This window comes from Citrobacter sp. CK189, assembly GCF_030333505.1.
Classification (GTDB): domain Bacteria; phylum Pseudomonadota; class Gammaproteobacteria; order Enterobacterales; family Enterobacteriaceae; genus Citrobacter_B; species Citrobacter_B koseri.
In genome coordinates this window covers 1-56,759 of the sequence record NZ_JAOWFV010000037.1, presented here as the reverse complement: position 1 = coordinate 56,759, position 56,759 = coordinate 1, and the positions used below count along the sequence as shown (strand labels likewise).

The following is a 56,759-nucleotide window of genomic DNA, read 5'->3' as shown; positions in this document are numbered from 1 at the left end:
TACGCTGCTCCAGCGCGCAGGTCTGCCTGTACACGGGCCGCGTGAGATGTCTGCTCAGGCGTATTTGCCACACATGCTGCGCGATAAGAAAGTCCTGGCGGGCGAAATGCGCTTAGTGCTCCCGCTGGCGATAGGGAAAAGTGAAGTACGCGGCGGAGTGCCGCACGAAATCGTTCTCAGCGCTATTGCTGACTGTCAGCAGGCGTAACAACAAGAAAGGTCGGACTGATACTGCACGGTATTGGTCATTTAAATTCAGGTTAACTGCAACGTCGTAAGCATTAACCTTTGAGTGGGGTGTTAAATGGATGAATTCAAACCAGAAGACGAGCTGAAACCCGATCCCAGCGATCGTCGTACTGGTCGTACTCGTCAATCTTCTGAACGCGATAATGATCCACAGATCAATTTCGATGACGTCGACCTGGATACGGACGATCGTCGTCCAGGGCGTGCGCGAAAGGCGCGTGAGGAAGAGCAGTACAGCGAAGACGATTATGAATCCGATGATGCAGTGGATGAAGAGCGCGTAGAACGTCGTCCCCGCAAACGTAAGAAAGCCGCCAGCAAACCCGCTTCCCGTCAATACATCATGATGGGTGTCGGCGTTCTGGTGTTGCTGCTGCTGATCATCGGTATTGGTTCCGCGCTGAAAGCCCCTTCACCCTCCTCTTCCAGCGATCAAACGGCGTCTGCCGAGAAGAACATCGATCTTTCCGGCAATAACGCGACCGATCAGGCGAGCGCCACGCAGCCTGCGCCAGACGCTGAACAGACCGCCGGAAACACGCAGCAGGATGTTTCTCTGCCGCCGATCGCCTCAACGCCAACGCAGGGTCAGGCGCCTGCCGCGACCGAAGGCCAGCAGCGTGTGGAAGTTCAGGGCGATCTGAACAATGCGCTGACCCAGCCGCAGGGCCAGGAACAGGTTAACAATGTGGTGGCGAACTCCACGCTGCCGACGGAACCTGCCACCGTTGCGCCAATCCGCAACGGCAATGCGCCGCGTCAGACGGCGACGACGCAATCGGGCGAGCGTCAGGCCACTACGCGCCCGGAACGTAAGCAGGTTGTGATTGAGCCGAAGAAACCGCAGACCACCGCGAAAGCGACGCCAGCGGAACCGAAGCCGACCACGCAGACGAAACGTAGCGAACCTGCCGCGCCGGTCGCGACGACGAAAGCGCCAGCAACTTCCGCGCCAGCGGCAACGACCGCGCCGAAAGCCACCGCCAGCACTGCGCCTGCACAAACCGCAGCGCCAGCGCAAACCACAGCGGCAGCCGGCAGTGCGGCTGGTACGAAAAGCACAGGTAACGTGGGTTCGCTGAAGTCTGCGCCTTCCAGCCATTACACCCTGCAACTCAGCAGTTCTTCTAACTACGACAACCTGAACGGTTGGGCGAAGAAAGAAAACCTGAAAAACTATGTGGTGTATCAGACGACGCGTAACGGTCAGCCGTGGTATGTTCTGGTAACGGGTGTGTATGCGTCTAAAGATGATGCCAAACGTGCGGTGTCTACGTTGCCAGCCGATGTGCAGGCGAAAAACCCGTGGGCAAAACCGTTGCATCAGGTGCAGGCCGATCTGAAGTAATAGTCATGTTAAAGCGCAGGATGCTGTCGGAGCTTTCTCCACAGCCGGAGAAGGTGTAATTAGTTAGTCAGCATGAAAAAGAATCGCGCTTTTCTGAAGTGGGCAGGGGGGAAATACCCCCTGCTTGATGACATCAAACGGCATTTACCGAAAGGTGAATGTCTGGTTGAGCCCTTTGTGGGTGCCGGGTCGGTGTTTCTTAACACCGACTTTTCTCGTTATATTCTTGCCGATATTAATAGTGACCTTATCAGCCTCTATAACATCGTGAAGTCGCGTACTGAAGAGTATGTGCGGGCTTCCCGCGAGCTGTTTACGCCTGAGACGAATCAGGCCGAGGTTTACTATCAACTCCGTGAAGAGTTCAATACGAGCCGGGAGCCGTTCCGTCGCGCGGTCCTGTTCTTATACCTGAACCGCTATGGTTACAATGGCCTGTGCCGCTATAACTTGCGTGGGGAGTTTAACGTGCCGTTTGGCCGTTACAAAAAGCCCTACTTCCCGGAGACGGAGTTGTACCATTTTGCCAAAAAAGCGCAGAATGCAGAGTTTCATTGCCTTTCGTATGAAGAGTGTATGGATCGTGCTGATAGCAATTCTGTGGTCTATTGCGATCCGCCTTACGCACCGCTTTCTGCGACGGCGAATTTCACCGCTTATCATACCAATAGCTTCAGCCCAAAAGAGCAGGCGCGCCTGGCGGAGATGGCAGAAAAGCTGGTCAGCAAGCGGATCCCGGTGTTAATTTCGAACCATGACACGCCCGATACCCGCGAGTGGTACAAAGCGGCGAAACATTTTCAGGTCAAAGTGCGTCGCAGTATAAGCAGCAATGGCGGCACACGTAAAAAGGTGGACGAACTGCTGGCTCTGTACCAACCAGGAGTCGTAACGCCTGCGAAAAAATAATTCTCAAGGAGAAGCGGATGAAACAGTATTTGATTGCCCCCTCAATTCTGTCGGCTGATTTTGCCCGCCTGGGTGAGGACACCGCGAAAGTGCTGGCTGCTGGTGCGGATGTCGTGCATTTTGACGTCATGGACAACCACTATGTGCCGAACCTGACCATCGGCCCGATGGTGCTGAAATCCCTGCGCAAATACGGTATTACCGCCCCCATCGACGTGCATTTGATGGTGAAGCCGGTTGACCGCATCGTGCCGGATTTCGCCGCAGCGGGCGCCAGCATCATTACGTTTCATCCCGAAGCCTCCGAGCATGTCGATCGTACCTTGCAGCTGATTAAAGAAAACGGCTGTAAAGCGGGGCTGGTGTTTAACCCGGCCACGCCGCTGAGTTATCTGGATTACGTGATGGATAAGCTGGATGTGATCCTGCTGATGTCCGTTAACCCGGGTTTTGGCGGCCAGTCTTTTATTCCGCACACGCTGGAGAAGCTGCGTGAAGTGCGCCGTCGTATTGATGAGTCAGGTTATGACATTCGCCTGGAAGTGGACGGCGGCGTCAAGGTGAACAACATCGGCGAAATCGCCGCGGCGGGCGCAGACATGTTTGTGGCAGGCTCCGCGATTTTCGACCAACCAGACTACAAAAAAGTCATTGATGAAATGCGCAGTGAACTGGCAAAGGTAAGTCATGGATAAATTGCAGGATATTCGGGGTGTCGCCTTTGACCTCGACGGCACGCTGGTTGACAGCGCGCCGGGATTAGCCGCTGCGGTAGATATGGCGTTATACGCGCTGGAACTGCCTACCGCTGGCGAAGATCGCGTAATTACCTGGATTGGTAACGGCGCGGATGTATTGATGGAGCGTGCGCTCGCCTGGGCTCGACAGGAACGCGCTACGTTACGTAAAACAATGGGCAAACCGCCTGTTGATGATGAGATCCCCGCCGAGGAGCAGGTGCGTATTTTGCGTAAGCTGTTCGACCGCTACTATGGCGATGTGGCGGAAGAAGGGACGTTCCTGTTCCCGCACGTAGCCGATACGCTGGGCGCGCTGCATGCCAAAGGGCTGCCGCTTGGACTGGTGACCAATAAGCCGACGCCGTTTGTGGCGCCGCTGCTTGAAGCGCTGGATATCGCCAAATACTTTAGCGTGGTTATTGGCGGCGACGATGTGCAGAACAAAAAGCCGCATCCCGATCCGCTGCTGCTGGTGGCAAAGCGGATGGGCGTCGCGCCTGAACAGATGCTCTTTGTGGGCGATTCGCGTAACGACATTCAGGCTGCAAAAGCGGCTGGCTGCCCGTCGGTCGGCCTCACGTACGGCTACAACTATGGCGAATCAATCGCTCTTAGCCAGCCGGATGTGATTTACGACACTATTAATGACCTTCTGCCCGCTCTCGGGCTTCCGCATAGCGAAAATCAGGAATCGAAAAATGACTAAGCCCATCGTTTTTAGTGGCGCACAGCCCTCAGGTGAATTGACCATTGGCAACTATATGGGTGCGCTGCGTCAGTGGGTGAACATGCAGGATGACTATCATTGCATTTACTGCATCGTTGACCAGCATGCGATCACCGTGCGTCAGGATGCACAGCAGTTGCGTAAAGCGACGCTGGATACGCTGGCGCTCTACCTGGCGTGTGGTATCGATCCTGAGAAAAGTACCATCTTTGTTCAGTCCCATGTGCCGGAGCACGCGCAGCTGGGCTGGGCGCTGAACTGCTACACCTATTTCGGCGAACTGAGCCGGATGACCCAGTTCAAAGACAAATCCGCGCGCTATGCCGAGAACATCAACGCCGGTCTGTTTGATTACCCGGTTCTGATGGCGGCAGACATTTTGCTGTATCAAACGAATCAGGTGCCGGTGGGTGAAGATCAGAAACAGCATCTGGAATTGAGCCGCGACATCGCGCAGCGTTTTAACGCGCTGTATGGCGATATCTTTAACGTTCCTGAGCCGTTTATTCCAAAATCCGGCGCGCGCGTGATGTCACTGCTGGAACCGACCAAAAAGATGTCCAAGTCGGACGATAACCGTAACAACGTCATCGGCCTGCTGGAAGACCCGAAATCGGTGGTGAAAAAAATCAAACGTGCGGTGACGGATTCCGACGAGCCGCCGGTAGTGCGCTACGACATCCAGAATAAAGCGGGGGTGTCTAACCTGCTGGATATCCTCTCCGCCGTAACCGGCCAGAGCATCCCTGAGCTGGAGCAGCATTTCGAAGGCAAGATGTATGGTCATCTGAAAGGTGAAGTGGCTGAAGCCGTTTCCGGTATGCTGACCGAGTTGCAGGAGCGTTATCATCGCTTCCGCAGTGACGAAGCCTTCTTGCAGAAAGTGATGAAAGAAGGGGCGGAAAAAGCCAGCGCCCGTGCTTCCGAAACGCTGAAAGCGGTCTACGAAGCGATTGGCTTTGTTGCCAAGCCGTAATGCGCACCGCGCCGTAGGCCAGATAAGGCGTTTACGCCGCCACCCGGCGTAAACACGGATGCGACACCACACATTAAAAAACCGGGGATTTCCCGGTTTTTTTGTCTCTCTGCGTACCCGTGACGAAAAACTGTGAGGCGTCTCGCCGTTTACGCACATCGTCATTGCGCGATATCTTCATTTTAATGAATATATAAATATTCACTTTACTGAAAATTTATGATGCGTCGAACATTTATCAAAAAAGAGGGGGTCGTGCTGACGACCCTGGCCCGCTACCTGCTTGGTGAAAAATGCGGTAATCGTTTGAAAACGATAGATGAACTGGCTAACGAATGCCACTCATCGGTGGGGTTAACGCAGGCCGCATTAAAAACGCTGGAGTCTTCCGGGGCGATCCGTATTGAGCGTCGTGGGCGCAACGGCAGCTTCCTGGTGGAGATGGATAACAAAACGTTGCTGTCGCATGTGGACATCAGCAACGTTGTTTGCGCGATGCCGCTGCCGTACACCCGTCTGTATGAAGGGCTGGCGAGCGGGCTGAAAGCGCAGTTTGAAGGGATTCCATTTTATTACGCGCACATGCGTGGGGCGGACATCCGGGTTGAATGCCTGCTGAATGGCGTCTACGACATGGCCGTGGTGTCGCGTCTGGCCGCAGAGAGCTACCTGGCGCAAAACGGGTTGCGCATCGCGCTGGAACTGGGGCCCCACACCTATGTCGGCGAGCACCAGTTGATCTGCCGTAAAGGCGAATCCGACCGGGTGAAGCGAGTGGGGCTGGATAACCGTTCGGCAGATCAGAAAATCATGACTGAAGCCTGTTTCGGCAAAAGTGATGTGGAGCTGATAGACCTCTCTTATCACGAAAGTCTTCAGCGCATTGTGAAAGGCGATGTGGATGCGGTGATCTGGAATGTGGTGGCGGAAGCGGAGCTGGCATTGCTGGGGTTAGAAGCGACGCCGCTCACCCGCGATCCTCGATTCTTGCAGGCCACCGAAGCCGTGGTGCTGACCCGGTCGGACGATTACCCGATGCAGCAACTGCTGCGCGCCGTGGTGGACAAACAGGCGCTGCTCGCCCATCAGCAACGTGTGGTCAGCGGTGAACAGGAACCCAGTTACTAAGTTAATCAAAGGCATTGTAAATGGAAAACAGACTCAGCCTGCTGTGTGACGCAGGGGTTATCGACGAAGATATTTGCCGTGGCATGTTGCAGGTCGTCAGACGACTGGACGAGGAGTGGAAGCTGCCGGTGCATACCGAGCAGGGAACGATGGCGATAACCCACATGGCCAGCGCGTTAATGCGCAGTCGCCGGGGAGAGGTGATTGACGCGCTGGATCACGAGCTGTTGGCGGAACTGACGCAATCTCCCCACTGGCCCGCGATTTTGTTGGCGCACCAGGCGCTGCTGGCGGAGTTTACGGTTTCGCTTCATGCCAATGAGGAAGGTTATTTGTTGGCAAATCTATATGGGCTGTGGATGGCGGCGCACGAAGCGTCGTGAGGAACACCGTACATCAACGTACCACACCTTAAATATTCAAAAAAATGAATATTTAATTCAGGGATTAGAAACCGAGGCACAAAGATGTTTATACACGCATTGAAACGCCAGAATCCGGCGCTGATTACCGCCGCGATCCGACTCTGGCAGCAGGGAAGGATCGTCCCGGACAGCTGGGTGATTGATGTTGATCAGGTGCTGGAAAACGGGAAGCGCCTGGTTGATACGGCTCATCAATACGGCATCACGCTGTATCTGATGACAAAACAGCTTGGGCGCAATCCCTGGCTGGCGGAAAAGCTGCTGGCGCTGGGATATGCCGGAATTGTCACGGTGGATTACAAAGAGGCCAGGGTCATGCGCCGCGCCGGATTGCCGGTGGCGCATCAGGGGCATTTAGTGCAGATCCCCTCCCGGCAGATTGGCGAAGCGGTGGAGCAAGGGACGGACGTGATTACGCTCTTTTCGCTGGAGAAGGCGCGTGAAGTGTCGGCGGCGGCGGTGAAGGCCGGGCGCGTGCAGGCGGTAATGCTGAAGATTTACGGCGAGCAGGATTTTCTTTATCCGGGGCAGGAGAGCGGCTTCCCGCTGGCGCGCCTTGATGACGCTGTGAATGACATTCGCCGTCTGCCGGGGCTCCATGTCACGGGGTTAACGCATTTCCCCTGCCTGCTGTGGGATGACGCATCAGGCGAGACCAGGCCGACGCCCAATCTGCATTCCCTGGTCAAGGCGAGGCAGCAACTGGAAGAACAGGAGATTGCCATTGAGCAGCTTAATGCGCCCTCTGCAACCAGCTGTGCGTCTTTGCCGCTGTTGGCGCGGTATGGCGTCACCCATGCCGAACCGGGCCATGCGCTGACCGGCACCATTCCGTCGAATCAGCAAGGCGATCAGCCTGAACGCATTGCGATGCTCTGGCTGAGTGAAATTTCGCACCATTTTCGTGGCAACAGCTACTGCTATGGCGGCGGCTATTACCGCCGGGGACATGCGCGCAACGCGCTCGTTTTTACGCCGGAAAACGACGTTCCCGCGAAGACGACGCTGGAACCCGTCGATGACAGCAGTATCGACTACTACCTGCCGCTTGCAGGGACGTTTCCGGTGAGCAGCGCCGTGGTGCTTTGTTTTCGTACCCAAATCTTTGTGACGCGCAGTGATGTGGTGCTGGTGTCTGGCATTCAGCGCGGCGCGGCGGAAATCGTCGCCCGTTATGACAGTCTCGGAAACGTACTGGAGGCGTAATGGCTCGTTTTGTGGTGCTGGTGATTGATAGCTTCGGCGTTGGCGCAATGAAGGATGTGGCGGAGGTTCGCCCGCAGGATGTCGGGGCGAATACCTGCGGACATATTCTGCGTCAGCTCCCGCAGCTACATCTGCCGACGCTGGAGAAGCTGGGGTTGATTAACGCGCTGGGCTATGCGCCAGGCGTTATGGCTCCCTCGGCGTCGGCAGTGTGGGGGATCGCGGAATTGCAGCATGAAGGAGGGGATACCTTCATGGGGCATCAGGAGATTTTAGGCACGCGTCCGCAGGCGCCGCTGCGTATGCCGTTTAGCGAGGTGATTGATCGCGTTGAGCTGGCGCTGAAGGCGGCGGGCTGGCAGGTAGAGCGACGTGGCGGCGAACTGGCGTTCCTGTGGGTCAATGAGTCGGTGGCGATAGGCGATAACCTCGAAGCGGATTTAGGGCAGGTTTACAACATTACCGCCAACCTTTCCGCCATCGCCTTTGACGAGGTGCTGAAGATTGGCCGCATTGTGCGTGAACACGCGCAGGTGGGGCGCGTCATTGCATTCGGCGGCACGCTTCACGACAGCCAGCGGATTCTGGACGCCGCAGAAACGAAAGAGGGGCGTTTTATTGGCATCAATGCGCCGCGATCCGGCGCATATGAGAGCGGTTTTCAGGTTGTTCATATGGGCTATGGCGTGGATGAGCGGGTTCAGGTGCCGCAAAAACTGCATGAGGTTGGCGTGCCGACCGTGCTGATCGGCAAAGTGGCGGATATCGTGGCGAACCCTCACGGACGTAGCTGGCAAAACCTGGTGGACAGCCAGCGCATTATGGATATCACGCGCGATGAATTCAGTGCCGCCCGGCACGCGTTTATCTGCACCAACATCCAGGAAACCGATCTGGCGGGGCACGCCCAGGATGTCGCACGTTATGCGGAACGTTTGCAGGTGGTTGACCGTAATCTTGCGCGGCTGACAAGCGAGATGACACCCGATGATTGTCTGCTGGTGATGGCCGACCACGGCAACGATCCGACGATAGGTCACAGTCACCATACCCGTGAAAGAGTGCCGATTCTGGTCTACCGGCAGGGGCTGAAGCCTGTTCAGTTAGGCCTTCGCGCCACGCTGTCGGATGTGGGCGCGACGGTCTGTGAGTTCTTTGGCGCGCCCGCGCCACAAAACGGCACCTCTTTCTTTTCGTCATTACAGCTCACAGGAGACGCCTTATGAATTTTGATACGTCAGGCTACACCTGGGCCCATGAGCATCTGCACATCGATCTCTCCGGGTTCAAAAATAACCTCGACTGCCGGTTAGATCAGTACGATCTCATTTGTCAGGAGATGAAAGATCTGCGGGCGTTGGGCGTGCGCAACATCATTGAAATGACTAACCGCTATATGGGGCGCAACCCGCAATTCATGCTCGATTTGATGCGGGATAGCGGGATAAACGTGGTGGCCTGCACGGGTTACTACCAGGACGCATTTTTCCCTGAGCATGTCGCGACCCGCAGCGTGGAGCAGCTTGCGCAGGAGATGATCGATGAGATCGTCATCGGTATTGATAACACGACGCTGAAAGCCGGAATTATTGCGGAAATCGGCTCCAGTGAAGGGGTGATTACGCCGCTGGAAGAGAAGGTGTTTATCGCCGCCGCGTGCGCCCACAATGAAACCGGACGCCCCATTTCCACCCATACCTCGTTCAGTACGATGGGGCTGGAGCAACTGGCCTTGTTGCAGGCGCAGGGCGTCGATCTCTCCCGCGTGGTGATTGGTCATTGCGATCTGAAAGATAACCTCGACGGCATTTTGCAGATGATCGATCTCGGCGCGTACGTGCAGTTCGACACCATCGGCAAAAACAACTACTACCCGGATGAAAAGCGCATCGACATGCTGAATGCGCTGCGCCAGCGCGGTTTGCTCAACCGCGTGATGCTTTCGATGGATATTACCCGCCGCTCCCATCTAAAAGCCAATGGCGGCAATGGCTACGACTACCTGTTAACCACCTTTATCCCACAGCTGCGCCAGTCAGGATTCAGTCAGGCCGATGTGGACACGATGTTGCGTGATAACCCCTCACAATTTTTCCAATAAGGACAGAAAGATGAAAAAGATTGGTGTTGCTGGCTTACAGCGTGAGCAGATTAAAAAAACCATCGAGACCGTGGCGCCCGGCTGCTTTGACGTGTCCATTCACAACGATATGGACGCGGCGATGAAAGTGAAGTCCGGGCAACTGGATTATTACATCGGCGCGTGTAATACCGGCGCTGGCGCGGCGTTGTCGATAGCGATTGCGGTGATTGGCTACAACAAAAGCTGCACCATCGCTAAGCCGGGTATTAAAGCGAAAGACGAGCATATCGCAAAGATGGTCGCGGAAGGGAAAGTGGCGTTTGGCCTCTCCGTCGAACATGTTGAGCATGCGATTCCCATGCTGGTTAACCACTTGAAATAAAAGGCATGCTTATGGAGCTGTATATTCAGATTCTGGTGGTGGCTTGCCTGACGGGGATGACGTCGCTACTGGCGCATCGATCAGCCGCCGTTTTCCATGACGGGATTCGCCCGATCCTACCGCAACTGATCGAAGGCTATATGAACCGCCGGGAGGCGGGGAGTATCGCGTTTGGTTTGAGTATCGGTTTTGTGGCGTCGGTGGGGATCTCATTTACCCTCAAAACGGGGCTGCTTAACGCCTGGCTGCTGTTTTTACCTACCGATATTCTTGGCGTACTGGCGATTAATAGCCTGTTGGCGTTTGGGCTTGGCGCCGCCTGGGGCGTGCTGATTCTGACCTGTCTGCTGCCGGTGAACCATCTGCTTACCGCCTTGCCGGTTGACGTGCTGGGGAGCCTTGGCGAGCTGAGTTCCCCGGTTGTCGCCGGTTTTGCGCTGTTCCCGCTGGTGGCGATTTTTTATCAATTCGGCTGGAAACACAGTCTTATCGCTGCGGTTGTGGTGCTGATGGCGCGTGTCCTGGTGGTGCGCTACTTCCCGCATCTGAACCCGGAATCGATTGAGATTTTTATCGGCATGGTGATGCTGCTGGCGATTGCGATTACGCACGACCTGCGCCACCGTGGCGATGAGGAGATGGATACCAGTGGGTTATCCGTCTTTGAGGAGCGCACCTCCCGCATTATTAAAAACTTACCGTATATCGCGATCGTCGGCGCGTTGATTGCGGCGGTCGCCAGTATGAATATTTTTGCCGGCAGCGAGGTGTCGATCTTTACCCTTGAGAAAGCCTATTCTGCTGGCGTTACGCCTGAAGAGTCGCAGACCTTGCTTCATCAGGCGGCGCTGGCGGAGTTCATGCGCGGGCTTGGCTTCGTGCCGATGATCGCCACAACGGCGCTGGCGACGGGCGTGTATGCGGTGGCCGGTTTTACCTTTGTGTATTCCGTGGGCTATCTGGCGCCGAATCCGTGGATTGCCGCCATCCTGGGGGCGGTCGTGATTTCTGCGGAAGTGCTGCTGTTGCGCTCGATTGGGAAGTGGCTTGGACGCTACCCGTCGGTGCGCAATGCGTCGGACAATATCCGTAACGCGATGAATATGCTGATGGAAACCGCGCTACTGATCGGCTCTATTTTTGCGGCGATCAAGATGGCGGGTTATACCGGCTTCTCGATTGCGATTGCTATCTACTTCCTCAACGAGTCGCTTGGGCGCCCGGTGCAGAAGATGGCCGCGCCGGTCGTGGCCGTGATGATTACCGGTATCTTGTTGAATATTCTCTACTGGTTCGGTCTGTTTATTCCGGCCTGAGGAGGCGTCTAGATGAAAACCTTTCCCCTGCAAAGCCTGACGCTCGCCGAGGCGCAGCAGAAGCAGTTTGCGCTGGTGGACACGGTGTGTCGTTATTTTCCGGGCGCGGATTTTTTAAAGGGTGGCGATCTGGGGTTAAGTCCGGGGCTTAACCAGCCGGGAACCACCCGACAAGTGGAAAAGGTGCTGGCGGAGGCGTTTCATGCTGAGGACGCGGTGCTGGTGCAGGGCGCGGGAACCGGCGCGATTCGGGCCGGGCTGGCTGCGCTGCTGAAACCGGGGCAACGCCTTCTGGTGCATGATGCGCCGGTTTATCCCACAACGCAGGGGATCGTCGAGCAGATGGGGATTGTGCTTGTCAGAGCGGATTTCAACGATCTGGCGACGATAGCGCAGGTTATCGCAGAGCATCGTCCCCATGCGGCGCTGGTGCAACATACGCGTCAGCAACCGCAGGATTGCTATTCTCTGGCCGGGGTGCTGGCGGAGCTTGCGCGATGCGGCGTCCCCACGCTGACCGACGATAATTATGCGGTGATGAAAGTGGCGCGTATTGGTTGTGAATGTGGGGCCACGCTGTCCACGTTTTCCTGTTTTAAACTCTTCGGGCCTGAAGGCACCGGCGCGGTGGTGGGGGAGGCGGAAGCCATCGCCAGAATACGTGCGACGATGTATTCCGGCGGCAGCCAGATTCAGGGCGCACAGGCGCTGGCGGTGCTTCGTGGCCTGGTTTTCGCGCCAGTGATGCACGCTGTGCAGGCAGGGGTGACGGAACGTTTACTCGCCTTGTTAAACAGTGGAGTCGTGCCGGAAGTGAAGCAGGCGGTGATTGCGAATGCGCAATCGAAAGTGTTGATTGTGGTGTTTCACCAGCCCGTTGCCGAAAAGGTGCTGGAGGAGGCGCAAAAGCGCGGGGCGTTGCCTTACCCGGTAGGCGCGGAGTCCAAATATGAAATCCCGCCATTGTTTTATCGCCTTTCCGGTACGTTTCGTGCGGCCCGTCCGGGTCTGGCGCGTTATGCGATTCGTATTAATCCCAACCGCAGCGGCGAAGAAACGGTGTTACGTATTTTGCGGGAAAGCCTGTGTGCCTGATGGCACAACACCGCGTACGCCGCCATCCGGCATGTATGTGCGCACGAAAGCCTGATGGCGCTGCGCTTATCAGGCCTACAATGATACACATGAAAAAACCGGGGAATCCCCGGTTTTTTTGTATCGTGCGACAACGGTTTCGATTATTGATCCGCGGCCGGGCCGCAACCACCAATAATTTTTGAAATAGAAATTGCCGGGTGAAGTAAATAATCGTAACTGCAATCATTCTTTTTGTTTTCGATATGACCCGTACACGCGGTGAGCGTAGCCAGCATCCCTGCCACAACGGCAATCTTTGCAATTTTAAACATGAAAAAATCCTTGTAAATAAAACAATTTTAATTGTATGAGATAAATGGAAAAATCCATTTTGCGGACGTTACCATATCAATTAATAAGGGAGCGAGGTAGTCCAGATAAGGACTTCTTATTCTGCGGATAATATGCTTTGCGTAGATTCAGCATAATAAAAAACGGCCTGGAGATGATGTATATTCTCCAGGCCGTGGCGTTTATTTAATTAACGGAATGTTTTCTTAAAGTTCAGCATAAAGCCTTTATCGCTGATGCCATCCTCTTTCCACTGATAAGCGTCGAGATGCAGACTGCTGTCCTGGGCGCTGTACTTCACGCCCATCGTTGCCAGACCGTTCAGACCGCCGCCTTTCTGGCCGTCGTCAACGCTAAAGCGCTGGTCGCTTGCACCCGCCAGCGTGGCGCTACGCTGGCTTTTCGTGTAGCTCAGGTTCGGGCCGCCTTCCAGCGTGGCGCTTGCGCTCCAGCCGTTTTCCCCGGCGTAGTCCATTTTCAGGCCAAGCACGGAATCTACGGCCGTTTCGCTGCCGCTGTTCATCGACAGGTTGAAGTCCCCGGCGCTGCGCTCTTTGTAACCTTCTTCCATTGTGTGACGCAGCTTAACGCCCGCATACGGCGTGATTTTCAGCGCATCGTCCATCAGGTTAAAGGTTTTTGCCCCTTCGCTGCGGAACTCCATGTACTGCTGACGGGCGTCGGAATCCGCCACTTTATTGACGTCGCCATAGGCGACAGAGCGGCTGCTGTCGAGGTTATGCACGTCATAACGCAGACTGTTGTTCCAGGCGAGACCCTCATTAAAGGTCATGCTGTGTTTCAGGCCGAAGAACTGGCTGTAGCCGCCGGTCACGCCGTTGTCGCCCGCTTTCTGCGAACCGTCGCCGTCCAGACGCGCAATACCGTATTCCAGCGTCAGGTTCTGGCTGGCGGTCAGATCCAGCGTCTGGCGTAGCGCCAGCATGTCGTACTGGGTGTCGTTACCCAGTTCGGCACGCGGATCGCCTTTCGCCATCACGTTGAACGCCAGACCGTCTTTCACCTGCGGCGCGGCGTCCGCCAGCATCGTAAAGCGATTGCTGAGTACGCGGGCTTCGCGGAAGACGGTGTTCGCCTGGCTGCCGCTGACCTGCTTCAGGGCGTTGTTCAGCTCTGCGGTCGTGCCAACGTTCAGGCTGTTGTACAGCTCATTGTTGGTATACCCGGCGTCCAGCGCCTGTGCGACGTCGCTGACGGAACTCTCCGTCGCCACATCCGCATAGGCGTTTTTGGTCATGGTGATGTCAACGTTGCCGTCGCCGTCGGTGCTGCCCTGGGCGTTCCACACCACGCTGGTGGAGGTGATATTGTCCGCGCCCTGGATATTACTGCCGGTAAAGGCGTTATCGACCACGACGGTGGTCTCTGCCGTACCTGCGGTAAAGCCGGTATTCACCTTCACGTCGTCGCCAATCACCAGGTTATTCGCTTTCAGCGTACCGGAACTGCCGTCGGCATTGGTGCCCACAATGTAGTTGCTTAACATCTGCGGCGCGTTCGGATCGGCCGGAGGCGCTGGAATATCACCCTGCGTCGGCGCGACAATCGCATCCGGGATCACGATATCCGCCGTACCGTTGTGATCATCCTGTGTACCCGTAGTGCCAGGGGCGTAGATGCCGCAGCCTGTGTCGCACAGCAGATTCACTTCGCCATTATTGATGATGGTTTTGCTCTGGCCGCCAAACGCGTAAGAGTCATTCGCGTACACGTTGATCACGCCATCAGCGGTGTTGTTGATGGTGGTGGCGTTGCCGTTGCCTTTGATGCCGATAAGTCCGGTACCGTTGGTTCCGTCTATTTGCCCCTGTTCGGTGCCGACGTTGATGGTGCCGCTGTTGACCAGGTCGATGATATAACTGCTGGTGCCACCGCTGATCGCCACGGCATTGTCGCCCTGGACGTTAATAGTCCCTTCGTTGCCAAAGCTATAGCCACGGCTGAGGTTGATCAGGGGGGCGTCCGGGTTAATACCATTAATCACGCCGGTTTCCGTGTTCCAGATCCACATCGGGGAGTTGCTGGCATTCGCGGTAGTGATGGCGCTGTAACCGTTGGTGGCGGTAATGGTGCCGCTGTTCACCTGAGCGATGGAACTGCTGGTACGCGTCATGTTGATGATGGTGTTTTCGCCGCCTTCTACCGCGCTGCCGCTGTTGGTAAGCGTTGCGCCTTCCTGGTTATAAAACGCAAAGCTGCCGTTGATGAGCGATTTGCCATCTTCCGCCACCGTCATATTGCCGGTATTGACGACTTCCTGGGCGTAAGAGGTTCCTGCAATTGAGCCGGTAAAGCTGCCCTCGTTGAACAGGGTGATATCGCCATTAAGCGTCAGGAGGTCAGTGGTCAGGCTGCCGTCTGCGCGGTTGAACAGGCTGTGATACGTGGTGATCGTATCGGCATGCATCGTCCCGTGGTTTTCCATATTGCCAGCGTTATTAATCGCCATATCGCCGTTGACGGTCAGCGTGGCGCCTGCTTCGTTGTACAGCCAGCCGCTAACATCGAGATCGCCGTTCAGCGTTTCATTGCCGTAATTCGCCAGCGCTCCGGTGGTGAAAAAGCCCGCTTCTGACGTTTGGCTATCGCTGTCGCCGCTGCCGGGCAGCGACCGTATCCAGATTTTGTCGGTTGGCATGGAACCCATATGTGGGTCGTTTTCGTCCATCGGGCTGCCGTTCAGGTTGATGGCGCCGTTATTGATGATGTAGCTGTTGCTGTCGCTAAGGAACGCTTGACCGTAGTCGGCATCAATATTGATGGTGCCAGTGGTGTCGTTCACGACGGTGCCGCCGTTTAATGCGGCCATCCCCACCAGTTGGTTTTCCTCGCCGGTCACACCTTCATCAGCGGTCAGCGTAATAGTACCCTGGTTAACGGCCGTGCCGCCGCTGAGCGCCATCATACCGAACCCGGCGTTGTTGACGGTGATGGTGCCGGTGTTGATGGCTGTGGCGTCACCGTAGCCGATGTCTGAGGAACCGGCAACCATTGCCGAGCTGGTCAAATAGAGGTATGTCGGCTGCCAGTAGTCTGTGCTGATGATATTGTTTTCATCGTCCAGCGTCGGGATAAAACCGTCCAGATAAATATCGCCTTCGTTTAACGCTGTCCCTACACTGGCACTGACGCCATATGCTCCCGCGCCCTGTAAATGGACGGTCGCTCCTTTATCATTAACGACGCTGCCGCCCTGGGTCGCCAGCATGGCGTAAAGCGTGTGGGTATACCATCTTTCCGGGTAGATATTGATCCCGTTAATGAACTCTGGCGTTTGGTTAGAAAAGAGGGTGATATCGGCCCCTGCTTTGTTGTGTACGACCGTATCTTCGCCATTTGCACGGGTGATGGCAGAACGGTCATCTCCCGTATCGCCACTGCTTCCGTAGATGAGAATATTGCCACTGTTGCTCGCTTCCGCTCCCTTATCGGCAAGGAGAACGTTGACTGTTCCGTGGGTGGTAATATCGCCCTGATTTTCAATTGTCGAGCCCTGGCCGTGAGCTGACAGCAGGGCATTACTTCCGGTGGAGTAATTTAAGTTCAGATAGTCGGCGTTCACTTCAATCGTGGCGTCATCGGTAATGAGCAGGGAGCCGCCATTATTAACGTTTGCCAGCGTGGCCTGGCCACCTGTGATAGTGGTCATATCCACGGTAGATTTACCGCTTAGCGTTAACGTGTTGTCACCATCAATGTTGATACCGATAGCTTCAGAGCCAATAGACGCTTCGTTTTGGGAAAAGTCGATGTTTATACCACCGGCGACATTCACGGCGTTACCGCTGCCGCTGATATTGAGGCCGGTAACGCTCGCATACCCAGAGCTGACATCAGAACTGTCAAGATGGATATTCATCGCGCCATCCAGATTGACCGTATTTTGATTGCCGTTAACGGTAATGCCTTGTAACTGCTCATCGCTTTTAATTTGAGCGTCTTGCGCGTAACCAGCCTCGATGTTCACATTACCCAGAATGGTTGTTGTATTCGTGTCGCCAGAGACGTTAAGACCGGTTGCCCCACGAAATACGCCGCTGCTGTCCTGAGCCGCAGTCACGTTAATATCGCCCGTCAGACTGACCTGCGATTCAGTACCGCTGATCAGCGTTCCCGTACCGTTAAGGCTGGTGTTGATATTACCTTTGTTGTTGAAGGTGTTTTGTGTACCGGCAACAACGAAGCCCACTGAGTCGTCGTTACGCACGGTGGTGGTGCCGCTGTTTATGAGTTCGCTTTCTTCGCCGTTGATGGTCAGGCCCGTCGCACCATTCATAACCAGCAGGTCGCCATTCTGCGTCATGTCAGCGTTATTGCCCGTAATGGTGGCGATTGTTGAGCCAGCGCCGTCGACGGCCATATTACCGGTATTGAGTACGCGGGCGTTGTCGCCATCAATGCGCACGCCCGTCGCGCCATCGGCGATGAGCTGATTACCTTCATTAATCACCAGCGCATGATCACCCTCAATATATAGCCCCGTAGAGCCGGCACCGCGGGTTGTCGAATGGCCTTTGTTATCGACGATAGCATCGTCACCGGTGATTTTTGCCCCGGTGCCGCCGTCAGAAACGTTTAATTCCCCTTCGTTGATGAGGCGAATGTTATTACCGTTAATGATGGAACCGGTAGAACCTGCGCCGCTAATGCTGGAGGTTCCCGCATTATCAATGAGGGTGTTATCACCATCGATAACGATGCCCGTACCGCCGCCGCTGATGGTGATATCGCCGGAGAGCGAGGTCGAGGTGCCATTGCCGGAAATTAACGCCCCGGTAGCGCCATCTACCGTACTTTTGCCTGAGATAGCGTTAGTGGTGCCGTCGCCGCTAATAACCAGGCCAACTGCGCCATTGGTTACGGTGGAATCCCCGTTCAGCGTATTACGGGTGTTATCGCCCGAGATAATGACGCCGGTACGATTTTTCCCGCTGATATCCAGTTCGCGATCGGTGGTGTGCGTTTTGCCGTCTCCGCTGACAACCTGAGTATTGTTATCCGCGAGGATCAGATAGCCCCGACTGTCGTACTTCCAGTAAAAGCCGTTGGCCTGAGCGCCTTCAATCACGGCCGCGTTGCTGTCGGTAACGTTCCAGCCGGAAATCGCCAGCGTTTTGCCGTCCTGGGTGGTTAACTGCCACTGCGCGTCTTGTTCGGAATAACTGAGCGTGGCTTCGCCGAGGTGTTCGCCGTTATCCAGTTTGATGTCGTCGAAGTGCAGGGTGTCTGTGCCTTTATCCAGCGTCACCTGATTGCTGAAGGTCGTCACGGACGTGTCGTCAGGCGGTACTGGCGTATCACCGCCATCATCGGGAGGCGTTGGGGTGACATCTCCGCCGTCATCCGGCGGCGTTGGGGTAACGTCGCCCCCGTCGTCTGGCGGGACTGGCGTTGTTGAATGGTGGTGAGAATCGCCGTCGCTGTGATTGCCAATGGCGATGCCCGCCGCCAGAGCCGCTACGCCGCTGGCGACCCATGCCCAATGGTTATCCTGCCCGGCTTCTGCCGTCAGACATTTCGCCGGTAACTTATTGCGTTCCGCCTGAGATAACGACGAAATATTTACCGGACATTCTTTCTCATCTTCTGTATTCTCTGCCGCAATTGCCGGGCAGTAATATGTTTGCAGTGCAATCGCAATACCCACTGCAAGGAGTTTTTTCCTTTGCATAAACATAGTTGCCATCCTGTAAATAAAATAAGAAATATAAGGCGGCCCTGACAGACAACCTTTATTTGCAAAATTAATGAATGGCGCTATTTTGCCACTGACTACCCAGGGGGCGTCAATCCAGCCTTTATTCTGCCGATATTTGTGCGGTGAATTTATTTAGCGAATAAAAAAGAGATAATGGCTGTTTTGTGCGGTATTTTATGGCGTTATTCTTTTTTATATTTATGTAATGAATGGATTTAGCTTATTTAAAGTGTAATGTAAGAATGAATGATCGTTAAAGTGTTAAAAAAAAGATGCCCTGATATAGGGCATCTATATTTATTAATGGTTTGAGAACCAGTTTAGCTTATCGCGTAACGCGACCACCCGACCGACAATAATCAGCGCCGGGCTTTCGACCTGTTTCGCCAGCTCGCCTAATTGCGCAAGAACGCCGCTGACCACGCGCTGCTTGACGGCCGTACCGTTTTCAACCAGCGCCACAGGCATATCGGCCTGCATACCAAATGCGATCAGCTTCTCCTGAATGGTTGCCGCCTGATTCAGCCCCATATAGAACACCAGCGTTTGTTTCTCCGCCGCCAGGTTTTCCCAGTCCAGCTCGCCGCCCGTTTTCAGGTGCCCGGTGACCAGACGCACGCTTTGCGCGTAGTCGCGGTGAGTCAGCGGAACGCCGGAATAAGCCGAGCACCCGGAGGCCGCGGTAATACCGGGAACAACCGAGAACGGAATACCGGCGTGGCACAGCGTTTCCAGCTCTTCGCCGCCGCGACCGAAGATAAACGGATCGCCGCCTTTCAGACGCACCACGCGTTTGCCTTTCTGCGCTTCTCGCAGCAGGATCTGGTTAATCTCTTCCTGCGGAACGCAGTGATAGCCCGCGCGTTTGCCAACGAACACGCGGTCAGCGTCACGGCGTACCAGATTCATAATGTCGTCGGAGACCAGACGGTCATACACCACCACATCCGCCTGTTGGATCTGTTGTAACCCTTTCAGCGTCAGCAGCCCGGCGTCGCCAGGGCCCGCGCCCACCAGCACTACTTCACCACGGTGATCCAGCGGTTCGCTCAGCATCTGCTCGGTGATCTCCGACACCGCTTTCGCATCGGCATTCGCCAGCGACTGCGCGAGCCTGTCGTTGATGAACAGTTTTTCCCAGAAGCGACGGCGCTCGCCCATTGTGGCGAACTGCTTTTTCACCCGCGCGCGGAGCTGGCCGGCGTAATGCGCGACCTGGCCGAGGTGCTGAGGCAGCAAGGACTCCAGTTTCTCGCGCAGCAAGCGTGCGAGAACGGGCGAAGTGCCGCCGGAGGAGACCGCCACCATCAGCGGCGAGCGGTCGATAATGGAGGGCATGATGAAACTGGCGGCTTTTGGCGCATCGACCACGTTGCAGAAAATGCGGCGTGACTCAGCGGCTTCGCTCACCTGCTGGTTCACGGCGTCATCATCGGTCGCGGCGATCGCCAGCCAGCATCCGTCGAGCAGGGATTCTTCGAATGCCCCTTCAACTAACGTCAACATGCCTTCATTTGCCCACACGGTGAACTGCGGAATAAACGCCAGCGCGTTGACCGTTAATCGAGCGCCTGCTTCCAGCAGTAACCGCGCTTTGCGTTCTGCGACATCGCCACCGCCGACGAGCAGACAGTCACGATCGCGTAATTGACAAAATATAGGCAAATGGTCCACGACATTACCTCTTAATTATTGGCAGTAGCTTCAGTTTGATTGATTTTTGCCGGAGCCGGACGCTCCGCTTTTGGCGTAGCATACCAATAACCTAATCCCATGAATACGACACCGGACAAAGTATTGCCGAGAGTCACCCACAGCAGGTTATGACCAATTCCCGCCAGCGTGTAGGCGTCGCCGTGATGACCGAACCAGGAGAGGGCGAACAGCGTCATGTTGGCGACGGAGTGCTCGTAGCCGGACGCGATGAACGCCAGCAGACACCACCAGATAGCGAGGAATTTCGCCGCGCCTTCGGTACGAATCGCCATCCAGATCGCCAGGCAAACCAGCCAGTTGCACAGCGCGCCTTTAAAGAACAGTACCGTGGCGGGCGCGGTGGTTTTCGCCAGCGCAACCGTGTGAACGATGCTGGTATCGACCGGCAGCAGACTGCCGCCGCCCCAGCTATACAGCAGCGCGACGAACACGGAGCCCACCAGGTTGCCCAGCCAGGTTTGCGGCAGAATCGCCCACATCTGACCGTGGCTGATGGTGCCTGCTTTTACGCCGAGCGTCAGGAACATGGTGTGGCCGGTAAAGAGTTCAGAACCGGCGATGATCACCAGCGTTAAGGCGATGCCGAAGGTAGCGCCCATCACCAGCGGGCGAACGGAAGGGTCAAGCAGATTGCCGAGAGTGAAAATAAGAATGATGCCGAGACCGACGTAGGCGCCGGCCATTGCGGAACTCACCCAGAAACCGAGCGGATTATTTGCCGACAGGCGTGCAATGCGCGCAGCGTTAGCCGCACACTTGTTAATAGTGTCTGTAAACATTTGATTATCCTTGAAGTAAAAACAATAAAATTAAAAAAGAAATCGTAAAACCGTAGGCCGGATAAGGCATTTATGCCGCCATCCGGCGGTATGTTTGCCTGATGGCGCTGCGCTTATCAGGCCTACAAAATCGGGCCTGTAACCATTTGATTGTCCTTGAAGTAAAAACAATAAAAATCATAAAACCGTAGGCCGGATAAGGCATTTATGCCGCCATCCGGCGGTGTGTTTTTGCCTGATGGCGCTGCGCTTATCAGGCCTACAAAGACGTCAAAAAGGGAGGCGTTGCGCCTCCCCAAATTCATCAACCGCGCAGTTGCACCATGCCGTCTTTCACGCGAGCTTCGTAGTGCGCGACGGAATGGCTTTCATCTTCCATGCACAGACCGTCGCTCAGACGGAACCGCTGTTTTTTCAGCGGGCTGGCAACCCACAGTTCGCCCTGATGCTCGGCAATCAATCCGCGCGACAGCACGCTGGACTCAAAAAACGGGTCGATATTGCTGATCGCGAACACCTGGTCGCTGTGATATGGACGGAAAATGGCGACCTGCTTTTCGCCTAACAGCGCGCAGACGCCGGTTTCCGGCAGAATGTCATCGATTTTGCAGATGTTTTTCCACTGGCTCATGCGTTTTCCTCCACCAGAGTTACCGGAATGCGTTCGTACGGCGTCGCCGGACGATGCTGTTCACGCTCAGGAACCACCTGAACATTCGGGTCGCGCTTATCGCTGTTGATAAAGTGTCTGAAACGAACCTGCGTAGACGGTGTATTCACGGTCTCCGTCCACTCGCACACCACCGCTTCACGCAGGCGGGTCATCTCTTCTTCCAGATGCGCGTTCAGGCCCAGTTTGTCGTCGATGATGACCGACTTCAGGTAATCGATACCGCCTTCCAGGTTATCTAACCACGGTGCGGTACGGGTCAGTTTGTCGGCGGTACGGATGTAGAACATCATGAAGCGGTCGAGGTATTTAACCAGCGTTTCGCGGTCGATATCCGCCGCCAGCAGGTCTGCATGACGCGGTTTCATCCCGCCGTTACCGCAGACGTACAGGTTCCAGCCTTTTTCCGTGGCGATAATCCCCACATCTTTACCCTGGGCTTCCGCACATTCACGGGTACAGCCGGAGACGCCAAATTTCATTTTGTGCGGGGTACGGATGCCTTTGTAGCGGTTTTCCAGCTCGACGCCGAAGCCGACGCTATCGCCCACGCCGTAGCGGCACCAGGTGCTGCCCACGCAGGTTTTCGCCATACGCAGCGCTTTGGCATACGCGTGACCGGTTTCGAAGCCCGCTTCAATCAGCTGACGCCAGATTTCCGGCAGATCGTCTTTCTGCGCGCCGAACAGACCGATACGCTGAGAACCGGTAATTTTGGTGTACAGGTTAAACTCACGCGCGATGCGACCTACGGCCACCAGACCTTCCGGCGTGATTTCGCCGCCCGCAGAACGCGGGATCACGGAGTAGGTGCCGTCTTTCTGGATGTTCGCCAGGAAGTTGTCGTTGGTATCCTGTAGCGGGGTGTGCTGCGGCTTCAGAATGTATTCGTTCCAGCAGGAGGCCAGCAGAGAACCGACGGTCGGTTTACACACTTCGCAGCCGTAGCCTTTACCGTGTTTCGCCAGCAGTTCTTCAAAGGTTTTAATGCCCTCCACGCGGATGAGGTGGAACAGTTCCTGACGCGAGTACGCAAAGTGCTCACACAGGTTGTTGTTCACTTCAATACCCTGTTTCGCCAGTTCGGCGTTCAGAACCTGAGTAACCAGCGGAATACAGCCGCCGCAGCCAGTACCGGCTTTGGTTTCCGCTTTCAGCGCCGCAACGGTGTGGCAGCCTTTGTTGATGGCGGCGACCAGCATCCCTTTGGTGACGTCAAAGCAGGAACAGATTTGCGCGCTGTCCGGCAGTTTATCAACGCCAATGGAAGGCTTACCGCTGCCAGAATGTGCCGGCAGGATCAGCGAGTCCGGGTTTTCCGGCAGTTCAATCGCGTTCAGCACCAGTTGCAGCAGGTTGCCGTAATCGCTGGTATCGCCCACCAGCACCGCGCCGAGCAGGGTTTTGTTGTCTTCGCTGACGATGAGGCGTTTGTAGACCTCTTTGCTTTCGTCGAGGTAAACGTAGCTACGCGCGCCCGGCGTGCGGCCATGCGCATCGCCAATGCCGCCGACGTCCACGCCCAGCAGCTTCAGCTTGGCGCTGAGGTCTGCGCCTTCAAACACGTTTTCGGTTTCGAGGATGTGGTCAACGGCAACCTGCGCCATTTTGTAGCCAGGCGCGACCAGACCGTACACGCGGTTGTTCCAGCTGGCGCATTCGCCAATCGCGTAGATATCCGGGTCAGACGTCTGGCAGGCGTCGTTAATCACGATACCGCCGCGCTGAGCGACGTCCAGGCCGCACTGGGTGGCCAGTTTGTCACGCGGGCGGATACCGGTAGAGAAAACGATGAAATCGACTTCCAGCTCGCTACCGTCGGCAAAACGCATGGTTTTACGCGCTTCGATGCCTTCCTGAACGATCTCTTTGGTGTTTTTGCTGGTGTGTACGCGTACGCCCATGCTTTCGATTTTACGGCGTAGCTGCTCGCCGCCCATCTGATCCAGCTGTTCTGCCATCAGCATGGGGGCAAATTCGATAACGTGGGTTTCGACGCCTAAGTTTTTCAGCGCGCCAGCGGCTTCCAGACCCAGCAGGCCGCCGCCGACCACCGCGCCGCGTTTGCTGCGACGGGCGCAGGCTTCAATGGCGTTGAGATCTTCAATGGTACGGTAAACAAAGCAGTCCTGGGTTTCGGAACCTTTAATTGGCGGGATCCACGGGTAGGAACCGGTCGCCATGATCAGTTTATCGTAATAGACCGTACGACCCGCGCTGGAGTGGATGACCTTCTCCTGACGGTTGATCGTAATGGCGCGTTCGCCGACCAGAACGTTAACGCCGTGCTTCTCATAAAAGCCTTCACGCACCAGAGACAGCTCTTCAGCGGTGTGGTGGGAGAAGTAGGAAGACAGGTGGACACGGTCGTATGCTTTGCGGGGTTCTTCACAGAACACGGTAATGTCAAAATTGGCAGCGTCGGATTTATCAAGAAGGTCCTCAATAAAGCGATGGCCGACCATACCATTACCGATAATAGCGAGTCTGACTTTGCTCATTTTTGCCTCGATTTCTTTTCTATTACTGCCTACCTTAACGATTCAGCAACCCCGCTTATTGATGTAAATCAAATTCGGCCTTATATACTCCTTAAGAGGTATATTGCTGATTTGTCAGCATTTTTATAAGTCACGGAATTGTCAGACATTTCGTTGTTGTGCAAATAACGTACAAAATGAGGGGTTATTGGCGTAAGAAGGTCTACCTCTAAAGAATGCGAGGTCTACGCCGTCAGGAGGAGGGGGAAATTGCGCGAAAAGCTGGGCTAAAAAGCCGGGCTAAAAAGCCGGATGGCGACGCTATGCGTCTTATCCGGCCTACAAGTTACATGTAGGCCCGGTAAGCTTGCGCCACCGGGCAAATCATCATCAGTGCGCTGCTGGCACGTTATGCTGGCGATGACGGGTAACAAACCCGAGGATAAAGCACATCACAAACACTACGGCATACAGACCGTTTGCGGTGAGCAACGCGGCCTGTGGGCCACTGTGCGCCACGATCGGGCCAGTCACCACGAAGGTCAGCATGGTGCCAATGGTGCCGCAGGTCAGCACAAAGTTAACCAGCTTCGGCGACGGCACTTTGGTTTGCTGCGAACCCAGCGTAATGATTGAGGTGTAAATGGCGCTGGAGAAGAAGCCGAGCGTCAGAATAAACCACGCCATATGCTCCGGCTGGGCCTTAATGAACAGGTACATCAGCACCGCCGCCAGACCCGCCAGTACCGTCAGGATACGTTGCAGATCAAAGAAGCGCAGAATGAAGCTGAAGGCCCACATGCCGAACATGTACGACATCCAGAAATCGCTGACCAGCGTACCGGCGTCGTTCAGGCTCATGCCCAGACCTTTGGCGTATTCCGGCACCCAGGAGATGAAACCTAACTGACCGAGGATGTAGCACAGCGCGGCGATAGACAGGAACAGAACGCCAATGCCCCATTTCTCTTTTACCACCGGCATTTCCGTTTTCGGCGCGTGTTTACCCAGCGCCGGAAATTCGCAGCCGAAGGTCAGGATGAAAATCGCCACGTAGACCAGACCGATGCAGGCGTATACCCAGTACCACTCAATGCTGCGCGCCAGCAGGTAAGCGGCGACCATCGGGAAGATCATCCCGGCCATACTGAAGAAGGAGTCGGTGAACAGCAGGCGAGAACCACGCTGACGGCCTTCATACATCTGGGTGATCAGGAAAGTACCGATCGACATGGTGATACCGCTCACCAGACCCAGTACAAACATTGCCGCAGAGAAAAGCGCCAGGCTATGGCTGAGCATCAGCCCGGCCACGGCCAGCACCATCAACACAAAGCCAAAACGCAGCTGCGTTTTCAGCGGGATAATTTCCATCAGCCAGGCATTCAGGAAAATAGAGATCAGGATACCGGCGTTAAGAAAGGTGAATGTGTTACTCATACTGGAAACGGGCAGGTTGAAATACTCTGCAATGTTTCCCATCACCATCCCGGTGACAATTACCAACGCGCCTGTCAGGGCGTAGGAGAGAAAGCTAATCCATGTGAGCTTGATGCGATTGCTGTTAGTCATGACTGGCCTGTGTATAGAGGTGTAAAGCGCGTTGACAGCGCCGTGAGCGGGCAGATTTTAGGCGTTTTAGTGATGTATTTAAATGTTTATTAGCAATTACTGTAAACGTTACATTTTTTAACGTGACATTGATCACATTAATATACCGAAAAGCACAACAAAATCGTAAGGTTACATTTGTTTCAGATACGTAAAATTAGGTAAAGGGCTGGCCTGCTCCTTGAAGGCTCTTTAGAATCAATCTACTTGCTTTTGTTACTGCTCTCGTTAAGGAAATCTCATGCTCAAATCGACTCTGGCGGCTGTTGCAGCTGTTCTCGCTCTTTCTGCTCTCTCTCCTGTAGCGTTGGCAGCGAAAGGTGACCCACATGTTCTGCTGACGACCTCCGCCGGAAATATTGAACTGGAACTGAATAGCCAGAAAGCGCCAGTTTCAGTGCAAAACTTTGTCGATTATGTCAACAGCGGTTTCTATAACAACACCACGTTCCACCGTGTGATCCCCGGCTTTATGGTGCAGGGCGGCGGTTTTAACGAGCAGATGCAGCAAAAGAAACCTAACCCGCCGATCAAAAACGAAGCGGACAACGGGCTGCGCAACACCCGTGGCACCATTGCGATGGCGCGTACCGCAGATAAAGACAGCGCAACCAGCCAGTTCTTTATCAACGTTGCCGACAACGCCTTCCTGGATCACGGCCAGCGCGATTTTGGCTACGCCGTATTTGGTAAAGTTGTGAAAGGGATGGATGTCGCTGACAAAATCTCTCAGGTGCAGACGCACGATGTCGGCCCTTACCAAAATGTTCCTTCAAAACCGATAGTTATCCTTTCCGCCAAAGTCCTGCCGTAATGGCATTCTGCGCGGGCCAGCAATGCCCGCGCGATTCCTGACCTCTGCGTAACCTGAATTTGCTGCTTATACTTGTGGCAAGTGCAGGCACATTCAGGGAGGTCTCGTGAAAAAACTCACCGATAAACAAAAGTCTCGCCTCTGGGAACAACGACGAAATATCAATTTCCAGGAGAGTCGACGTCTGGAAGGGGTGGACATCCCGTTAGTTACCCTGACCGCCGAAGAAGCACTGGTGCGCCTGGCAGAATTAAGGAGGCACTATGAGCGATAAGTTTGGTGATGGACGCGACCCCTATCTGTATCCCGGCCTGAACATCATGCGTAACCGCTTAGGCATCCGGCAGGTTCAGCGTCTGGAGCAGGCGGCGTATGAACTGACCGCACTGCGTGCCGCGACGATTGAACCTGGCCCCCTGGTGCGCGGACTGCCTCACCTGCGCGCCATTCATCGCCAGCTGTATCAGGATGTTTTTGACTGGGCCGGGCAACTGCGCGAGGTCGATATATATCAGGGAGATACCCGTTTTTGCCATTTTGCCTACATCGAAAAAGAGGGCAACGCCCTGATGCAGGATCTGGAAGAAGAGGGGTATCTGGTCGGGCTGACGAAAGAGAAATTCGCCGATCGTCTGGCGCACTACTACTGTGAAATTAACGTGCTGCATCCTTTTCGCATCGGCAGCGGGCTGGCGCAGCGCATCTTCTTTGAGCAACTGGCGCTCCACGCCGGTTATATCCTGAGCTGGAGCGGCATTCAGGTGGCCGAATGGAGCCAGGCGAACCAGAGCGGCGCGATGGGCGACCTGTCGGGATTACAGGCAATATTTCGTAAAGGGGTAAGCGAAGCCCAGGAAACTGAGTAGAATAGCGCGGTTCTTACGTACCGGAGCCGCCATGATTCTGCTGATCGACAACTATGATTCGTTTACCTGGAACCTTTATCAGTATTTCTGCGAACTGGGCGCTGATGTCCTGGTCAGGCGGAATGACGCGTTGACGCTGGCGCAAATTGACGCGCTGAATCCGCAAAAAATCGTGATCTCGCCGGGGCCCTGTACGCCGGATGACGCGGGCATCTCCCTGGCAGTAATCCGCCATTATGCCGGACGCCTTCCCATGCTCGGCGTCTGTCTTGGACACCAGGCGATGGCGCAGGCCTTTGGTGCGACGATCGTGCGGGCAGCTAAAGTGATGCACGGTAAAACCTCCCCCGTCACCCATAACGGCCAGGGCGTTTTTCAGGGGCTATCGAACCCGCTCACCGTCACGCGTTATCACTCACTGGTGATCGATCCTGCGACGCTTCCCGCCTGCTTTGACGTTACGGCCTGGAGCGACACGCAGGAAATTATGGGGATTCGCCACCGGGAGTGGGATCTGGAAGGGGTGCAGTTCCACCCGGAAAGTATTCTGAGCGAGCAGGGACATCAACTGCTGGCTAATTTCCTGTCGCGCTGATTTGTGGTTGCTATCCAGTGATTTTTTATGCATATTTTATGACTGAAATTTCATTTGGCTGGATGGGCATAAGATGGCAACTGAACAAACTGCAATTACGCGCGCGACTTTCGATGAAGTTATCCTGCCGATTTATGCACCGGCAGAGTTTATTCCGGTAAAAGGCAAGGGCAGCCGGGTCTGGGATCAGCAGGGTAAAGAGTACGTTGATTTCGCGGGTGGGATTGCAGTTACCGCCTTAGGGCATTGCCATCCGGCGCTGGTGGAGGCGCTGAAAACGCAGGGTGAAACGCTGTGGCACACCAGCAACGTTTTTACTAACGAACCTGCGCTGCGTCTGGGGCGTAAGCTTATCGACGCGACCTTCGCCGAGCGCGTGCTGTTTATGAACTCCGGCACCGAAGCCAACGAAACCGCCTTCAAACTGGCGCGCCACTATGCCTGCGTGCGTCATAGCCCGTTTAAAACCAAAATCATCGCCTTCCATAACGCTTTTCATGGCCGCTCGCTGTTTACCGTTTCCGTTGGTGGTCAGCCGAAGTATTCCGACGGATTTGGCCCTAAACCGGCGGATATCATCCATGTTCCTTTCAACGACCTGCACGCGGTGAAAGCGGTGATGGATGACCATACCTGCGCGGTGGTGGTGGAGCCGATCCAGGGAGAAGGCGGCGTCACCGCCGCAACGCCAGCGTTTCTGCAAGGCCTGCGCGAGCTGTGCGATCGGCATCAGGCGCTGCTGGTGTTTGATGAAGTTCAGTGTGGTATGGGGCGCACCGGCGATCTGTTCGCCTATATGCACTACGGCGTGACGCCGGATATTCTTACCAGTGCGAAAGCGCTGGGCGGCGGCTTCCCGGTCAGCGCTATGCTGACCACGCAGGAGATTGCGTCCGCGTTCCACGTTGGGTCGCACGGTTCCACCTACGGCGGCAACCCGTTGGCCTGCGCCGTTGCCGGGGCCGCGTTCGATATCATCAATACGTCTGACGTGCTGAGCGGCGTTCAGACTAAACGCGAGCGGTTTGTTCAGCATTTGCAGAAGATTGACGAGCAGTATGACATTTTCAGCGATATTCGCGGCATGGGGCTGTTGATTGGCGCGGAACTGAAGCCGCAGTACAAAGGCCGGGCGCGGGATTTCCTTTACGCTGGCGCGCATGAAGGCGTTATGGTGCTGAATGCCGGGCCGGATGTCATGCGCTTTGCCCCGTCGCTGGTGGTGGAAGAGGCGGATATTGACGAAGGGATGCAGCGTTTTGCGCAGGCGGTGGCGAAAGTGGCTGGCTGATTGCCGGATGGCGCTACGCTTATCCGGCCTACAAATCGCGTTTTCCCTGTAGGCCGGATAAGGCGCTTGCGCCGCCATCCGGCAAACAACAAACAGCAAACAACGTCAACCCTTCATATCCCGTAACCGGCGACTAAGCCAGATGCCATGATGCGGGCGCTGGCGCCATGCCACTGACGAAATGGTGTGCATGGTATTCAGGTGCCCCAGCACGCGTTGCAGATGCTGTTCCAGCGTGCTAAGCGGCCCGTGGGAGAGCATCTCCGATGACTCCAGAATATTCACATCCCCGGAACCGCCCGGCGCGTCATACTCCAGCCGCTGCTGACAGCGCTGGAGCGCAATTTCGCAGGATTCCAGGTAGCGCTGCGCCAGATCCGGCGTCAGCATCGTATGCTCGCGCGCCAGCGTGGTCATGGCGTTGACGTGCTCAACGATAAACTGGCTGTGCGTTACCCACAGTTTCATATCTTCCAGATAGTGCGTGTTAAACCCCGGTTCCTGCATCGCCTGATTCAGCGAGTTAAACAGCGTATTGTGCGCCTGGTTCACCCGCATTCGCTGGTACGCCAGCGGCGTTGGCTGCGGGTCGTTGCTGAGGATCAGCCGGATGGCCTCCTGGTCCGCTTCCAGCGCATCGTGGGCATTCTTACGCAAAAGGCCGCTTTGCCACTGCGGCCAGAGCCAGACCATCCCGCCAAAAGCAATCAGGCAGCCAATGACCGTATCAATAAATCGCGGCACGATGAACTGTTCGCCGTTGAGCGTCAGCAGTTGCAGGGTATAGACCGCCGTCACCGTAAAGCCAACCGTCGCCCAGCCGTAGTTTTTGCGAATGGTCAGATAGCTCACCAGCGTAATGATCAGCATTAATGCCAGCGTGTAGCCTTCAGGAATGCGAAAGTGCAACGTGACGCCCGCCACCACCAGACCGGCCAGCGTACCCGCCGAACGGTGCAGAATGCGTACGCGCGTCGCGCCGTAGCCGTTTTGCGTGACGAACAGGATGGTCATCAGAATCCAGTACGGCTTGGGCAGATGTAAGGCGCTGCCCATCAGGCTGGCGATACTTAACATGACGCTGATTCGCCCGGCGTTGCGCAGCGCGGGCGATTTAAATGATAAATAGCTTTTCAGCGCGGGCAGCAGCGGCAGACGACGCTGTTTATCGGCCATCAGGTCGCGTGCGTACAGCGGACGCTGAGTGCGTAATACGCGGGCAATACGGCTAAAGTGCCAGTAGCAAAACTGCCCGACAGGGTTTTCCGGGTGCTGATTGGCGATTTTTTCCAGCGCGCCAGTCTGCTTCTCCATCGAAAAACGGCTGGGCAGACGGTGATACAGAATGTCATCCGCGATGATGCGCAGGCGGGCGGCGACGGTTTGCGCATTCCAGCGAATAACCTGTTCCGCGTGGCTGCGCTCCACCAGCTTCTGAACCTCCTCCGGCTGATGCAAACTGACGGAGATATGCTCCTGTAAGTCCAGCGCTTCCTGGAAGGCGCGCAGCAGGCGCTTGTAGTCATTATTGTGCTGGGCCGACAGCATGTGCATCTGCTGGTAACACTGGGTAATGAGATCCACCGCTTTCTGCTGGCGCACCAGCAGAGGCGGCAGCGCTTTTTCTGGATCGATATGCTGCGTGAGCAGGCTGTATTTGGCCTCGCAATAGTCGGCCAGCTCGCGATACAGCAGGCTGAGCGACTCGCGCAGCGGCTGTTCGCGCCACAGCCAGAACCAGAACCAGTTAAACAGCCCGTACCATAGCGTGCCGAGCGCGTAGATGAGCAGCGGCTCCCAGACCGGCATGTTCCCCGCCAGGCTTAGCGTGAAAATGGCGGCAATCAGTGAAGCGGGCAGCAGTCTTGCATGTAGCGGGCTGATTTCCGCCGTGACGCCGAGCAGCAGCGTCAGTCCGGTGAGGATCAGCGGCAGGGGGATGTCGCGCGCCAGCAGCAATTGCGTAATCAGGCTGCATCCGGCAAACAGCGATCCGCCGATGATTAAGCGTTTGAAAAAGCGTTTATGCGGGGTATCAAGACCGGCAATGTTGCAGCAGGCGGGAACGAGCGAGAACAGCAGTCCCAGGTGCAACTGGCCGATGATCAGGCCGATAGCCACAGGCAGGCACAGCACCAGCGTTTGCCGTAGTGCGTAGTTGATCTCAGGATGGTAAATCAGTCTTCGCCACATCGGTGCAAACAAAAATGGCGCATTACCCGGTAATGCGCCATTCCGACGGGATTAACGTGTGCCGTAGACGACGATGGTCTTACCGTGAGCGGAGATCAGATTCTGATCTTCGAGCATTTTCAGAATACGCCCCACGGTTTCACGGGAGCAGCCAACGATCTGGCCAATCTCCTGACGGGTGATTTTGATCTGCATGCCATCCGGGTGAGTCATCGCGTCAGGTTGTTTCGCCAGGTTCAGCAGGGTCTGAGCGATACGGCCCGTTACGTCGAGGAAGGCGAGGTTACCGACTTTCTCAGATGTCACTTGCAGACGGCGAGCCATCTGGGAAGACAGGCGCATCAGAATATCCGGGTTTACCTGGATCAACTGACGGAATTTCTTGTAAGAAATTTCAGCGACTTCACAGGCCGTTTTGGCACGTACCCAGGCACTGCGTTCCTGACCCTCTTCAAACAGGCCCAGTTCGCCAATAAAATCGCCCTGATTCAGATAAGAAAGGATCATTTCTTTCCCTTCTTCATCTTTGATCAACACTGCCACTGAGCCTTTAACGATGTAGTACAACGTTTCCGCTTTTTCACCCTGGTGAATCAGCGTGCTCTTCGATGGGTACTTATGAATGTGGCAATGAGACAAGAACCATTCGAGAGTCGGGTCTGTTTGCGGTTTGCCAAGCACCATGCGCGGTTATCCTCTGTTATAAGCTGTCTCCAGAGCCAGAACACGACACTGCCTCTGGGTTTGCAAAAATAGGTTTCCCGAATTCCTGGGAAGGGGGCTGTCGAAAATGTACTGCAGCCTGAATGTGATGTCCTCTGCATACATGCAGTACGTCAATGTATTACTGTAGCATCCCGACTGTTTTAGCATAGCTTTCGCCGTGTGTCTCCTGGTGTCTCGCTTCAGCATGACGCAGGTCGCCTTCCGTTGCGAGATTTGTTATGTGCGCGTAATCTGTCAGGAAAATTGACACATTGGAGTTCCGAATATGCAAGCGCGTGTAAAGTGGGTTGAAGGGTTAACCTTTCTGGGAGAGTCTGCCTCCGGCCACCAGGTTTTAATGGATGGCAACTCCGGTGATAAAGCGCCAAGCCCGATGGAAATGGTGCTGATGGCCGCAGGCGGTTGTAGCGCAATCGACGTGGTTTCTATTTTGCAGAAAGGGCGTCAGGATGTGACGAATTGCGAAGTGAAGCTGACGTCCGAACGTCGTGAAGAAGCGCCGCGCCTGTTTACGCATATTAATCTGCATTTCATTGTGACCGGCAATGACCTGAAAGACGCGGCGGTTGCGCGGGCGGTCGATCTTTCGGCTGAGAAGTATTGCTCAGTGGCGCTGATGCTGGAAAAAGCGGTGAATATTACCCATTCGTATGAAGTGATTGCGGCGTGATGCCGGTTGCCGGATGGCGCTACGCTTATCCGGCATATATCAAACGCACTCTGTAGGCCGGATAAGGTGCCAGCCGCCATCCGGCAAACATCGAACAGATTATTCGATTTTCTTCCCTTCCATCAGTCGCTGAACCAGCGGCAACATGATCAGCTCCATCGCCAGCCCCATTTTGCCGCCCGGCACCACGAGCGTATTGATATGGGAAATAAACGACCCCTGCAACATCGCCAGCAGCCACGGGAAATCAATCCCTTCCAGATTTCTGAAATGAATGACCACAAAACTTTCGTCCAGCGAAGGAATGCCTTTCGCGGCGAAGGGATTGGAGGTGTCAACGGTGGGCACGCGCTGGAAGTTAATGTGGGTGCGGGAAAACTGCGGCGTAATGAAATTAATGTAGTCATCCATTGAGCGGACAACGGAATCCATCACCGCCTCGCGGGAGTGGCCGCGCTCGCTGGTATCGCGAATCAGCTTTTGAATCCACTCCAGGTTGACGATCGGCACTACGCCGACCAGCAGATCGACATGACGTGCGACATCATGCTGCGGCGTTACCACGCCGCCGTGCAGCCCTTCGTAAAACAGCACATCGGTGGGTTCCGGCAGCGGCTGCCACGGGGTAAACGTCCCCGGCACCTGATTCCACGGCACGGCTTCATCGTAGGTATGAAGATACTTACGCGCCTGGCCTTTGCCCGTCTGTCCGTATTCAATAAAGGTTTGTTCCAGCAGGCTGAAGTCGTTGGCTTCAGGGCCGAAATAGCTGATATGCCGCCCGGCGTCGCGCGCTTTGCGGATCGCCATGTCCATTTCGGGGCGTGTGTAACGATGAAAACTGTCGCCTTCCACCTCGGCTGCGCGCAGATTTAACTGCGCGAAAATTTTCCGAAACGCGAGGCTGGTGGTCGTGGTCCCCGCGCCGCTGGACCCTGTTACCGCAATCACCGGATGTTTGGCAGACATAACAACTCCATGAATCAACAAAAGTTTTAGTATAGTCGGCCGTCAGCGGCGGATTATTCGCGAAACTGTCCACGCGGCATAATGTTGACCGTCTCGTGCAGTTCAGACCACACCAGAACAGCTTCTCCGCACTGTAGCTGTCGTTTGACGTCGGCGACCTTTTGCTCAAGCGAACGTTCATGTTCACCATAATCGGTGCCTTCACGCAACACAAAGCTTTCGATCAAATTGTCCAGCGTCTCAGAAGACAGCTCTTGCCAGGGGATCATCATGATGACGCCTCCAGATACGTTGTCAGCCAGTCGGGAATCCGCGACTCCAGCCACATTTCCGGGCGACGCAGCGTCCCGCCGATAAATCCAACATGCCCGCCATGCTCGGTGAGCTGATACTCCACCAGCGGCGGCAGATTTTCCGGTTTCGGGATCACATGATGATCCATAAACGGATCGTCTTTCGCGTGGATGATGAGCGTCGGTTTGGCGATCTGGTTGAGTATCGGCATGGCGCTACATTGACGATAATAGTCTATCGCGTCGGCAAAGCCGTGAATTTTCGCGGTGATCAGATCGTCAAATTCACGGAGCCGGCGCACGGATTTGAGCTGCGCCAGATTAATCGGCAGTGTGCCGGGGTATGCCGCCAGCTTGCGCGCGGCGTTGGCCTTCAGCAGATTGAGCAGATAGCGCTGATAAACGCGGGAAAACCCTTTTTCCATATGATAGCTGCACGCTTCCAGCACGAAGGGGGCGGAAACGATGACCGCCGCGTCAATCGGGATCTCGCGGCCTTCTTTCGCCAGCAGACACGCCAGCATATTTCCGCCGAGCGAATAGCCGACGGCGGCGGTGGGGACGGCGCCAAACTCGCGCTGTAGCCAGTGTAAAAACCAGGTGCCGTCTTCCGTTTCGCCGGAGTGATAAATGCGGTTCAGCCGGTTCGGTTCACCGCTACAGCCGCGAAAGTGCATGACCACGCCCAGCCAGCCGCGCTTTTGCGCCGCTTCAATCAGCCCGTGAGCGTACGGGCTGTTCAGGCTGCCTTCCAGGCCGTGAAAAACCACCAGACGCGGTTTGTGCTTCGCGTGCTGTGGATCTTCACTCCAGGCCAGATCGATAAAATCGCCGTCCGGTAATTCCAGACGTTGCCAGTGCGCATCGAACTTCACCTTGCGGCGGATGAGTCGCGGCAGCATGGTTTGCAGGTGGCGGTTGCGGATACCGCGCATTGGCACGAACTCCGCACTATCGTGACCGGTGATATCAAGGTCGGGGGAGGTTATTTGAGTCATAAATTATGCGATGTTTTTTTAAATCTGCCGCCTACTATACCGTCACTTTCCCCTGGTGTTTATGAAAATGAGGCAGGGGGAGCGGATTTACACCTTCCTGACGCTGATCTTAATCACAATTCATTACTCAAATTATTACTCTCAGGCTAATGATTCCTCTCTACGCTTAATTGATGACTTTCTCACCAGGGCGCACACTCTTTCCAGTGTTAAGCAATCAAAATGATTAGCTGAATCAGGAGGTTAATAATGTTATCTGGGCAAACGCCAGCACGAGTCTGGAACACGCGCCGCACCGAGAAGCAGCGGCGTCTGGCTTCCGTTCCGGTACAGGGCAAGGTGCTGCCAACCGCAGACCTGACCGCAATGCTGGAAAAACTGATCGCGCCGGGTGACCGCGTGGTATTAGAAGGGAATAACCAGAAGCAGGCAGATTTCCTGTCCCGCATGCTGGCGGAGGTCAACCCGCAGATAGTGCATGACCTGCATATGATCATGCCAAGCGTTGGGCGCAGCGAGCATCTCGATATCTTCGAAAAGGGTATCGCCCGCAAGCTGGACTTCTCTTTTTCCGGCACCCAAAGTCTGCGCATCTCGCAACTGCTGGAAGATGGCCTGCTGGAAATTGGCGCCATCCACACCTACATCGAGCTTTATTCCCGTCTTTACGTCGACCTGGCGCCAAACGTGGCGCTGATTGCCGGTTACAAAGCTGACCGCAAAGGCAACCTCTACACCGGGCCGAGTACCGAAGATACCCCGGCGCTAGTGGAAGCCGCCGCATTCCACGATGGCATCGTTATCGCACAGGTGAACGAACTGGTGGATGACGAGTGCGACTTGCCGCGCGTCGATATTCCGGGCTCGTGGATCGACTACGTGGTGGTTGCCGACAAACCGTTCTTTATCGAACCGCTGTTCACTCGCGACCCGCGCCTGATCAAACAGGAACATATCCTGATGGCGATGATGGCCATTAAAGGCATCTACGCAGAGCACCAGGTGCAGTCGCTGAACCACGGTATCGGCTTCAACACCGCCGCTATTGAACTGCTGCTGCCCACCTGGGGCGAGCAACTCGGTCTGCGCGGAAAAATCTGTAAACACTGGACGCTGAACCCGCATCCGACGCTGATCCCGGCGATTGAAAGCGGCTGGGTGGAAAGCGTGCACTGCTTCGGCGGCGAGCTGGGGATGGAGGAGTACATCCGCGCCCGTCCTGACGTGTTCTTTACCGGCGCCGATGGCTCCATGCGTTCTAACCGCGCCTTCTGTCAGCTGGCGGGTCAGTACGCGGTCGATATGTTTATCGGCTCCACGTTGCAGGTTGATGGCCTGGCTAACTCCTCAACGGTGACTCGCGGTCGTCTGTCCGGCTTCGGCGGCGCGCCAAACATGGGCCACGACCCGCACGGTCGCCGTCACGCTACCCCGGCCTGGCTGAACATGATCACCGAACCTGACCCCATGCAGCGCGGTAAAAAACTGGTGGTGCAGATGGTGGAAACTTTCCAGGCGGGCGTGAAACCGACCTTCGTGGAAAAACTGGATGCGGTTGATGTAGCGAAAGCCTCCGGTATGCCGCTGGCGCCGGTGATGATCTACGGCGACGACGTGACCCACGTTCTGACCGAAGAAGGTATCGCTTATCTCTACCGGGCGGAAAGTCTGGAAGAGCGTCGCGCGATGGTTGCGGCGGTGGCTGGTATTACCGACATCGGTCTGGGCGTAGACGCCCGGCGCGTCGCCGAACTGCGTCAGAACGGCAAGGTGGTTTACCCGGAAGATATGGGCATTCGTCGTACCGACGCCACCCGTTCTCTGCTGGCGGCCGGCAGCGTTGCCGACCTGGTGGAATGGTCCGGGGGGCTCTACAACCCACCTGCGAAATTTCGGAGCTGGTAATGAAACTTCTGCCCCGGATTCAGGTTGAAGGCGGCGCCGAATGGCTGGCGCGAACCGCCACGCAGTGTCTGATCGACGAAGCACGATTAAGCCCGAAGCCCGGTCTGGTGGACAGTCGGGGGAACGGCGCGCACCACGATTTATCGCTTGCGCTGATGGAGCGCTCGGCGCACAGCCTGACCTCCACGTTTCAGGCGCTGGCGCAACAAAGCTGGCGGCGTCCGGCTGATATTGCGCTCAGACAAACCATAGGGCGACTCGGTCGCGAAGGCGAGCAGCAGATGATGGCGGCAACGGGCGGCGTGAACACCCACCGTGGCGCGATTTGGGCGCTGGGGCTGTTGGTGAGCGCCGTGGCGATGCACGGCGGCGCGGGCAGGGCGCAGCAGGTGACGGCAACCGCCGCTGAACTGGCAAAACTGCCGGATGACGCCGCGCCGAAAGTCTTCAGTAAAGGGCTGCGCGCTACCCACCGTTATCGCGTACCGGGCGCCAGAGAAGAAGCGCAGCAAGCGTTTCCACACATTATGCAGCGTGCGCTGCCGCAGCTTCGGCTAAGCCGACAGAACGGCAGCAGCGAAATGCACGCCCGGCTGGATGCGCTGATGGCCATCATGACCTCGCTGACCGACACCTGCGTGCTTTCTCGCGCCGGGATGGAGGGGCTGGATGCCATGCAGCACGGCGCGCGCGCCGTTCTCCATGCGGGCGGCAGCGCGCACCCGGCAGGGGCGCAGGCGCTGGCTCGTTTAGACCGTCAGATGCTGGCGCTGAACGCCTCGCCGGGCGGCGCGGCGGACTTGCTCGCCGCCACCCTGTTTCTCGATCGCGTCGAAACGTCTTATTCAAAGCATTAAGAGGATGTTATGGAAAAAATCACATTGACCGTGCCAGCCAGCCGCGCATTACGCGGCAGGGCGCTGGCAGGGGTTGTCGGCTCCGGGGATATGGAGGTGTTATTCACCGCCGACCAGGGCCAGACGTTAACCATTGATATCACCACTTCCGTCGATAACAGCCGCAGCCGCTGGGAAGCGCTGTTTACCCGTCTGCAAACGGTCAGCAGCCTGCCGGCAGGCAAACTGACCATCCACGACTTCGGCGCGACGCCGGGCGTAGCGCGCATTCGTATCGAACAGGTATTTGAAGAGGTGAGCTATGCGTGATGACCGCAGTTTTATCGAATTAAAAGCGCGTCAGCGCGCCCATGCGCTGCTGGATGAAGGCAGCTACCGCGAACTGCTCGACCCGTTTGAAGGCGTGATGTCGCCGTGGCTGGGCGCGCAGGGCATCGTGCCGCAGGCCGATGACGGCATGGTCGTGGCGAAAGGCACTATTAACGGCAAACCGGCGGTGGTTGTGGCGATTGAGGGCGCATTCCAGGGCGGCAGCATGGGCGAAGTGTCCGGCGCTAAAATGGCGGCGGCGCTGGAGCTGGCGGCGGAAGATAACCGTAACGGCATTCCGACGCAGGCGGTGTTGAGCCTGGAAACCGGCGGCGTGCGTTTGCAGGAAGCCAACCTCGGCCTGGCGGCGATTGCCGACATCCACGCGGCGATTGTTGACCTGCGTCGTTATACCCCGGTGGTCGGCATTGTGGCGGGGACTGTCGGCTGCTTCGGCGGGATGTCTATCGCCGCTGCGCTGTGTAGCTATCTGATTGTCACCCGCGAAGCGCGTCTGGGCCTGAACGGCCCGCAGGTTATCGAACAGGAAGCCGGGATTGAAGAGTATGACTCCCGTGACCGCCCGTTTATCTGGAGCATGACCGGTGGCGAAGTGCGCTATCAAAGCGGGCTGGTGGATGCGTTGGTTGGCGATGGCATCAACGCGGTGAAAGCGGCGATGAACGATGCGCTGGCGAAAGGCGTTCCGGCAAAACACCGCACCGATAACTACGACGATTATCTGAACCGTCTGAGCCATTTCGACACCCGCAAACAGGCCGATTCAGAACAGATTAACGCGCTCTTTGCCCGGGAGGTGAAATGATGAGTAACGCAATAAGCCGTGGCGAGTTATGGCTGCAAGCCCTCGTACCGAACGCCAGACGGCTCGAAGGGCTGTGCCCCTCCGTGCAGGCCGCAGACGGTGAGCTGAACGGTGAAACGGCGCGCTTTATCGCGGTAGTGCCGGATGCTAACAACCATTACCCACGCGCCGCAAAAGGCGAGGTTGGTCTGCTGGAAGGCTGGACGCTTGCAAAAGTGGTCAGCGAAACCGTGGCTGCCGATGCTGATAACGCTGTTAAGCGCCCGATCGTGGCGGTGATTGATGTGCCCAGCCAGGCCTACGGTCGCCGTGAAGAGGGATTTGGTATTCACCAGGCGCTGGCCGGTGCGGCAGCGGCGTATGCCAATGCACGTCTGGCTGGGCATCCGGTGATTGGCCTTATCGTCGGCAAGGCGATGTCCGGCGCGTTTCTGGCGCACGGTTATCAGGCCAACCGTCTGATTGCCTTCAACGACAAAGGCGTGCTGATCCACGCGATGGGTAAAGAGTCTGCGGCACGTATCACCCTGCGTACCGTCGAGTCGCTGGAAAAACTGGCGGCCACTATTCCGCCGATGGCGTACGACATCAGTAACTACGCCACGCTGGGACTGCTCTCCAGTCTGCTGGATATCAGTAATCCAGATGCTCCTTCGGCAAACGATCTGACGTTGGTGACGGCCACTCTGCAACAGGCCATCAGCGATGCTCGTCAGGAGCCGACGCTGAAAAATCGTCTGGGTGCCGACAATCGTCGTAGTTCTGCTCTTGTACGCGAACGCATGCGGGCGAGCTGGTAAGTAAAAGAGACCTGCCAGATGCATAACCCCACGGGCGCGCCCGTTGCGTCCGTGAGGCGACCTGCATCCTGAAAATAATAATCATCGCGTCCGTGCTAACTCTTTTATTCATTACAGGTGATTTATGACTTACGTGATTGTTCATGCTCTTGCACCGATTTTTGTCATCATGTTGCTGGGGTTCTGGGCCGGGAAGGCCAAAATGGTTGATAACAAGAATGTTTCCCTGCTCAACATTTTCGTCATGGATTTTGCACTCCCCGCTGCGCTGTTTAGCGCCACGGTACAAACGCCCTGGACGGGTATTGTCGCGCAGTCGCCGCTGATTCTGGTGCTGACGCTGGCGATGTGGATCACCTACGCCGCTATCTATTTTCTGGCAACGAAGGTATTTAAAAAATCACCGCAGGATGCGGCCGTGCTGACCCTGACCGTCGCTCTGCCAAACTATGCCGCGCTTGGCCTGCCGATTCTCGGTAGCGTGCTGGGCGAAGGGCCGTCAACGTCGCTCTCCGTCGCGGTTTCCATTGCCTGTGGTTCCGTGCTGATGACGCCGTTCTGCCTGCTGATTCTGGAGCGTGAGAAGGCGCGTGCGGAAGGCGGCAACTCGGGTTCTACCCTGTCGATGCTGCCGGTGCTGATGTGGCGTTCAATCAAGAAACCGATCGTGATGGGGCCGCTGCTGGGGGTCATTCTCTCCGCTATCGGTATCAAGATGCCGGAGCTGGTGCTGGCGGCGATCAAACCGCTGGGCCTGGCCGCCACTGCGGCGGCGCTGTTCCTGACCGGGGTGATCCTTTCTGCGCGTAAGTTGCAGATCAACACGATGGTTATTACCTCCACTATTGCCAAGCTGCTGATTCAACCGGCGATTGCCTGGGGGATCGTGCTGATTTTCGGCCTGCATGGCTCGGTGGCGATCACCGCTATCCTGATGATTGCGCTGTCTGCCGGTTTCTTCGGCGTGGTGTTCGGTAATCGCTTCGGCGTGCAGTCGCCGGATGCAGAGGCCGTGCTGCTGTTAAGCTCGGTCCTGTGTATCCTGTCGCTGCCGTTGTTTATCTCGCTGACTTCAGGACTCTAAAGCATGAACACAACATTACGCCCCCACGATCTTATCTGGCTTAACGCGCGGAGCGCGCTGGAAGGTGTCACGGAATCCTGGGTGGATGACGTCTGGCATACCCGCCTGCCGGTGGTGGTGCGGCGTGATGTTGATGCGCAGGGGCGCATTCCCGTCGGCGTTCGCGGCATAAAGCGCGACCAGCGCGCGGCGGGCTGGGCTCAACCGGACGCCATTACCCGCGTCTGTACGCCGGAATCGCTGGTTGACCCACAGATGCTGCTGCGCTCGCCCTTTATCTCGCAGCCACCGGTTCAGGTGGCGTTATTACTGACGCAACAGGCATGGCCGTGGACGTGGGGGATTACCGGCAGTACCGGCTACGCGCTGGCGACCGGGCTCCCGGTGATCCACGCCGCAAGCGATCTGGATTTGCTGATTCGCGCCCGGCAGCCGCTCTCTCGCGAGTTGCTGGAGAAATGGCGGCAGCAACTGACGGGCGGGCTTTGCCGTGCGGATACCCAGGTGGAAACGCCGCACGGCGCGTTTGCGCTGAACGAATGGCTGCGCGATGGCAAAGCGCTGTTAAAAACGTCGCAGGGGCCGCGGCTGGTCAGCGACCCGTGGCGCAGGGAGGAGTAAATGAAAATCCTGTTTACCTTTCCGGGACAGGGGACGCAGCATGCAGGTATGCTGCAAAACCTTCCGGGAACGGAGTTAGCGCTGGCGCGCGAGGTGCTGGGGGCGGAGGCGAATACGCTTGATACCCCGGACGCGCTGCAACACACCCGGGCGGTACAGCTTGCTCTGCTGATTGCCGGGGTGGCGTGGGCGCGCGAGCTGGAACGTCGCGGCGTTGCGCCGGATATTGTCAGCGGCCTGTCCATCGGCGCGTATCCAGCGGCGGTGATCGCCGGAGCGCTGGAGTTTACCGACGCGCTGACGCTGGTGGCCCTGCGCGGTGATTTGATGGAGCAGGCGTATCCGCACGGTTACGGCCTGACGGCGATTATGGGGCTGACCTTGCCGCAGGTGGAGTCGCTGGTTGCAGGCAGTGGAACCTTTATCGCTAACCTGAATGCGGAAACCCAGATTGTGATTGCCGGTAGCGATGAGGCGATGGCGGATGTTGCGAAGCGGGCGCTGGATAAAGGCGCGAGTAAAGCCCACCGTCTGGCGGTGAGCGTGCCGTCGCACTGTGCTCTGCTGGCGGAACCGGCACAGCGGCTGGTGGAGGCGTTCCGTCATGTGACGCTCTCCCGTCCGCGCTGTGCATACCTCAGCGGTAGCACCGGGCGCGTGCTGTGGCAGCCGGAACGTATTGCTGACGACCTGGCGATGAACATGGCGCGGACGGTGCGCTGGCAGGACGCGGCGATCTCCGCCAACGAGCGCGAGGCGCGGCTGGCGATTGAAATGCCGCCCGGCGGCGTGTTGACTTGCTTAACGCGACGGGCGGAGTGGGAAGGTGAGTCTGTTTCGCTGGAACGCAGCGGGGTGGATGTCGCGGTGCATCTGGCAAAACGGCTTAGAGGCTAGTGCGGTTGCCCGATGGCGCTGCGCTTATCGGGCCTACGGCTCGCACCCGTTGTAAGCCGGATGGCCAACATGCAACCCCGTAGGCCGGATAAGGCGCGTAGCGTCGCCATCCGGCGATCAGGCGCCCGGATTAAGGCTACGCGCGTACATGCGCCCTTCGGCGGCCAGCGCCAGCAGATTAGGGTCGCGCTCGCGGTTGCGGGCGAAGACAATGGCGATGAGCTGCTGCATCTGGTACGGCTGCGACAGCTTCAGCAACTGTACGGAATTCTCGTACATCTTCTTCATGCGTCCCGGCATCAGAGTGAAACCGACGCCCGCCTGCACCAGACTAAGCATCGAGAAGATGTCGTTCACACGGGTGACAATCTCTGGTTCAAACCCGGCAATATGAAAGGCTTCCTGGAAGCCCGCATAGGTGGCAAAGCCTTCCGCCAGTGAGACAAACTTCTGATCCCGGTAATCACGCAGATCGGCGGGCGAGGAGGTGTCAAGCGTTGCCGTCGCCGGTGCGGCGAGATAAATATCGTCATGAAACAGCGGCAGCACTTCCAGACTGTTGCGATCGATAGCGCTTTCTGAAATGGAGATCAGGATCGCATCCAGCATTCCGTCTTCCAGCATTCTCAGCAGCGCTTCGTTGGAGCCCATTGTCAGATCCAGTTCGAGATCCGGTCGGCGCAGTTTCATCCCCATGATCAGATGCGGGACGGTTTCCAGCGTCAGAGAGTAGAGCGTACCTACGCGCAGACGCCCCTGGCCGATCCCTGCCGTTTTGCGCGCCTCTTCCAGCCCGCGCGCCATCAACTGGCTGACCTCCTGGCAATACTCCAGCAGCGTCCATGCAGCCGGTTGCGGGATCAGATTACGTCCTTTATGCACGAACAGCGGACAGCGAACATTCTCTTCCAGCGTATGCAGCGCGCGATGAACGCTGACCCCGCTGATATCCAGCGCCTCCGCCGTCCGGGCAATATTGCCTTTCTCCATAAACGTCATGAAGATGCTTAATTTGCGAAAGGTGATATCGTTGGTCATCAGCGGATTCATCGTCATATTCCCGAAGTTAGTCGGCCAGCATCTGCTCAAGCTGTTCCTGTGCTTCCAGCCAGGCCATCTCGCACTCTTCCAGCCCGGATTTGGCGCTGGCCTGCTGTTGCAGGCATTCTGTCAGTTCCGCTTTGCGGCTCTGGTCGTACAGTTCGCTGTCGCCCAGTTTTTCTTCCGCTTGCGCCAGTTTCGCGTTCAGCTTCTCCATCTCTTTTTCCAGACGGGCGATCTCTTTACGCAGCGGCTGGGTCTGGGCACGCAGTTCGGCTTCGCGACGCTTCTGATCCTTACGCGCCTGGGCGCTGTTGGCGTTCTCTTTCGGGGCGTCATCAGGCTGGTTTTCCTGTTTCTGCACGTCGCTCAGCCACTGCTGATAGTCTTCCAGATCGCCATCGAACGGCTCGACTTTATGGTCGTGAACCAGATAGAGATCGTCGGTGGTGGAGCGTAGCAGGTGACGGTCGTGCGAGACGACCACCAGCGCGCCTTCAAATTCGATGAGCGCTTCGGTCAGCGCCTGACGCATATCGAGGTCAAGGTGGTTGGTTGGTTCATCAAGCAGCAGCAGATTAGGGCGCTGCCAGACGATCAATGCCAGCACCAGGCGCGCTTTTTCACCACCGGAGAAGCGACGGGTCTCTTCGCTGACCTTATCGCCCTGGAAGCCAAACCCGCCGAGGTAATCGCGCAGTTTCTGCTCCAGCTCCTGCGGCGCCAGTCGCGCCAGATGTTGCAGCGGCGATTCATCCGCTCGCAAATACTCCAGCTGATGCTGAGCGAAGTAACCGAGTTTAATGCCCTTCGCCAGACCGATTTCACCGCTGGCAGGCGCAAGCTCGCCCGCCAGCAGCTTGATGAGCGTTGATTTACCGGCGCCGTTGCGCCCCAACAGCCCGATGCGTGAACCGGGCACCAGATTCAGCTTAATGGAGTCCAGAATGATGCGATCGCCATACCCGGCGCTCACTTTCTCCATTTTCAGCAGCGGGTTGGGCAGGCTTTCCGGCGCGCGGAAGCTGAAGTGGAACGGGTTATCGACATGCGCGGGGGCGATAAGCTCCATACGCTCCAGCATTTTGATACGGCTCTGCGCCTGCTTCGCTTTTGTCGCTTTGGCGCGGAAACGGTCGATATAACTTTGCAGATGCGCCACGCGCTCCTGCTGGCTCTCGTACATCGCCTGCTGCTGGGCCAGCCGGGTCGCGCGCTGCACTTCAAATGCGCTGTAGTTGCCGGTGTATTCGAACAGGGTTTGCTGTTCGATATGAATGATTTTGTCTACCACCGGATCGAGGAAGTCGCGGTCGTGCGAAATCAGAATCAGAGTGCCCTGATAGCTCTTCAGCCATTTTTCCAGCCAGATAACGGCATCAAGATCGAGGTGGTTAGTCGGTTCATCGAGCAGCAGCAGGTCAGAACGGCAAATCAGCGCCTGGGCCAGGTTAAGGCGCATGCGCCAGCCACCGGAGAAGTCGCTGACCGGGCGTTCAAGCTGTTCGTTGCTAAAACCGAGGCCGTGGAGCAGGCTGGCGGCGCGTGAGCGCACGGTCCAGGCGTCGATGGCGTCGAGCTTGCCGTGTACGGTGGCGATGGCGTGCCCGTCGTTACGTTCGTTGGCGTCGTGCAACTGCGCTTCCAGTTGGCGGTATTCGCGATCGCCATCAATCACGTACTCCAGCGCAGGTTGTGCAAGCGCGGGTGTTTCCTGATTCACCCACGCCAGTTGCCAGTTACCGGGAAAGGTCACGCCGCCTGCATCGGCGCTGATTTCATTTTTCAGCAATGCCAGCAGGGTAGATTTACCGCAGCCATTCTTACCCACCAGGCCGACCTTCTGTCCCGGGTTGATGGTGGCGGTGGCATTGTCCAGCAAGACGCGCACGCCGCGACGAATTTGTAACGAGGAGAAAACAATCATAAGGCGCCGTATGTTCAGACTATGTTAATTTATCATTATGATAATGTAATATGCGGGCATTCTGCCGCGCCGGAGCGCAATGGTAGCCCAAAACAATAACGATACACAAAATAACCGGGAGGGGGATGATGTCCCAGCCAGCAAAGGTACTGCTGCTGTATGCCCATCCAGAATCTCAGGACTCGGTCGCGAACCGGGTGCTGCTTAAACCGGCCATGCAACTCAGTAATGTGACGGTGCACGATCTCTACGCGCACTACCCTGATTTTTTTATCGATATCGCGCATGAGCAGGCGCTATTGCGTGAACATGACGTGATTGTTTTCCAGCATCCGCTGTATACCTATAGCTGTCCGGCGCTGCTTAAAGAGTGGTTAGACCGCGTGCTCAGCCGTGGTTTCGCCAGTGGCCCAGGGGGGAACCAACTGGCGGGAAAGTACTGGCGGAGCGTGATTACCACCGGCGAGCCGGAAAGCGCGTATCGTTACGATGCGCTGAACCGCTATCCGATGACCGATGTGCTGCGGCCGTTTGAGCTGACGGCGGCGATGTGCCGGATGCACTGGATGAGTCCGATTATTATCTACTGGGCCAGGCGACAAAGTGAGCAGGAACTGGCCAGCCACGCGAAAGCCTACGGCGAATGGCTGGCAAACCCTGTTCTGGCGGGAGGTCGCTAATGGAAGGTTCTGATTTATTGACGGCGGGGGTGATGTTCCTCTTCGCGGCGGTCGCTGCGGTGCCACTGGCATCGCGGCTGGGTATTGGCGCGGTACTGGGATATTTGCTGGCAGGGATTGCGATTGGCCCCTGGGGGCTGGGATTTATCAGCGACGTTGATGAAATCCTCCACTTTTCTGAGCTGGGCGTTGTCTTTCTGATGTTTATCATCGGCCTGGAACTCAACCCTTCCAAACTCTGGCAACTGCGTCGCTCTATCTTTGGCGTCGGGGCGGCCCAGGTGATGCTGAGCGCTGTTGTGCTGGCCGGGCTGCTGATGCTTACCGATTTCTCGTGGCAGGCGGCGGTGATCGGCGGGATTGGTCTGGCGATGTCATCGACCGCGATGGCGCTGCAACTGATGCGGGAAAAGGGGATGAACCGCAGCGAATCCGGCCAGTTGGGTTTTTCGGTGCTGCTGTTTCAGGATCTGGCGGTGATCCCCGCGCTGGCGCTGGTGCCGCTGCTGGCTGGCTCGGCAGATGAACATTTTGACTGGATTAAAGTCGGCATGAAGGTGCTGGCCTTTGCCGGGATGCTGATTGGCGGTCGCTATTTGCTGCGCCCGGTGTTCCGCTTTATCGCCGATTCCGGCGTGCGCGAGGTGTTTACCGCCGCCACGCTGTTGCTGGTGCTGGGGTCTGCTTTATTTATGGATGCGCTGGGGCTGTCGATGGCGCTCGGCACGTTTATCGCAGGCGTGCTGCTGGCGGAAAGCGAATACCGTCATGAGCTGGAAACGGCCATCGATCCGTTCAAAGGGCTGCTGCTGGGGTTGTTCTTTATCTCCGTGGGGATGTCGTTAAACCTTGGCGTGCTCTATACCCACCTGCTGTGGGTGGCGGTGAGCGTCATCGTGCTGGTGGCGGTGAAAACGCTGGTGCTTTATCTGCTGGCGCGTCTGTACGGGATTCGAAGTTCGGAGCGGATGCAGTTTGCGGGCGTGCTGAGTCAGGGGGGCGAGTTCGCGTTTGTGCTCTTTTCCACCGCCTCATCCCAGCGGCTGTTTCAGGGCGACCAGATGTCGCTGCTGCTGGTCACCGTCACGTTGTCGATGATGACCACGCCGCTGCTGATGAAGCTCGTTGATAAATGGCTCTCCAGACAGCTTAACGGCCCGGAAGAGGAAGATGAAAAGCCCTGGGTGGATGATGATAAACCGCAGGTGATTGTCGTGGGATTCGGGCGTTTTGGTCAGGTAATTGGCCGTTTGTTGATGGCGAATAAAATGCGCATCACCGTACTGGAGCGCGATATCAGCGCCGTTAACCTGATGCGAAAATATGGCTACAAAGTGTATTACGGCGATGCGACTCAGGTGGAGCTACTGCGTTCGGCGGGAGCGGAAGCGGCGGAGTCTATCGTCATTACCTGTAATGAACCGGAAGACACCATGAAGCTGGTGGAGATATGCCGGCAGCATTTCCCGCATTTGCATATTCTTGCGCGAGCGCGCGGACGTGTGGAAGCGCATGAGTTATTACAAGCGGGTGTCACGCAGTTTTCCCGCGAGACGTTTTCCAGCGCGCTGGAACTGGGGCGTAAGACGCTGGTGTCGTTAGGGATGCACCCACACCAGGCGCAGCGTGCGCAACTGCATTTCCGTCGGCTGGATATGCGTATGCTAAGGGAGCTTATTCCGATGCATACCGATATGGTGCAAATTTCTCGTGCCAGAGAAGCCAGACGCGAACTGGAGGAGATTTTCCAGCGAGAGATGCAGCAAGAGCGGCGCCAGCTGGATGGCTGGGATGAGTTTGAGTAGAGGGTAGGTATGGCGATTCGTAAACGTTTTATTGCAGGGGCGACGTGTCCGGCCTGCCAGGCGCAGGATTCAATGGCGATGTGGCGCGAAAATAATGTCGATATTGTTGAGTGTGTTAAGTGCGGCCATCAGATGCGTGAAGCCGATAAAGCGGCCCGCGAGCACGTTCGCAAAGAAGAGCAAGTGATCGGGATTTTTCATCCAGACTAGCGATATGCCGCAGGTTTTTTTAAGCTAGTGGGTACACGGGTGCAGAATTCCGCTACAATCTGCGCCACTATTCTTCCCATGCTCAGGAGATATCATGAAAGTAGCAAAAGACCTGGTGGTCAGCCTGGCCTATCAGGTACGTACAGAAGACGGTGTGTTGGTTGATGAGTCTCCGGTGAGTGCGCCGCTGGACTACCTGCATGGTCACGGTTCCCTGATCTCTGGCCTGGAAACAGCGCTGGAAGGTCACGACGTTGGCGACAAATTCGATGTGGCTGTTGGCGCGAACGACGCTTACGGTCAGTATGACGAAAACCTGGTGCAGCGCGTGCCTAAAGACGTCTTCATGGGCGTTGACGAGTTGCAGGTTGGCATGCGTTTCCTGGCGGAAACTGACCAGGGCCCGGTACCGGTAGAAATTACCGAAGTGGAAGACGACCACGTTGTGGTTGACGGTAACCACATGCTGGCTGGCCAGAACCTGAAATTTAACGTGGAAGTTGTGGCGATCCGCGAAGCGACCGAAGAAGAACTGGCTCATGGCCACGTTCACGGCGCGCACGGTCACGACCACGACCACGGTCACGACGGTTGCTGCGGCGGCCACGGCCACGATCATGACCACGGTCATGAGCATGGCAAAGGTGGTTGTGGCGGTAACGGCGGCTGCGGTTGCCATTAATCGTCTGTAATGCCTGATGGCGTTACGCTTATCAGGGCTACAGTAGGCCGGATAAGGCGTTTACGCCGCCGTCCGGCACAAAAAAGCGGGAATATCCCGCTTTTTTTACGTCTCAATAATGCGGTGGCGGCGTCTCTTCGGCCTGCGAGGCGATATTCGACGGTTGGCTGGCTTTAAGCTTCTCCGTCAGCAGGCGCAGATGATCGCGTAGTTTCGCCATCTCCATCTCGTGCGCGGTCACCGTTACGTTGAGTTCTTCAATGGTGATCTCCTGAAACGCCAGACGGCTCTCCAGTTCAGCCAGGCGAGCTTCCATCGTTATATCTTGCATGATTCACCTCTCTTGTTGTCTCCGGCACTTCTTGGGTCGCGGCGGATTCTACTGAACTTTATCGGATTACACAGCACTCATTCGCCCTCTACGAAACTAATTTAAACAAAAAGAGTCTGAAAAGGGGTGATAATAGGGCGTGTCCGTATGTTGATTTGTTCTACAACGTTTTATAGTACGCTTCTCATGTAAGTTAACCCTGGGGTGAGATGCCCCGGCCCTGGAGATATGGATGAAATCACTGTTTAAAGTAACGCTGCTGGCGACCACGATGGCCGTTGCTCTGCATGCACCGCTCACTTTCGCTGCGGACGCCGCGAAACCAGCTGCAACTGCTGACAGCAAAGCCGCGTTCAAGAATGACGACCAGAAATCTGCTTATGCGCTGGGCGCTTCGCTGGGTCGTTACATGGAAAACTCCCTGAAGGAACAAGAAAAACTGGGGATCAAACTGGATAAAGATCAGCTGATCGCGGGTGTCCAGGATGCATTTGCAGACAAGAGCAAACTGTCTGACCAGGAAATCGAGCAGACCTTGCAGGCATTTGAAGCGCGCGTGAAGACCTCCGCTCAGGCGAAGATGGAAAAAGACGCCGCTGATAACGAAGCGAAAGGTAAAGCGTTCCGCGAGAAATTTGCTAAAGAGAAAGGGGCGAAAACCTCTTCAACAGGTCTGGTTTATAAAGTAGAGAAAGCCGGTACTGGCGAAGCGCCAAAAGACAGCGACACCGTTGTGGTTAACTACAAAGGTACGCTGATCGACGGTAAAGAGTTCGATAACTCCTACACCCGTGGCGAACCGCTCTCTTTCCGTCTGGACGGCGTGATCCCAGGCTGGACTGAAGGCCTGAAGAACATTAAGAAAGGCGGTAAGATCCAGATGGTTATCCCACCGGATCTGGCCTACGGTAAAACGGGCGTTCCGGGTATTCCGGCTAACTCCACGCTGGTATTCGATGTAGAGCTGCTGGACATCAAACCGGCGCCGAAAGCCGATGCGAAACCAGACGCAGCGGCCGACGCCAAATCGACAGATGCTGCTAAAAAATAAAAACTGAGAACCGCCGCCTGTCATGGCGGCGGTTTTTTTATTGCAGGCCGGATATAATTAATACTGGAAAGCGGAACCCCCGCTGTATTAATTTAATCATCCGCGTAAATAATGAGCCTGCCCTGAAAACATAACGACAGGCTCCTGAAAAGGAGTGTTTTTTTTCATGACCAGGTCGCTTTTAACCAACGAAACCAGTGAGCTTGACTTACTGGATCAACGTCCTTTCGATCAAACCGACTTTGATATTCTGAAATCCTACGAAGCGGTGGTGGACGGGTTAGCGATGCTCATTGGTTCCCATTGTGAAATCGTATTGCACTCTTTGCAGGATTTGAAATGCTCAGCCATTCGCATTGCCAACGGTGAACACACGGGGCGCAAAATTGGCTCGCCGATCACTGACCTTGCATTGCGCATGCTGCATGATATGACGGGTGCGGATAGCAGCGTATCGAAGTGTTACTTCACACGCGCGAAAAGCGGTGTCCTGATGAAGTCAGTGACGATTGCCATTCGCAACCGCGAGCATCGCGTAATTGGTCTGCTGTGCATCAACATGAACCTTGATGTGCCGTTCTCGCAGATTATGAATACCTTTATTCCGCCGGAAACGCCGGAAGTGGGTTCCGCCGTGAACTTTGCCTCCTCGGTGGAAGATCTGGTCACTCAGACGCTGGAATTCACCATTGAAGAGGTGAATGCCGATCGCAATGTCTCTAATAACGCGAAGAATCGTCAGATTGTGCTGAATCTGTATGAGAAGGGGATCTTCGATATTAAAGATGCGATTAACCAGGTGGCTGACCGCCTGAACATCTCCAAACATACGGTCTACCTCTATATTCGTCAGTTCAAAAGCGGCGACTTCCAGGGGCAAGATAAGTAATGCGTTTTGCCATTGTGGTGACGGGGCCAGCGTACGGAACGCAGCAAGCGAGCAGCGCGTTGCAGTTTGCACATGCCTTAGTTAACGAAGGGCATGAGCTGAGCAGCGTCTTTTTCTACCGGGAAGGCGTGTATAACGCCAACCAGTTGACCTCTCCGGCCAGCGATGAATTCGACCTGGTGCGCGCATGGCAGCAGTTGGGCGCGCAGCATGGCGTCGCGTTGAATATCTGCGTTGCGGCGGCGCTGCGTCGCGGCATTGTGGATGAGACCGAAGCAAAAAGGCTGGCGCTGGCATCAGCCAACTTACAGCCAGGGTTTTCGTTGAGCGGGCTTGGCGCGCTGGCGGAAGCCTCCCTGACCTGCGATCGCGTGGTGCAGTTTTGATGAAACGTATTGCTTTTGTATTTTCCACCACGCCGCACGGCAGCGCGTCGGGCCGCGAAGGACTGGATGCGTTACTGGCGACGTCGGCGCTGACGGAAGATATTGGCGTCTTTTTTATCGGCGATGGTGTTTTTCAGATCCTTTCGGGACAAACGCCTGACGTCGTGCTGGCGCGGGATTACATCGCCACCTTCAAACTGCTGGGGCTGTACGATATCGAGCAATGCTGGCTGTGCGCCGCTTCGTTGCGTGAGCGCGGTCTGGAGACGGGGGCGAGTTTCATTGTGGATGCGATGCCGCTTGAACCTGAAGCGTTGCGCGGTGAACTGGACAATTATGATGTTATCCTGAGGTTCTGACGTGACTATCCTGCATACATTACATCGTTCCGCATGGCTCAGTGACGTTTCCGCGCTTCTTCGCGTGTGCAAAGAAGGCGATGCGCTTTTATTGCTACAGGATGGCGTTACGGCGGCCATCGAAGGTAGCCGTTTCCTTGAAAGTTTGCGTAACGCCCCCATAACGGTTTACGCACTGAAAGAAGATATCGATGCTCGCGGTTTGAGCGGTCAAATTTCAGACAGTGTCGTCAGGGTTGACTATACTGACTTCGTCAGACTTGCGGTTAAGCATCCCAGCCAGATGGCCTGGTGATTGTGGGATCGTTGTATATTTCTTGACACCTTTTCGACACCGCCCTAAAATTCGGCGTCCTCATATTGTGTGAGGCCGTTTTATTACGTGTTTACGAAGCAAAAGCTAAAACCAGGAGCTATTTAATGGCAACAGTTAACCAGCTGGTACGCAAACCACGTGCTCGCAAAGTTGCGAAAAGCAACGTGCCTGCGCTGGAAGCATGCCCGCAAAAACGTGGCGTATGTACTCGTGTATATACTACCACCCCTAAAAAACCGAACTCCGCGCTGCGTAAAGTATGCCGTGTTCGTCTGACTAACGGTTTTGAAGTGACTTCCTACATCGGTGGTGAAGGTCACAACCTGCAGGAGCACTCCGTGATCCTGATCCGTGGCGGTCGTGTAAAAGACCTCCCGGGTGTTCGTTACCACACCGTACGTGGTGCGCTTGACTGCTCCGGCGTTAAAGACCGTAAGCAAGCTCGCTCCAAGTATGGCGTGAAGCGTCCTAAGGCTTAATGGTTCTCCGTTAAGTAAGGCCAAACGTTTTAACTTAAATGTCAAACTAAACTCGTAGAGTTTTGGACAATCCTGAATTAACAACGGAGTATTTCCATGCCACGTCGTCGCGTCATTGGTCAGCGTAAAATTCTTCCGGATCCGAAGTTCGGATCAGAACTGCTGGCTAAATTTGTAAATATCCTGATGGTAGATGGTAAAAAATCTACTGCCGAAACTATCGTATACAGCGCGCTGGAGACCCTGGCTCAGCGTTCTGGTAAATCTGAACTGGAAGCTTTCGAAGTAGCTCTCGAAAACGTGCGCCCGACTGTCGAAGTTAAGTCTCGCCGCGTTGGTGGTTCTACTTATCAGGTACCAGTTGAAGTCCGTCCGGTTCGTCGTAATGCTCTGGCAATGCGTTGGATCGTTGAAGCTGCTCGTAAACGCGGTGATAAATCCATGGCTCTGCGCCTGGCGAACGAACTCACTGATGCTGCAGACAACAAAGGTACTGCAGTTAAGAAACGTGAAGACGTTCACCGTATGGCAGAAGCCAACAAGGCGTTCGCACACTACCGTTGGTAATCCCTTCGGAATTTTAGTCACCAGGCGGGCGCTTCCAGCAAGCAGCCCGCTTTGGGCTACTTAAATTGAACGCCTAGAAGATAAAACGAGGAATCAAATGGCTCGTACAACACCCATCGCACGCTACCGTAACATCGGTATCAGTGCGCACATCGACGCCGGTAAAACCACTACTACCGAACGTATTCTGTTCTACACCGGTGTAAACCATAAAATCGGTGAAGTTCATGACGGCGCAGCTACCATGGACTGGATGGAGCAGGAGCAGGAGCGTGGTATTACCATCACCTCCGCAGCGACTACTGCATTCTGGTCTGGTATGGCTAAGCAGTATGAACCGCATCGCGTAAACATCATCGACACCCCGGGGCACGTTGACTTCACTATCGAAGTAGAACGTTCCATGCGTGTTCTTGATGGTGCAGTAATGGTTTACTGCGCAGTTGGTGGTGTTCAGCCGCAGTCTGAAACCGTATGGCGTCAGGCAAACAAATATAAAGTTCCGCGCATTGCGTTCGTTAACAAAATGGACCGTATGGGTGCGAACTTCCTGAAAGTTGTTGGTCAGATCAAAAGCCGTCTGGGCGCGAACCCTGTTCCGCTGCAACTGGCGATTGGCGCTGAAGAAGCGTTCACCGGTGTTGTTGACCTGGTGAAAATGAAAGCCATCAACTGGAACGAAGCAGATGCAGGCGTTACCTTCACTTACGAAGATATCCCGGCTGACATGCAGGAACTGGCTGAAGAATGGCACCAGAACCTGATCGAGTCCGCTGCGGAAGCTTCTGAAGAGCTGATGGAAAAATACCTGGGTGGCGAAGAACTGACTGAAGAAGAGATCAAAAAAGCTCTGCGTCAGCGTGTTCTGAGCAACGAAATCATCCTGGTAACCTGTGGTTCTGCATTTAAGAACAAAGGTGTTCAGGCGATGCTGGATGCGGTAATTGATTACCTGCCATCCCCGGTTGACGTACCTGCGATCAACGGTATCCTGGACGACGGTAAAGATACTCCGGCTGAGCGTCATGCTAGCGATGATGAGCCTTTCTCTGCACTGGCATTCAAAATCGCTACCGACCCGTTCGTGGGTAACCTGACCTTCTTCCGTGTGTACTCTGGTGTGGTTAACTCTGGTGATACTGTACTGAACTCCGTGAAATCTGCACGTGAGCGTTTCGGTCGTATCGTTCAGATGCACGCTAACAAACGTGAAGAGATCAAAGAAGTTCGCGCGGGCGACATCGCTGCTGCTATCGGTCTGAAAGACGTAACTACGGGTGACACCCTGTGTGACCCGGACGCGCCGATCATTCTGGAACGTATGGAATTCCCTGAGCCGGTAATCTCCATCGCAGTAGAACCGAAAACCAAAGCTGACCAGGAAAAAATGGGTCTGGCTCTGGGCCGTCTGGCTAAAGAAGACCCGTCTTTCCGCGTATGGACTGACGAAGAATCTAACCAGACCATTATCGCCGGTATGGGTGAGCTGCACCTCGACATCATCGTTGACCGTATGAAGCGTGAATTCAACGTTGAAGCGAACGTCGGTAAACCTCAGGTTGCTTACCGCGAAGCGATTCGCTCGAAAGTTACCGATATCGAAGGTAAACACGCCAAGCAGTCTGGTGGTCGCGGTCAGTACGGTCATGTTGTTATCGACATGTACCCGCTGGAGCCGGGTTCCAACCCGAAAGGCTACGAGTTCATCAACGACATCAAGGGTGGTGTAATCCCTGGCGAATACATCCCGGCCGTTGATAAAGGTATCCAGGAGCAGCTGAAAGCAGGCCCGCTGGCTGGCTATCCGGTTGTTGACATCGGTATCCGTCTGCACTTCGGTTCTTACCATGACGTTGACTCCTCTGAACTGGCGTTTAAACTGGCTGCGTCTATTGCCTTTAAAGAAGGCTTTAAGAAAGCGAAACCTGTTCTGCTTGAGCCGATCATGAAGGTTGAGGTAGAAACGCCGGAAGAGAACACCGGTGACGTAATTGGTGACTTGAGCCGTCGTCGCGGTATGCTGCGCGGTCAGGAATCCGAAGTTACTGGCGTTAAGATCCACGCTGAAGTACCGCTGTCTGAAATGTTCGGATATGCAACTCAGCTGCGTTCTCTGACCAAAGGTCGCGCATCATACACTATGGAATTCCTGAAGTATGATGATGCACCGAGCAACGTTGCTCAGGCCGTTATTGAAGCCCGTGGTAAATAATCCACAGGATTAAAACCTAAGTCCCGTGCTCTCTCCTGAAGGGGAGAGCACTATAGTAAGGAATATAGCCGTGTCTAAAGAAAAATTTGAACGTACAAAACCGCACGTTAACGTCGGCACCATCGGCCACGTTGACCATGGTAAAACTACTCTGACTGCTGCAATCACTACCGTACTGGCTAAAACCTACGGCGGTGCTGCTCGTGCATTCGACCAGATCGATAACGCGCCGGAAGAAAAAGCTCGTGGTATCACCATCAACACTTCTCACGTTGAATACGACACCCCGACTCGCCACTACGCGCACGTAGACTGCCCGGGCCACGCCGACTATGTTAAAAACATGATCACCGGTGCTGCGCAGATGGACGGCGCGATCCTGGTTGTTGCTGCGACTGACGGCCCGATGCCGCAGACCCGTGAGCACATCCTGCTGGGTCGTCAGGTAGGCGTTCCGTACATCATCGTGTTCCTGAACAAATGCGACATGGTTGATGACGAAGAGCTGCTGGAACTGGTTGAGATGGAAGTGCGTGAACTGCTGTCTCAGTACGATTTCCCGGGCGACGACACGCCGATCGTTCGTGGTTCTGCTCTGAAAGCGCTGGAAGGCGACGCAGAGTGGGAAGCGAAAATCATCGAACTGGCTGGCTACCTGGATTCTTACATCCCGGAACCAGAGCGTGCGATTGACAAGCCGTTCCTGCTGCCGATCGAAGACGTATTCTCCATCTCCGGTCGTGGTACCGTTGTTACCGGTCGTGTAGAGCGCGGTATCATCAAAGTGGGCGAAGAAGTTGAAATCGTTGGTATCAAAGAGACTGCGAAGTCTACCTGTACTGGCGTTGAAATGTTCCGCAAACTGCTGGACGAAGGCCGTGCTGGTGAGAACGTAGGTGTTCTGCTGCGTGGTATCAAACGTGAAGAAATCGAACGTGGTCAGGTACTGGCTAAGCCGGGCACCATCAAGCCGCACACCAAGTTCGAATCTGAAGTGTACATTCTGTCCAAAGATGAAGGCGGCCGTCATACTCCGTTCTTCAAAGGCTACCGTCCGCAGTTCTACTTCCGTACAACTGACGTGACTGGCACCATCGAACTGCCGGAAGGCGTAGAGATGGTAATGCCGGGCGACAACATCAAAATGGTTGTTACCCTGATCCACCCGATCGCGATGGACGACGGTCTGCGTTTCGCAATCCGTGAAGGCGGCCGTAC

At 55.8% G+C, this 56,759-nt stretch carries 56 protein-coding genes (1 of these 56 running past the window's edge); 41 read left to right on the top strand and 15 right to left on the bottom strand.

Annotated features, from left to right (window positions below; all coding sequences use genetic code 11):
- The 14 genes from aroB to OGV83_RS08045 form a co-directional block, all read left to right on the top strand.
- Window positions 1–208 carry the 3' portion of a 3-dehydroquinate synthase gene (aroB, locus tag OGV83_RS08110; RefSeq protein ID WP_047460717.1) on the top strand. The gene continues 881 nt to the left of window position 1, outside the view, so the window shows 208 of its 1,089 coding nt (coding positions 882–1,089); its start codon lies beyond the left edge, outside the window; it ends in the stop codon at window positions 206–208.
- 96 nt (window positions 209–304) lie between these two features.
- Window positions 305–1,597, top strand: a complete 1,293-nt coding sequence (damX, locus tag OGV83_RS08105; protein ID WP_286463410.1) for a cell division protein DamX — start codon at window positions 305–307, stop codon at window positions 1,595–1,597.
- Between the two features lie 72 nt (window positions 1,598–1,669).
- Window positions 1,670–2,506 (top strand): adenine-specific DNA-methyltransferase, encoded by an 837-nt coding sequence (gene dam, locus OGV83_RS08100; protein ID WP_012135494.1) that lies wholly within the window; start codon window positions 1,670–1,672, stop codon window positions 2,504–2,506.
- Window positions 2,507–2,523: 17 nt separating this feature from the next.
- Entirely contained in the window at window positions 2,524–3,201 is a 678-nt protein-coding gene (rpe, locus tag OGV83_RS08095; protein WP_012135493.1) for a ribulose-phosphate 3-epimerase, read from the top strand.
- On the top strand, window positions 3,194–3,952 hold the full coding sequence (gph, locus tag OGV83_RS08090) for a phosphoglycolate phosphatase (protein ID WP_012135492.1): 759 nt from the start codon (window positions 3,194–3,196) through the stop codon (window positions 3,950–3,952). Before rpe ends, gph begins: the two co-directional genes overlap by 8 nt.
- Entirely contained in the window at window positions 3,945–4,949 is a 1,005-nt protein-coding gene (trpS, locus tag OGV83_RS08085; RefSeq protein ID WP_012135491.1) for a tryptophan--tRNA ligase, read from the top strand. Before gph ends, trpS begins: the two co-directional genes overlap by 8 nt.
- A gap of 222 nt (window positions 4,950–5,171) precedes the next feature.
- On the top strand, window positions 5,172–6,077 hold the full coding sequence (gene yhfZ, locus OGV83_RS08080) for a GntR family transcriptional regulator YhfZ (protein ID WP_024131011.1): 906 nt from the start codon (window positions 5,172–5,174) through the stop codon (window positions 6,075–6,077).
- Between the two features lie 20 nt (window positions 6,078–6,097).
- Window positions 6,098–6,460 (top strand): hypothetical protein, encoded by a 363-nt coding sequence (locus OGV83_RS08075; protein WP_012135488.1) that lies wholly within the window; start codon window positions 6,098–6,100, stop codon window positions 6,458–6,460.
- An 84-nt stretch (window positions 6,461–6,544) separates the two neighbouring features.
- Entirely contained in the window at window positions 6,545–7,708 is a 1,164-nt protein-coding gene (locus OGV83_RS08070) for a YhfX family PLP-dependent enzyme (RefSeq protein ID WP_012135487.1), read from the top strand.
- Window positions 7,708–8,934: a phosphopentomutase gene (locus OGV83_RS08065; protein WP_286458976.1), complete on the top strand. Its 1,227-nt coding sequence runs from the start codon at window positions 7,708–7,710 to the stop codon at window positions 8,932–8,934. The genes OGV83_RS08070 and OGV83_RS08065 overlap by 1 nt, the downstream gene beginning before the upstream one ends.
- The gene (locus tag OGV83_RS08060; protein WP_198448724.1) at window positions 8,931–9,809 is read left to right on the top strand and encodes a phosphotriesterase-related protein; all 879 of its coding nucleotides are present in this window, start codon (window positions 8,931–8,933) and stop codon (window positions 9,807–9,809) included. Before OGV83_RS08065 ends, OGV83_RS08060 begins: the two co-directional genes overlap by 4 nt.
- Window positions 9,810–9,819: 10 nt before the next feature.
- On the top strand, window positions 9,820–10,173 hold the full coding sequence (locus tag OGV83_RS08055; RefSeq protein WP_047460736.1) for a DUF2620 domain-containing protein: 354 nt from the start codon (window positions 9,820–9,822) through the stop codon (window positions 10,171–10,173).
- An 11-nt stretch (window positions 10,174–10,184) separates the two neighbouring features.
- A complete protein-coding gene (locus OGV83_RS08050) occupies window positions 10,185–11,489 on the top strand; it encodes a YhfT family protein (protein ID WP_024131010.1) in 1,305 nt (434 codons plus the stop codon).
- Window positions 11,490–11,501: 12 nt separating this feature from the next.
- A complete protein-coding gene (locus OGV83_RS08045; RefSeq protein ID WP_286463407.1) occupies window positions 11,502–12,584 on the top strand; it encodes an aminotransferase class I/II-fold pyridoxal phosphate-dependent enzyme in 1,083 nt (360 codons plus the stop codon).
- Between the two features lie 143 nt (window positions 12,585–12,727).
- Here OGV83_RS08045 and OGV83_RS08040 read toward each other — a convergent pair whose 3' ends face one another.
- From OGV83_RS08040 to tsgA, 7 genes are all read right to left on the bottom strand, one after another.
- Window positions 12,728–12,898, bottom strand: coding sequence for a YhfL family protein (locus tag OGV83_RS08040; RefSeq protein ID WP_012135480.1), 171 nt, complete (start codon window positions 12,896–12,898; stop codon window positions 12,728–12,730).
- Between the two features lie 209 nt (window positions 12,899–13,107).
- Window positions 13,108–18,609 (bottom strand): pectate lyase-fold domain-containing protein, encoded by a 5,502-nt coding sequence (locus OGV83_RS08035; RefSeq protein WP_286463512.1) that lies wholly within the window; start codon window positions 18,607–18,609, stop codon window positions 13,108–13,110.
- Between the two features lie 327 nt (window positions 18,610–18,936).
- Complete coding sequence (cysG, locus tag OGV83_RS08030; protein WP_198448722.1) at window positions 18,937–20,310, bottom strand: siroheme synthase CysG; 1,374 nt, start codon at window positions 20,308–20,310, stop codon at window positions 18,937–18,939.
- A gap of 11 nt (window positions 20,311–20,321) precedes the next feature.
- Window positions 20,322–21,131: a nitrite transporter NirC gene (gene nirC / locus OGV83_RS08025; RefSeq protein ID WP_012135477.1), complete on the bottom strand. Its 810-nt coding sequence runs from the start codon at window positions 21,129–21,131 to the stop codon at window positions 20,322–20,324.
- Between the two features lie 304 nt (window positions 21,132–21,435).
- Window positions 21,436–21,762, bottom strand: a complete 327-nt coding sequence (nirD, locus tag OGV83_RS08020) for a nitrite reductase small subunit NirD (protein ID WP_286450957.1) — start codon at window positions 21,760–21,762, stop codon at window positions 21,436–21,438.
- Entirely contained in the window at window positions 21,759–24,302 is a 2,544-nt protein-coding gene (nirB, locus tag OGV83_RS08015) for an NADPH-nitrite reductase large subunit (protein ID WP_286463404.1), read from the bottom strand. The genes nirD and nirB overlap by 4 nt, the downstream gene beginning before the upstream one ends.
- 369 nt (window positions 24,303–24,671) lie before the next feature.
- On the bottom strand, window positions 24,672–25,853 hold the full coding sequence (gene tsgA, locus OGV83_RS08010; RefSeq protein ID WP_286463403.1) for an MFS transporter TsgA: 1,182 nt from the start codon (window positions 25,851–25,853) through the stop codon (window positions 24,672–24,674).
- 280 nt (window positions 25,854–26,133) lie between these two features.
- On the opposite strand from tsgA, the gene ppiA reads away from it, so the two are divergent.
- The 5 genes from ppiA (at window position 26,134) to argD (ending at window position 29,458) form a co-directional block, all read left to right on the top strand.
- Window positions 26,134–26,706 carry a peptidylprolyl isomerase A gene (gene ppiA, locus OGV83_RS08005; RefSeq protein WP_012135471.1) on the top strand — a complete coding sequence of 191 codons (573 nt, stop codon included), beginning with the start codon at window positions 26,134–26,136 and terminating at the stop codon, window positions 26,704–26,706.
- 106 nt (window positions 26,707–26,812) lie between these two features.
- A complete protein-coding gene (gene ficA, locus OGV83_RS08000; protein WP_012135470.1) occupies window positions 26,813–26,980 on the top strand; it encodes a FicA/YhfG family antitoxin in 168 nt (55 codons plus the stop codon).
- A complete protein-coding gene (locus tag OGV83_RS07995) occupies window positions 26,970–27,572 on the top strand; it encodes a putative adenosine monophosphate-protein transferase Fic (protein ID WP_012135469.1) in 603 nt (200 codons plus the stop codon). The genes ficA and OGV83_RS07995 overlap by 11 nt, the downstream gene beginning before the upstream one ends.
- A gap of 31 nt (window positions 27,573–27,603) precedes the next feature.
- Window positions 27,604–28,167: an aminodeoxychorismate synthase component 2 gene (gene pabA / locus OGV83_RS07990; RefSeq protein ID WP_012135468.1), complete on the top strand. Its 564-nt coding sequence runs from the start codon at window positions 27,604–27,606 to the stop codon at window positions 28,165–28,167.
- A 73-nt stretch (window positions 28,168–28,240) separates the two neighbouring features.
- Window positions 28,241–29,458 carry a bifunctional acetylornithine/succinyldiaminopimelate transaminase gene (gene argD, locus OGV83_RS07985; RefSeq protein WP_012135466.1) on the top strand — a complete coding sequence of 406 codons (1,218 nt, stop codon included), beginning with the start codon at window positions 28,241–28,243 and terminating at the stop codon, window positions 29,456–29,458.
- A gap of 105 nt (window positions 29,459–29,563) precedes the next feature.
- Here the strand turns inward: argD and OGV83_RS07980 are convergent, their stop codons facing one another.
- Together OGV83_RS07980 and crp are read right to left on the bottom strand one after the other, a co-directional pair.
- Window positions 29,564–31,651, bottom strand: coding sequence for a YccS/YhfK family putative transporter (locus OGV83_RS07980; protein ID WP_012135464.1), 2,088 nt, complete (start codon window positions 31,649–31,651; stop codon window positions 29,564–29,566).
- 51 nt (window positions 31,652–31,702) lie between these two features.
- Window positions 31,703–32,335, bottom strand: a complete 633-nt coding sequence (crp, locus tag OGV83_RS07975) for a cAMP-activated global transcriptional regulator CRP (RefSeq protein WP_000242758.1) — start codon at window positions 32,333–32,335, stop codon at window positions 31,703–31,705.
- A gap of 307 nt (window positions 32,336–32,642) precedes the next feature.
- On the opposite strand from crp, the gene OGV83_RS07970 reads away from it, so the two are divergent.
- Complete coding sequence (locus OGV83_RS07970) at window positions 32,643–33,047, top strand: OsmC family protein (protein ID WP_012135462.1); 405 nt, start codon at window positions 32,643–32,645, stop codon at window positions 33,045–33,047.
- Between the two features lie 99 nt (window positions 33,048–33,146).
- Here the strand turns inward: OGV83_RS07970 and OGV83_RS07965 are convergent, their stop codons facing one another.
- From OGV83_RS07965 to OGV83_RS07955, 3 genes are read right to left on the bottom strand one after another with little or no spacing between them, the layout of a single operon-like run.
- Window positions 33,147–34,016, bottom strand: a complete 870-nt coding sequence (locus OGV83_RS07965) for a phosphoribulokinase (protein WP_012135460.1) — start codon at window positions 34,014–34,016, stop codon at window positions 33,147–33,149.
- A 53-nt stretch (window positions 34,017–34,069) separates the two neighbouring features.
- Window positions 34,070–34,288 carry a YheU family protein gene (locus OGV83_RS07960; protein ID WP_047460774.1) on the bottom strand — a complete coding sequence of 73 codons (219 nt, stop codon included), beginning with the start codon at window positions 34,286–34,288 and terminating at the stop codon, window positions 34,070–34,072.
- A complete protein-coding gene (locus OGV83_RS07955; protein WP_286463402.1) occupies window positions 34,285–35,307 on the bottom strand; it encodes a hydrolase in 1,023 nt (340 codons plus the stop codon). Before OGV83_RS07955 ends, OGV83_RS07960 begins: the two co-directional genes overlap by 4 nt.
- A 249-nt stretch (window positions 35,308–35,556) precedes the next feature.
- Here OGV83_RS07955 and mdcA point away from each other — a divergent pair, with 249 nt between their 5' ends.
- The 8 genes from mdcA (at window position 35,557) to mdcH (ending at window position 42,606) form a co-directional block, all read left to right on the top strand.
- A complete protein-coding gene (gene mdcA / locus OGV83_RS07950; protein ID WP_115608764.1) occupies window positions 35,557–37,212 on the top strand; it encodes a malonate decarboxylase subunit alpha in 1,656 nt (551 codons plus the stop codon).
- Window positions 37,212–38,069, top strand: a complete 858-nt coding sequence (locus OGV83_RS07945; protein ID WP_110493732.1) for a triphosphoribosyl-dephospho-CoA synthase — start codon at window positions 37,212–37,214, stop codon at window positions 38,067–38,069. The genes mdcA and OGV83_RS07945 overlap by 1 nt, the downstream gene beginning before the upstream one ends.
- 9 nt (window positions 38,070–38,078) lie before the next feature.
- Window positions 38,079–38,378 carry a malonate decarboxylase acyl carrier protein gene (gene mdcC / locus OGV83_RS07940; RefSeq protein ID WP_047460783.1) on the top strand — a complete coding sequence of 100 codons (300 nt, stop codon included), beginning with the start codon at window positions 38,079–38,081 and terminating at the stop codon, window positions 38,376–38,378.
- Entirely contained in the window at window positions 38,371–39,204 is an 834-nt protein-coding gene (locus OGV83_RS07935) for a biotin-independent malonate decarboxylase subunit beta (protein ID WP_101744216.1), read from the top strand. Before mdcC ends, OGV83_RS07935 begins: the two co-directional genes overlap by 8 nt.
- Complete coding sequence (mdcE, locus tag OGV83_RS07930; protein WP_071259392.1) at window positions 39,204–40,004, top strand: biotin-independent malonate decarboxylase subunit gamma; 801 nt, start codon at window positions 39,204–39,206, stop codon at window positions 40,002–40,004. Before OGV83_RS07935 ends, mdcE begins: the two co-directional genes overlap by 1 nt.
- 124 nt (window positions 40,005–40,128) lie before the next feature.
- Window positions 40,129–41,088, top strand: coding sequence for an AEC family transporter (locus tag OGV83_RS07925; protein WP_012135451.1), 960 nt, complete (start codon window positions 40,129–40,131; stop codon window positions 41,086–41,088).
- 3 nt (window positions 41,089–41,091) lie between these two features.
- Window positions 41,092–41,709 (top strand): malonate decarboxylase holo-ACP synthase, encoded by a 618-nt coding sequence (locus OGV83_RS07920; protein ID WP_012135450.1) that lies wholly within the window; start codon window positions 41,092–41,094, stop codon window positions 41,707–41,709.
- Window positions 41,710–42,606, top strand: a complete 897-nt coding sequence (mdcH, locus tag OGV83_RS07915) for a malonate decarboxylase subunit epsilon (RefSeq protein ID WP_286463398.1) — start codon at window positions 41,710–41,712, stop codon at window positions 42,604–42,606.
- Between the two features lie 117 nt (window positions 42,607–42,723).
- Here the strand turns inward: mdcH and OGV83_RS07910 are convergent, their stop codons facing one another.
- Window positions 42,724–43,656, bottom strand: coding sequence for a LysR family transcriptional regulator (locus OGV83_RS07910; RefSeq protein ID WP_275055878.1), 933 nt, complete (start codon window positions 43,654–43,656; stop codon window positions 42,724–42,726).
- Window positions 43,657–43,672: 16 nt separating this feature from the next.
- The gene (locus OGV83_RS07905) at window positions 43,673–45,574 is read right to left on the bottom strand and encodes an ABC transporter ATP-binding protein (protein WP_012135447.1); all 1,902 of its coding nucleotides are present in this window, start codon (window positions 45,572–45,574) and stop codon (window positions 43,673–43,675) included.
- Window positions 45,575–45,702: 128 nt separating this feature from the next.
- On the opposite strand from OGV83_RS07905, the gene kefG reads away from it, so the two are divergent.
- From kefG to slyD, 4 genes are all read left to right on the top strand, one after another.
- Window positions 45,703–46,254, top strand: coding sequence for a glutathione-regulated potassium-efflux system ancillary protein KefG (gene kefG, locus OGV83_RS07900; RefSeq protein WP_024131006.1), 552 nt, complete (start codon window positions 45,703–45,705; stop codon window positions 46,252–46,254).
- Complete coding sequence (gene kefB / locus OGV83_RS07895; RefSeq protein WP_012135445.1) at window positions 46,254–48,059, top strand: glutathione-regulated potassium-efflux system protein KefB; 1,806 nt, start codon at window positions 46,254–46,256, stop codon at window positions 48,057–48,059. The genes kefG and kefB overlap by 1 nt, the downstream gene beginning before the upstream one ends.
- Window positions 48,060–48,068: 9 nt before the next feature.
- On the top strand, window positions 48,069–48,269 hold the full coding sequence (locus OGV83_RS07890; protein ID WP_047460809.1) for a YheV family putative zinc ribbon protein: 201 nt from the start codon (window positions 48,069–48,071) through the stop codon (window positions 48,267–48,269).
- A 94-nt stretch (window positions 48,270–48,363) separates the two neighbouring features.
- A complete protein-coding gene (slyD, locus tag OGV83_RS07885; protein WP_012135442.1) occupies window positions 48,364–48,951 on the top strand; it encodes a peptidylprolyl isomerase in 588 nt (195 codons plus the stop codon).
- Between the two features lie 112 nt (window positions 48,952–49,063).
- Here the strand turns inward: slyD and OGV83_RS07880 are convergent, their stop codons facing one another.
- On the bottom strand, window positions 49,064–49,282 hold the full coding sequence (locus OGV83_RS07880) for a protein SlyX (RefSeq protein WP_012135441.1): 219 nt from the start codon (window positions 49,280–49,282) through the stop codon (window positions 49,064–49,066).
- 232 nt (window positions 49,283–49,514) lie between these two features.
- Between OGV83_RS07880 and fkpA the strand changes: the two genes are divergently transcribed.
- The 9 genes from fkpA to tuf all read left to right on the top strand — a co-directional run.
- Window positions 49,515–50,333 carry an FKBP-type peptidyl-prolyl cis-trans isomerase gene (gene fkpA, locus OGV83_RS07875; RefSeq protein WP_012135440.1) on the top strand — a complete coding sequence of 273 codons (819 nt, stop codon included), beginning with the start codon at window positions 49,515–49,517 and terminating at the stop codon, window positions 50,331–50,333.
- 166 nt (window positions 50,334–50,499) lie between these two features.
- Window positions 50,500–51,222: a helix-turn-helix transcriptional regulator gene (locus OGV83_RS07870; RefSeq protein ID WP_012135439.1), complete on the top strand. Its 723-nt coding sequence runs from the start codon at window positions 50,500–50,502 to the stop codon at window positions 51,220–51,222.
- Window positions 51,222–51,608: a sulfurtransferase complex subunit TusD gene (tusD, locus tag OGV83_RS07865; RefSeq protein ID WP_012135438.1), complete on the top strand. Its 387-nt coding sequence runs from the start codon at window positions 51,222–51,224 to the stop codon at window positions 51,606–51,608. The genes OGV83_RS07870 and tusD overlap by 1 nt, the downstream gene beginning before the upstream one ends.
- Entirely contained in the window at window positions 51,608–51,967 is a 360-nt protein-coding gene (gene tusC, locus OGV83_RS07860; RefSeq protein ID WP_286463396.1) for a sulfurtransferase complex subunit TusC, read from the top strand. Before tusD ends, tusC begins: the two co-directional genes overlap by 1 nt.
- 7 nt (window positions 51,968–51,974) lie before the next feature.
- Complete coding sequence (tusB, locus tag OGV83_RS07855; RefSeq protein ID WP_024131005.1) at window positions 51,975–52,262, top strand: sulfurtransferase complex subunit TusB; 288 nt, start codon at window positions 51,975–51,977, stop codon at window positions 52,260–52,262.
- A 125-nt stretch (window positions 52,263–52,387) separates the two neighbouring features.
- Window positions 52,388–52,762, top strand: a complete 375-nt coding sequence (gene rpsL / locus OGV83_RS07850) for a 30S ribosomal protein S12 (protein ID WP_000246815.1) — start codon at window positions 52,388–52,390, stop codon at window positions 52,760–52,762.
- A gap of 96 nt (window positions 52,763–52,858) precedes the next feature.
- A complete protein-coding gene (gene rpsG, locus OGV83_RS07845) occupies window positions 52,859–53,329 on the top strand; it encodes a 30S ribosomal protein S7 (protein WP_002920113.1) in 471 nt (156 codons plus the stop codon).
- A 97-nt stretch (window positions 53,330–53,426) separates the two neighbouring features.
- Window positions 53,427–55,541 (top strand): elongation factor G, encoded by a 2,115-nt coding sequence (gene fusA / locus OGV83_RS07840; protein WP_012135435.1) that lies wholly within the window; start codon window positions 53,427–53,429, stop codon window positions 55,539–55,541.
- Between the two features lie 70 nt (window positions 55,542–55,611).
- The coding region (gene tuf / locus OGV83_RS07835; RefSeq protein ID WP_200093479.1) for an elongation factor Tu at window positions 55,612–56,759 on the top strand (1,148 nt) is incomplete at its 3' end.

What these genes read in the sequence shown, in the direction of transcription:
- damX (WP_286463410.1), top strand. Translation starts at nt 305, where the DNA reads ATGGATGAATTCAAACCAGAAGACGAGCTGAAACCCGATCCCAGCGAT.
- dam (WP_012135494.1), top strand. Translation starts at nt 1,670, where the DNA reads ATGAAAAAGAATCGCGCTTTTCTGAAGTGGGCAGGGGGGAAATACCCC.
- rpe (WP_012135493.1), top strand. Translation starts at nt 2,524, where the DNA reads ATGAAACAGTATTTGATTGCCCCCTCAATTCTGTCGGCTGATTTTGCC.
- gph (WP_012135492.1), top strand. Translation starts at nt 3,194, where the DNA reads ATGGATAAATTGCAGGATATTCGGGGTGTCGCCTTTGACCTCGACGGC.
- trpS (WP_012135491.1), top strand. Translation starts at nt 3,945, where the DNA reads ATGACTAAGCCCATCGTTTTTAGTGGCGCACAGCCCTCAGGTGAATTG.
- yhfZ (WP_024131011.1), top strand. Translation starts at nt 5,172, where the DNA reads ATGCGTCGAACATTTATCAAAAAAGAGGGGGTCGTGCTGACGACCCTG.
- OGV83_RS08075 (WP_012135488.1), top strand. Translation starts at nt 6,098, where the DNA reads ATGGAAAACAGACTCAGCCTGCTGTGTGACGCAGGGGTTATCGACGAA.
- OGV83_RS08070 (WP_012135487.1), top strand. Translation starts at nt 6,545, where the DNA reads ATGTTTATACACGCATTGAAACGCCAGAATCCGGCGCTGATTACCGCC.
- OGV83_RS08065 (WP_286458976.1), top strand. Translation starts at nt 7,708, where the DNA reads ATGGCTCGTTTTGTGGTGCTGGTGATTGATAGCTTCGGCGTTGGCGCA.
- OGV83_RS08060 (WP_198448724.1), top strand. Translation starts at nt 8,931, where the DNA reads ATGAATTTTGATACGTCAGGCTACACCTGGGCCCATGAGCATCTGCAC.
- OGV83_RS08055 (WP_047460736.1), top strand. Translation starts at nt 9,820, where the DNA reads ATGAAAAAGATTGGTGTTGCTGGCTTACAGCGTGAGCAGATTAAAAAA.
- OGV83_RS08050 (WP_024131010.1), top strand. Translation starts at nt 10,185, where the DNA reads ATGGAGCTGTATATTCAGATTCTGGTGGTGGCTTGCCTGACGGGGATG.
- OGV83_RS08045 (WP_286463407.1), top strand. Translation starts at nt 11,502, where the DNA reads ATGAAAACCTTTCCCCTGCAAAGCCTGACGCTCGCCGAGGCGCAGCAG.
- OGV83_RS08040 (WP_012135480.1), bottom strand. Translation starts at nt 12,898, where the DNA reads ATGTTTAAAATTGCAAAGATTGCCGTTGTGGCAGGGATGCTGGCTACG.
- OGV83_RS08035 (WP_286463512.1), bottom strand. Translation starts at nt 18,609, where the DNA reads ATGCAAAGGAAAAAACTCCTTGCAGTGGGTATTGCGATTGCACTGCAA.
- nirC (WP_012135477.1), bottom strand. Translation starts at nt 21,131, where the DNA reads ATGTTTACAGACACTATTAACAAGTGTGCGGCTAACGCTGCGCGCATT.
- nirD (WP_286450957.1), bottom strand. Translation starts at nt 21,762, where the DNA reads ATGAGCCAGTGGAAAAACATCTGCAAAATCGATGACATTCTGCCGGAA.
- nirB (WP_286463404.1), bottom strand. Translation starts at nt 24,302, where the DNA reads ATGAGCAAAGTCAGACTCGCTATTATCGGTAATGGTATGGTCGGCCAT.
- tsgA (WP_286463403.1), bottom strand. Translation starts at nt 25,853, where the DNA reads ATGACTAACAGCAATCGCATCAAGCTCACATGGATTAGCTTTCTCTCC.
- ppiA (WP_012135471.1), top strand. Translation starts at nt 26,134, where the DNA reads ATGCTCAAATCGACTCTGGCGGCTGTTGCAGCTGTTCTCGCTCTTTCT.
- OGV83_RS07995 (WP_012135469.1), top strand. Translation starts at nt 26,970, where the DNA reads ATGAGCGATAAGTTTGGTGATGGACGCGACCCCTATCTGTATCCCGGC.
- pabA (WP_012135468.1), top strand. Translation starts at nt 27,604, where the DNA reads ATGATTCTGCTGATCGACAACTATGATTCGTTTACCTGGAACCTTTAT.
- argD (WP_012135466.1), top strand. Translation starts at nt 28,241, where the DNA reads ATGGCAACTGAACAAACTGCAATTACGCGCGCGACTTTCGATGAAGTT.
- OGV83_RS07980 (WP_012135464.1), bottom strand. Translation starts at nt 31,651, where the DNA reads ATGTGGCGAAGACTGATTTACCATCCTGAGATCAACTACGCACTACGG.
- crp (WP_000242758.1), bottom strand. Translation starts at nt 32,335, where the DNA reads ATGGTGCTTGGCAAACCGCAAACAGACCCGACTCTCGAATGGTTCTTG.
- OGV83_RS07970 (WP_012135462.1), top strand. Translation starts at nt 32,643, where the DNA reads ATGCAAGCGCGTGTAAAGTGGGTTGAAGGGTTAACCTTTCTGGGAGAG.
- OGV83_RS07965 (WP_012135460.1), bottom strand. Translation starts at nt 34,016, where the DNA reads ATGTCTGCCAAACATCCGGTGATTGCGGTAACAGGGTCCAGCGGCGCG.
- OGV83_RS07960 (WP_047460774.1), bottom strand. Translation starts at nt 34,288, where the DNA reads ATGATGATCCCCTGGCAAGAGCTGTCTTCTGAGACGCTGGACAATTTG.
- OGV83_RS07955 (WP_286463402.1), bottom strand. Translation starts at nt 35,307, where the DNA reads ATGACTCAAATAACCTCCCCCGACCTTGATATCACCGGTCACGATAGT.
- mdcA (WP_115608764.1), top strand. Translation starts at nt 35,557, where the DNA reads ATGTTATCTGGGCAAACGCCAGCACGAGTCTGGAACACGCGCCGCACC.
- OGV83_RS07945 (WP_110493732.1), top strand. Translation starts at nt 37,212, where the DNA reads ATGAAACTTCTGCCCCGGATTCAGGTTGAAGGCGGCGCCGAATGGCTG.
- mdcC (WP_047460783.1), top strand. Translation starts at nt 38,079, where the DNA reads ATGGAAAAAATCACATTGACCGTGCCAGCCAGCCGCGCATTACGCGGC.
- OGV83_RS07935 (WP_101744216.1), top strand. Translation starts at nt 38,371, where the DNA reads ATGCGTGATGACCGCAGTTTTATCGAATTAAAAGCGCGTCAGCGCGCC.
- mdcE (WP_071259392.1), top strand. Translation starts at nt 39,204, where the DNA reads ATGAGTAACGCAATAAGCCGTGGCGAGTTATGGCTGCAAGCCCTCGTA.
- OGV83_RS07925 (WP_012135451.1), top strand. Translation starts at nt 40,129, where the DNA reads ATGACTTACGTGATTGTTCATGCTCTTGCACCGATTTTTGTCATCATG.
- OGV83_RS07920 (WP_012135450.1), top strand. Translation starts at nt 41,092, where the DNA reads ATGAACACAACATTACGCCCCCACGATCTTATCTGGCTTAACGCGCGG.
- mdcH (WP_286463398.1), top strand. Translation starts at nt 41,710, where the DNA reads ATGAAAATCCTGTTTACCTTTCCGGGACAGGGGACGCAGCATGCAGGT.
- OGV83_RS07910 (WP_275055878.1), bottom strand. Translation starts at nt 43,656, where the DNA reads ATGAATCCGCTGATGACCAACGATATCACCTTTCGCAAATTAAGCATC.
- OGV83_RS07905 (WP_012135447.1), bottom strand. Translation starts at nt 45,574, where the DNA reads ATGATTGTTTTCTCCTCGTTACAAATTCGTCGCGGCGTGCGCGTCTTG.
- kefG (WP_024131006.1), top strand. Translation starts at nt 45,703, where the DNA reads ATGTCCCAGCCAGCAAAGGTACTGCTGCTGTATGCCCATCCAGAATCT.
- kefB (WP_012135445.1), top strand. Translation starts at nt 46,254, where the DNA reads ATGGAAGGTTCTGATTTATTGACGGCGGGGGTGATGTTCCTCTTCGCG.
- OGV83_RS07890 (WP_047460809.1), top strand. Translation starts at nt 48,069, where the DNA reads ATGGCGATTCGTAAACGTTTTATTGCAGGGGCGACGTGTCCGGCCTGC.
- slyD (WP_012135442.1), top strand. Translation starts at nt 48,364, where the DNA reads ATGAAAGTAGCAAAAGACCTGGTGGTCAGCCTGGCCTATCAGGTACGT.
- OGV83_RS07880 (WP_012135441.1), bottom strand. Translation starts at nt 49,282, where the DNA reads ATGCAAGATATAACGATGGAAGCTCGCCTGGCTGAACTGGAGAGCCGT.
- fkpA (WP_012135440.1), top strand. Translation starts at nt 49,515, where the DNA reads ATGAAATCACTGTTTAAAGTAACGCTGCTGGCGACCACGATGGCCGTT.
- OGV83_RS07870 (WP_012135439.1), top strand. Translation starts at nt 50,500, where the DNA reads ATGACCAGGTCGCTTTTAACCAACGAAACCAGTGAGCTTGACTTACTG.
- tusD (WP_012135438.1), top strand. Translation starts at nt 51,222, where the DNA reads ATGCGTTTTGCCATTGTGGTGACGGGGCCAGCGTACGGAACGCAGCAA.
- tusC (WP_286463396.1), top strand. Translation starts at nt 51,608, where the DNA reads ATGAAACGTATTGCTTTTGTATTTTCCACCACGCCGCACGGCAGCGCG.
- rpsL (WP_000246815.1), top strand. Translation starts at nt 52,388, where the DNA reads ATGGCAACAGTTAACCAGCTGGTACGCAAACCACGTGCTCGCAAAGTT.
- rpsG (WP_002920113.1), top strand. Translation starts at nt 52,859, where the DNA reads ATGCCACGTCGTCGCGTCATTGGTCAGCGTAAAATTCTTCCGGATCCG.
- fusA (WP_012135435.1), top strand. Translation starts at nt 53,427, where the DNA reads ATGGCTCGTACAACACCCATCGCACGCTACCGTAACATCGGTATCAGT.